A 57,335-nucleotide genomic window follows, 5' to 3' on the forward strand; every position below is an offset into this window, starting at 1 on the left:
AAGGTTTCGTCGCTCGCTTCCGCGATTCTGACCGTCGCTCCGGAGGGTCTTTCCGTCTCTTCAAGTTATTTCCGTCGTTTCAGTGATTCTTTCCGTCACTTCGAAGGTTTCTTCCGTCGTTTCAGTGATTCTTTCCGTCACTTCAAGTTCTATCCGTCGTTTCAGTGATTCTTTCCGTCACTTCGGAGATTTCTTCCGTCGCTTCAGAGGGGCTTTCCGTCGCTTTGATTTTAGTGATTCTATCCACGATTTCGAAGATTCTATCCACAATTTTGGACAGTCTATCCATCATTTCGAACATTCTATGCGTTTTACTTATTGTCTACAGTAAAAAACGCCGTAGATATTCACTCTACGGCGTTTTCAAATTTAAATAAATAACTTTTCATCTTTAAATTTATGACTTGTTAATAAGCTAACAATAACAAAAATGAAAAAGGATGCGACAATTGGGATTGTCACAGTATGCATGCCAAAGACGGATGGATAAAAACGATCAATGATAATATACAAGGTCATCCCTGAAATCATTGACGCAATTGCCCCATATTTGTTGGCCTTTTTCCAATATAGTCCTAATACGACGGTCCAAATAAAGACTGCCTCTAGTCCGCCGAAAGCAAATAAATTAAGCCATACTAATAAATCTGGTGGATTTAGTGCAAAAACGACGACGGCTAAACCGATCACTGCTGTAACAATAAAGCTTGCACGCTTAATTTCCGTATCATTAGCTGTTGGTTTTATATAATTTAAGTAAATATCTTTCACTACTGTTGAGCTAACAAGCATTAGGAGCGCATTAACTGTAGACATCGTTGCTGCCATTGGTGCTGCTAAGACAACACCAGCTAAAAATGGCGGCAAAACCTTTAATGTCAGTAGCGGCATAACTTTATCACCAATCTCAATACCTGGCATCACTGGACGTGCAAAAACACCAATTAGATGCATCCCAAACATGATTGTCCCAATGGCAATAGTGCCAATGATAATGGCTAAATGCATGCTTCTGGAATCTTTATAGCTCATCGCACGAACTGCGATTTGTGGAAGCCCCACAACTCCAACACCTATCAAAATCCAAAATGTAGAAACGTATAATGGCGTTAATTCACCTTCTGCTCCAAATGGAGATATAAGATTCGGATTCTCAGCGACAAGTGAGGTCATAATATTATCGATTCCTCCACCAGCGATGATTGTCCCAATTAATAAAATGATTGTTCCGATCACCATAATTGAGCCTTGCACCGTATCCGTTAATGCAACAGCGCGGAAGCCCCCAATGATCACATAAACTAATACGGAAATTGCAAAAATAAAGAGTGCCGTTGTGTAGTTTAAGCCCGTTAATGATTCAATTAATCGAGCACCACCTACCCATTGTGCCATCATAGCAGAAAATAAAAAGATAATGATACTAATAGCTGATAAGATGACTATGGCATGACTTTTATAGCGCTCACGTAAAAAGTCTATTAACGTGATGGCTTGATAACGTCTTGCGATAATAGCAAATTTCTTCCCTAAAATCATTAAAACAAAATAACCTGCCGGAAGCTGAGCCATCGCTAGTAATACCCAACCAAGCCCTTTCGTATAAGCAACACCTGGACCACCAATAAAGCTACTTGCACTACCGTACGTAGCAATCATTGTCATCGCAAGGATGAAGCCGCCCATTTCACGACCACCAAGGAAGTACTCCTGTAAAAATGAATTGGAAGAGCGTATATGCTTATTTGACCAGATCCCAATACCAAAGATGATGACTAAAAATAATAGCAGTGGAACAATAACTTGCCAATGCATTATTGATCCACCTCCTCATCGTCAAATGGTACCTCTTTGAAAAAGAGTTTCATGACGACCCAGATTAAAATAATCATAAAGCCTGTCCCTGCAATACAGCTATAGAAAAACCATGCAGGGAAACCGAATACATACGTATAGCTTGTTGGATCACCAGAGCCTAGTCCATAGGCAAAGCCAAACCAAATCGCAAAGTTGACGATAACAAGCCCGATACCGATAAGCGCCTCTCGATGCGCAATTTCAAAGCGTTGATCTTTCAAAATACAGTCCCCCTAACCTACTCTATTTTACTGATATGTTTGTATTATGGGAACCTTTGTGAAAAAAATAAATGCAAGTAAGAAAATTTGATTAAATAAGAAGTCATCGTTAAAAAAGATTGCAAAAAACTGACTCTCCTCTTTTCCAAACCTCTTTTCACTCGGGACATCATTCAGATTATTTCACATTGCCCTGATTTAGGACCTGAGTAGTTCTCCAAAATTAAAAGGCATGAGTCCGATACAGAGAACTCATGCCTAACGGCGTCACGTCACTTTGCCGATGGATTATTATTTATGACTACTGTTAATGTTGTTCTAGTAAAGATAGATGTCATAAAGATAAATTTTCTCAAGATTTTTATTTAACAACATCTCAATACTGAAATAATACTTTCGTTTGTGCTTTGGAGGAAATTTGGCATATCCTGACGGTTTGATTTCAGCGCGAAATAAAATTTCTTGTCAGTTTCCTTGTATAAGTTAAACCGTAAAATATCCTTTTTGTCTGAAAGTCCATTTATCAGCCTTTCAAAGAACGCTGCTTGGGTCATCGTATCTATCGAGCCTAAATGGAATATCCCTTTAAGTTTATTATCAATTATATACTTTAATTGCTTTGCCAATTGTGTGTCTAATAAATTATTACATTCCAAATTGCTGTATACATCTATTACTTGGTTATCTTCAAAGCCTTTCTTTATTAGGTCCATTCTTGGAGAATACTCACCCCAAATAGCCGGGATTCTAATAATAATGGCACGTTCTTCTAAAATTTGCTGCAATGTATTTTCACACTTAATTTTAAAACGACCGTAATCTGACTCTGCAATGGAAGCATCCGTTTCAAAATGGGGTTTTGAAAAATCACCATCAAATACATTAGCAGTCGAAAAGTAATACAAAATACTTTTGCTATTCTTTAATTCCGTCGCCAATTGCTTATGGAACTCCAGTTGTTGATTGAAATCTCCTCTTAAGCAAGATATGACAATATCAGGATTGATGGTTTTAAGTATTATCTTTAATATATCAATTTGTGTGATGTCTAATTGAAATTGCTTTTCTCTAGGTAGGTTCGTAGTAGAAGAAGAATATGTCCCATACAGGTCAAAATCATTTTTATATTCATCGATTAAGGCTTTCCCAATAAGACCACTCGCTCCAAGAATCAATACTTTGTTCATCTCTGCTTCCTCCCCATTTTATATTCCCTACATCCAACTTTAACATAAAAACCCATCCATCAAAAAACACTCCTTTTTATAGGAGTGTTCATCGTGTACTTGTTTGTATCTCAAATCGTTAGGATACCAAACGTTTTTCACCATCTTTAATATTGGAATTTCTTTAATAAGCTTTGAAGTTCGTCTGCCTGTTGTGCCATCTCTTTGGCTGAAGAAGCCATATTATCTATGAAAGCTAATTGCTCTTCCGCTGTTAACGTAACGTGTTCCGTACTTTCAGTTGCCTTGCTCGCAATACGTGCCATTGCTTCTGTTGAGGCAGTAACTTCTTCAACACTCGCAGACATCTGCTCCGTCACAGCAGAGATGTCATGCAACTGTGTACTTACCCCCTTAATCGACTGCATGATCTTGTGGAAAGCTAGCTTTGTATCATCGACGACATCCATACCTGCAGCAGCTTCTTTCGAGTTACTAGAAATAGCCGTAATAACATTAGCCGTATCATTTTGAATAGAATGAATAAGTGCTGCTATTTGATCAGCAGATTCCTTTGATTGTTCTGCTAATTTACGAACTTCATCTGCAACGACAGCAAAGCCTTTTCCTTGTTCACCAGCACGAGCCGCTTCAATGGCAGCGTTTAAAGCAAGCAAATTCGTTTGGTCAGCGATGCTTGTAATCACATCAACGATATTGCCAATTTGCTGTGACTGATCACCTAATATTCGGACCTGCGCCTCTACATGGTCAGATGATTGATTAATAATTGTCATTTGATTCAATACACGATTCAAAGAGTCGTTTCCTTGAGCAGCCTCATCACTCATTAAATCAGCAGCATCTGAAACCGTTGAAGCAGTTTCAGCAACTTGTTGAATGCCAATCGCCATTTCCTGCATGGCCGTTAAGCTATCACCTGTACTATGTAATGTTGTTCTTGAACCATCTGCTAAATCTTGAAGTGTTGAAGTTAGCTGTCTCGTCATATCCGCCGTTTGCTGTGATTTAGATGTTAAGCCATCAGACGATACATCAACTTGTTTAGAAGATTGTGCTATTTGTTGCATTACTACCTTTAAGCTTGTCAGCATTTTATTAAAGGATTGCGCAAGCTCACCTGCTTCATCCTTTGAATTAATTTGTAGCTGTTTTGTCAAATCTCCCTCTCCATCCGCAATGTCTCGAAGTTGAGCATTCATTTCACGAAGTGGCTTCACAAATGCTCTTGTGAACAGGAAGCTACCTAATATAGCAACGACAGCTCCGATGAACAATACAATGAGCAGCTTACCGATAAATGCAAAAATAATAGCATTCACCTCATCGATCGTTTCACCGACAAACCACATCCCAATGATGTCTCCATTTGCATCTTTAATGGGTGCATAGAGTGTTAAATATTTCGTTCCTACTACATCTGCCTCGCCTATAAAGGTTTCCCCTTTTTTCATTACATTTTCAACGACTTTTGGATCCGCATCTTTGCCAACTAAACGTTCTCCATTTAGCTTTAGATTGGTGATAAGTCCTTTTGAGCCTTGGAAAATGGTTACACCACCATCGATGCTTTCTCCAACCTCATCTACAAAGGCTTCCTGATCAACTATTTTTGTATCCCCTTTGTAAAGTTCCCCATCTTTTATAGTCCAATCTCCCTTAAACCGTTCATCTAGAAGCTTATAGCCGACCTTTGAAATATGGGTTACACTCTGCTCAAAATTGCTAAGCATAATTTGCTTCACTTGTATATGGGATACAAATCCAATCATCACGCTTAAAAATAGGATAACGCCAACTAAAAGCAAATTAAATTTGGTACTAATTTTAAAAGTGCGCAAATAATTCGTCTCTCCTTCCTCACATTCAACAGGAATATTATGTATAAAATGTAATCCATTTTTATTAAACATTATTCTATAAATAGTTTCAATACATTATCAATAAATTAACAATTTTTAATATAAATGAGCTGTTAGTGAGCAGTGGCTATGGCAAATACAATGATTTCACAACGTAGGGTCGATTTCCTTTCCGACTGAGCGCTTTGTAGCTGCCGCTTTGCTTTCGCTACAGAAAACATTTGTTGCTGACGCTTCGCTTTCGCGCAGAGCAGAGCTTCCTGGGGGCGTCCAGTCTCCACTCCAATCAACTTATCCGCATAATATACGTTTTAACACACCTCTCGCTGGCGAACTAAAATTCTACATTTTTTTGGGAAGAGTTAGAAATTCATATTAATATATCTTTGAGGGAGAATTTATTTTAATATTTGGTCCTCAAGCAGGAGGAAAATGACTGTTGGACAGAAATTGGCTAAAATTCGGTTAAAACTTTTCCTTAATCTTACGACGAAAGATTTAGTTAGCTAAGTTATTTATTACGGTCATCAATCGCTTGAACAGCTAGTTCCAACGCTTTAATTCTTCTTTCTAAAAGCGTTCTTTGGGGACTACCAACCTTTGACTTCATATATATGTTCTCAATTGATGGTAATAAACCAGCGAGAACATTGCGCGTTTCTGCTAAATCTTCCTGGTTATAATGTTGGGGGCTTTGATTCCAAACGTTTTCTAGCATTGCTAAGCCAATGCAAACAGCTTTGAGTCGTTTCTTTACTAAGGTAGTATTTGCGCCTTTCTGGGTCATCTGTGACAGGGCACTTTCGAGTTTTCTGATTGTCGATTGTAAAGATTTTATTGATTCCAATTTTTCTACATTTGTTACATTTTCCATAGGAGTACTTACCTTTCTTCGTTTCCGAATATAATATTCCTTGATACATGATAAGATTGTTAGCAATCTGATTTCACTCGCAATATTTTATCATACATACAAAGAGGATTCTCAACAATCTGCCCCAATTAAATAGCTTCTTCGTTTACCCCATCTTTAAAGGACTTCTTCGAATAGAGAATTAAGAAAACATTTCATTTATAGAACCCAAAAAACGCCTGGATCTCCAAGCGTTTTTTGTTATTTCGCAGCTTTCGTATACATTTGTAATGCCTTCTTATCAATTTTCCCGACACTTGTTTTTGGCAATTCATCGATGACAATAATCTTTTTGGGGATTTTGTAGCGACCTAAATGCTTGCTACAAATTTCTTTGATTTCTTCTAATAAACTATCTTCCTGATTCTGACAAACGATAAAGGCTACCACGGTTTCTCCCCAATAATCATCAGCTACTCCAATCACTGCAACCTCTTGCACTAGTTGGTGACGCAAAATACATTGCTCTACCTCCTGGGGATACACATTTTCACCACCAGAAATAATCATCTCTTTACTGCGACCAACTATATAAAAGTCACCATCTTCATCCACCATGGCTAAGTCGCCTGTTTTCAACCAGCCTTCATGCATGATTTTTTCAGTCTCCTGCTGATTATTCCAGTAAAACCGAAACATATGCTTTCCTCTGACCAATAGCTCTCCCACTTCGTTTGGTGCACAACTTTCTCCAGCGCTATTCATAATTTTAACTTCATTGAATTGCATACTCTTCCCTACGGCGCCTTTTTTCAAATAGGCTGCTTCTCGGGAAATATAAAAATTATTGGGCCCCGCTTCTGTTAAGCCATAGCCCTCTTTAAAAAATAGCCCCTTCTTAAAAAATGCATCATGTATTGGATACGGACATGGTGCCCCTCCTGATAAAAATACGTTCATGGACGGGAAGCTACTCTTCTTAAAGTAATCCGTTGTAATCATCGCTTGGTACATTGTTGGCACAAAAAGTGAAATCGTCGTTTTATACTGATTAATCGCCTGAAGAGCGTTTTCCGCCTCAAATTTATCACCAATCACCACAGTACCGCCAGCCATTAATAGCGGTATACAGAGGGCATTCAAACCTCCTGTATGAAACAACGGCATATAATTTAACGTACAATCGCTATCATTCAAGCCCCAGCTAATAATTGTATTAATTGCATTCCAATTCACAGAATTAAAGGATAAGACAACACCCTTTGCCTTGCCAGTTGTGCCCCCAGTATAAATCATTAACCAAGGATTATTAAGATCAACTTCTCGAATGTTGAGAACAGTTTCTTCACTAGCTAAACGAAGCGAATGCATATTTTCTAAAGATACAGGACATTTCATTGCTTCATCGTAAAGCAGTAAAGAAGGCGTAGCATCCGTTAAAATATCATGTAATTCCTCCGTACTCATACGCCAATTCAATGGCACGTAGATCAGTCCTCTTAATCCGCAGGCGAATAACACCGCAAAAAGCTGTATGTGATTTTTCGCAAATACAGCAACACGACTTCCCGCCCGCAAGTTTTGGTGCTCCAAAAAATGACTCCATTTTGTGATTTCCTCAGTTAATTGCTGATAAGTCCATTGTTCCTTAGTTTCTAGGTTCACCAATGCTAGACGTTTTGGTGTTAACGATGCACGTTTTAATATCCAGGATTGCTCTACAAACATCTTGAAAGCCCCCTTATCACATCATAATTGCTCCATCCACATGAAGCGTGTGACCGTGGACATAAGAAGCCTCATCAGATGCTAAAAATAAATAAGCATTGGCAATATCTCTAGGTGTTCCTAATCTTTGCAATGGCACGATGGAGCGCATTTGTGCCAGAACATTCTCTGGCATTTTTTTCACCATGTCTGTTTCTGTAAAGCCTGGTGCCACCGCATTCACGTTGATCCCTTTGCGCCCCAATTCCTTCGCCCAAGTTTTTGTCATGCCGACAATGGCGGCCTTTGTGGCAGCGTAATTCGTTTGGCCCACATTGCCATAAACACCGCTAACAGAAGATGTATTAATAATTTTGCCTCCACCTGCAGCAATCATATGTGGTATTACCTCTTGGGTACAATTGAAAACGCCAGTCAAATTCACATCAAGTACCTGATGAAACTGGTCTTCTGTCATTTTTGTTAACATTGCATCACGTGTAATACCTGCATTGTTCACTAAAATATCGACTCGGCCCATTTGCTCTATGACTGTTGCCACTAAGTTCTTGACGCTCTCTCTATCTGCAACGTCTACTTGCACAAATAATGCTTGATCCCCTAAATGCTGGGCAGCTGAAACACCAGCATCCTCATTAAAATCTGCAATGACAACGAATGCACCCTCTTCAATAAATCGTTCAGCAGCCGCATAGCCAATCCCGTTCGCAGCTCCTGTAATAATGGCAACTTTATTGTTTAAACGCATACTTTTTTCCCCCTATTTCTAAAAATGTTTCAATTTCAGAAGTCAGCTGTGGTAAATCATCAATTAATGGAGAATGACCACAGTCTTTTAAACTGACAAATTGTGCATTCGCACCTAAATCGAGCATTGTTTCGTCATTCATTCCTTCTGTTATAACGTAATCACGATCCCCTCTTAACACTAAAACCGGAATAGTGATCTGTTGCACCTCATGAGTACCTTTTGTGACCTCATGATCAACTGCACTTATATTAAAGACGTTTAACGCATGATAAACTTCAGCTAAATTTCTTTGCGTCAGCATATCCTCTACATAGTTCTGATAGTGTTCCGGGCTAGGCTGCTTATGGGTGTAAATTAGTGCGTTCCAGACGGACTGTAAGCCCTGTACATTTTTCGAATCATAGAAGCCTTGTACTAATTTTGTTTTAGATGTATCGACGAGTACTTCTTCATAGGTAAAAGCCCTTTTTAAGGCTGCTTGATTGCCAGTACCTAAATCCGTGTAAAATGGATAGCCTCTCGTAGATGCCGAGGCTAGTAAAATAAGTTGCTGACAATAGCCAGGGTACTGAGCGACAAACTGCATACATACCGCTCCGCCCGTTGACCAGCCAATCATGTCAAACTGTTGCAATTGAATGGCATCCACAAAAAACTTCACATCATCGCTAAAATCTTTAATAGCGGAAATTGGTTTATGATAAGATGAACCACCAAAACCTCGTAAATCCATCGCATAAACTGTATATTTTTCATCCAACGCGTCGATTAGAACGTCCCAATGTTTGGACGATGTCATATTACCGTGAATCAGTAATAAAACACGTTCTCCCCCTTGACGTTTGCGATACGCAATCGTTTCTCCATTTGATAGCTCAACCGTTTTTAACATCGCATTTCCCCCTTATCCCCATCGAATCGTAATCGCTCCCCATACATAGCCAATCCCTGCACTAACAAGTGTGACGATGTCTCCATCGCGAATACGGCCATCTTCTAACGCCAGCTGTAATGATACGATTTGGTCAATCTGTCCGATATGACCATACTCTTGTAAGTATATGGATTGCTCCTGCTGTAAGCTGAGTTCAGATAAAATATAATCATGAGCAGACTTTTTCATGTGAAGCATTGCTAAATAGCCAATATCCCCCTCATTTAATCCACTTTTCGCCAAGGATGTTCGAATTACCTTCAAAAAATTGCTTAAAGATTTTTGCTCTAAGCGCTCCTTCATTCCAATTGGATCAATCACATCTAGCTGATATAAATTATTTTCTAAATCAAAAGGCGTCAAAGGTTTTTTTGTACCACCGACAGGAACGACTACATCCTCTGAGAACGAGCCATCCGTCATAATATCTACCTCTAATAAATGATTTTTGTCATAGTCTTTTTGTAAAAGGATAGCGCCACCACCAGCTGCTAAATTGTACATAAAGCGTGTTCGAGGATTACTGTAATCGATAAAATCAACGTTTCGATAGCCACCAGCTAGGAGTACGGTATGGATAGTATCATCCGACACCATTAAGCTTTTCGCTAACTTTAGTGCCATAATGGTCGTGCCGCATCTTAATTGCACATCGAATGCCCAAGCATTTACGGCCCCTAGCTCCTCCTGCATTTTTATAGAAGCAGTCCACAAGGGATACTCCTTATGCTCCTCTCCCATATAAATCACAACATCAATGTCCTTAGGGTCGATATGAGCCTTGCGTATAGCGGCCTGTGCCGCCCAAATCCCCATTTGTACCGTATGATCTCCCTCACCGGGAATAGACTTTTCATAAATACCCATTTTTTGCCGAATAATATCCTCTGGAATATTGGAAAGCGTCGCAATCTCTTTAGATGTCATTTTCGTTTGTGGAATATAGATTCCTGTACTTACAATGCCTACAGTCATTCAAATCGCCCCTTTTCCTGCGGCAGGGCAACCGATGATTGATCTTTTCCCTTGCGCTTTAATCGCCATTTCCAAAACATTATGCGCAGTGATCCAATAATTCCTTTTGGGAAAAAGATAACAGCTAAAATATAAAGAATCCCAAAGAAAATAATCCAACGTTCAAATATTGGATAATCACGAGCTAACCCTGAAAGTGCATGCTGTGCATATTCAATAACAGCCGATCCTAGTAATGGTCCGACCAATGTGCCAACACCGCCAATAATCGTCATTAATAATGCATCTAACGTAATGTCCATTGTCATCACACTCGTATTGACAAATCGGAGAGAGATAGCATATAAGGAGCCTGCTAAGCTTGCAACCGTTCCTGCGACAACGGATGCAATCACTTTATAGTACAAAGTGTTGTACCCTAATGATTTTGTTCGTTGTTCATTTTCCCGAACAGCAATTAAAATCCGACCAGTTGGCGAGTTTACGAAGCGATATAGCGCAATAAAAATAACGGCTAAGCATGCCAACACGAAGAAATAAAACGTCATTCTATCTCTAAATATTTCGGGTGCTCTAAACGTAAAGCCATCATTTCCATATGTGACAGAACGCCATTTTTCTGCCACTACTAAAAATAGTCCTGAAAAAGATAATGTCAGCATCGCAAAGAAATGACTTTTTAATCGAAGTGTCAGTAATCCTACTAAAAAGCTAATGAAGCCTGCTAGCAACATGCCGACTATGATCGATACTAAAAAGGTTGAAAGCGTTGGCTCCATTTGTTTCAGCATGACAGCCGTCGTATAGGCACCTAAACCAAAAAACATAGCATGGCCGAACGACACAATTCCTGTATAGCCAAGGAGAATGTCATAGCTCATCGCTAAAATACCGAAAATAAAGATTTGCGTTAATAAAATAATGATCGTCCTTGAATCATTGACGAAAGGGAGAAGCACTAAAATAGCCAACATGAGGAAAAAACATAGATGCCGCAATGTAAGCTTCATTTTCATGTGGATCTCTCCTTTCTCATAGCAAATAAACCTTGTGGACGGAAAATTAAAACAATGGCCATTAAAATCATATTGACCGCAAGCGATAGCACCGGCACATAATAAGCCATAAAGCTACCTGCTAAACCGACTAATATGGCTGCCAATAGCGAGCCCGAAAAACTGCCCATTCCTCCGATTACGACAACGATAAAGCCTAAGATCGCATACTCCATGCCCATTTCCGCATAGATGACACCTGAATACGGAGCCATTAACATACCACTAAGTGCTGCTAGTGCCGCACCAACCATAAAGACATATAAAAATACTCGCTTTATATGAATGCCAAGTGCCTGAGCCATTTCTTTATCCTGCACACCAGCCCGAACGATGAGCCCAATCTTCGTCTTCTTTAACATGTATTGGAAAATACCGAAAATGATAAAACCTACTACAATAATAAATAATCGATATTTTATGATAATAACGTCTCCAATTTCCCAGCTACCTGTTAAGGTACTCGGCGTTTTCACTGCCACACCATTTGGACCAAAAACAACTTTAATCATCTCCTGCAGCACGAGCATCAACCCTAATGTTATTAAAATTTGCTGAACATGATTGCCATAGACAGGTGTTATTATTAATTTTTCAGTAATGAGTCCGAGTAAAGCTCCTGTTACGATGGCACCTACAATTCCAACTAGAAAGCTCTCTGTAAACATATAAGTAAAGATCCCAGCATAAGCCCCCCAAACAAATAAACCACCATGTGCAAAGTTCAAAACATCCATTAATCCAAAAATTAACGTCAAACCAGCCGCCAGTAAAAAAATTAACATACCAGTTGCAAGGCCATTAATGACTAAATTGACGAATAGCTCCAATAAAGTACACCACCTTTATCCGATTCCAAGATATTTTCTTTTTAGTTCTTCATGATGGATAAGATCCTGCATGTTGCCCGAGTGAACGGTTCTGCCATCATCAATCAATGTGTACGTATCGCCAATTCGGCTCGCCATCATAAAATTTTGCTCTACAAGTACGATGGATGTTTGCTTTTTCATTTCAACGATGGCCTCCATTACTTTCTCTATCACTATGGGCGCCAGTCCTTTCGAAGGCTCATCAATCAACATTAACTTACTATCATTGATAAACGCCCGTGCCATGGACAGCATTTGTTTTTGACCACCTGAAAGATGTCCACCAGCCTTCTTCCAAAATTTCTTTAAATCAGGAAACAGCTCCAGCACATAATTTTGCCGCTCTAAAGTAGCTGTATCTTCTTTACGCATGGCTACTTTCATATTTTCCTCTACGGTTAAATCTGCAAAAATACCTTGGTTTTCAGGTACATAGCCTATTCCTAATTTTGCCACTTTATAGGTCGGGCTTTTTTTAATAGAATGTGAGCGAAATTCTACCTCTCCCTTTGAAGCAGGTGTTAACCCCATAATCGTTTTTAAAGTGGTCGTTTTGCCAGCACCATTTCTGCCGAGCAGTACACTTACCTGCCCTTCCATTGCCTCAAAATTGACCCCCTGCAAAATATGGTATTGCCCGATATAGGTGTGGACATCATTTAATTTCAGTAAGGTGTTCATCGTACAAACCTCCTAAATATGCATTTTGTACGGTTTCGTTTTTCATGATGTCCCCTGGTGTTCCATCTGCAAGAAGCTGGCCGTTAAATAGCACCATAATTGAGTCCGACAAATCTAGAATCATATCCATCTTGTGCTCGATGAGGAGAATGGTTTTATCCCCTTGATTTTTAATCGTGCGAATCACTTCTAAAATCGTTGGCACCTCCTCTAAAGACATGCCTGCCGTTGGTTCATCAAGTAAAAGGATTTCCGTATCAAGTGCTAACAGCATAGCAATCTCAAGCTTCCTCTTTTCCCCATGGGATAGCATTGTCGTAAAGGCATCTCTTTTATTGTCAAGCAATACAAGTGTTAATAGTTCCTCCGCTTTTTCGGTAATCGCCTTATAGCTTTTGTAATGGCGAAATAATTGGTAACGAACTTTCTCCTTGGATTGCACAGCCAAACGGACATTTTCTAAAACGGTCAAGTTCGGAAAAACATTCGTAATTTGAAAAGAGCGCCCTAGCCCCATTCGTGTTCTTTCAATTGCTGATTTTTTCGCAAGTGATTGCCCCTTAAAATAGATATCTCCGGCAGTCGGCTTTAACTCTCCACTAAGCAAATTAAAGAAGGTTGTTTTTCCAGCTCCATTTGGTCCAATAATTGATTTCAAATGCTTTTCCGGCATATTAAAATTCACATGGTCGACAGCTGTGTGTCCACCAAAACGAATGGTTAAGTTTTCTGTTCGTAAAATGGGTTCCATCGTATTCTCCTTTCTAGTACTTCCATCTCTCTTCACCCAATCTCATCTGAAAGTGGGTGAAGAGAGACAGAAAAATATCTGTCTCATAATTTCACTTATTCATGATCGGAGGTGCCGTTTCTTCAGGGCTAAGCTCACGAATTAGCACTGGTACTGGATAATCTACACCATCTTGTTTTTCTAGACGGATCGAATACATCGATTGTAATGCTTGATGGTCTTCTTTTCGGAAAGTCATCTTTCCTTTTGGCGTTTCAAATGACATCCCTTCCATAATACCGATTAGTTTTTCCGCATCTGTATCACCATTTGATTTTTTCAAAGCATCTACAATTGAGATAGCTGCAGACATGCCTCCTGGCGTAAATAAATCTGGAACTTCATTGAAGCGTTTTTTATGTTCTTCAACCAACCATTTATTCACATCATTTTGTGGTAACGTATTGTAATAAACAGAGAACCCTTCCATGCCAATTAACGGATTCATAAATTTTAATGCAATAATATCTGGTGCACCCGTTGAAATTTTAATGCCTTTTTCTTGAATTTTTAAATCGGCAATTTGATTCCACGGTGAGTTTGCACCAGCCCATACAACAAATAAATAATCTGGTTTGGCATCAATTACTTTTTGCAAATTAGATGTAAAATCAGTTGCTGCTGGATCTGCATATTCCTCTAAAACAATTTCTGCGCCTAGCTTTTCCGCAGCTGTCTTAAACGCCTTTACCCCATCCCAGCCAAAAGAATAGTCCGGCGCAAACGTTGCGATCTTAACACCTTTTCCTGCGATCGCGGCCGCTGCTGCATAAGCATCCTGAGAAGAATTTCGACCTGTACGGAAAATATATTTATTAAATTCTGAGCCCGTAATACTATCCGCTACCGCAGGCTCCACCACCATAATCTTTTGATACTCTTCCGCAAGTGGTAAAACAGCAAGCGTATCACCTGAGCTAGAGGAACCTACTAAAAAATCAACCTTGTCATCTTCTAATAGCTTTGTCGCTTTTTGGACCGCAACCTCAGGCTTTGTTTCTGTATCTTCATAAACAATTTCTATTTTCTTACCGTTAACCTCCATCGTGCCGCCTGTAGCATAATCAATCCCTAATTCAAAGCCATTCTTTGTTTGTTTCCCATACGATTCCAGAGCACCCGTCAATGACGCAAGCACACCGATTTTAATAGTGCCGCCTTTCTCCGTAGTCTCCTTTGTATCATCCTCCGAAGCCTTACTACCAGTTGAACTATCCTTCGTCTCATCCGAATTACAAGCCACCATCAACATTGACAGCATTAATAAAAGCACAATTAACCCATGCTTCTTCATCCCATATCCCCTTTCATAATGAACTAAAAAGAAAGCGCTTTCGTTGCTATGTAAACACTATATAAAACTACAGTTACAAATTAGTTACAAAAAAGTGCAGCGAAGCGTAACGGCAGTCGCAAGATTTCTGCAGAGAAAGTGGAGTGAAGCGAAGCGCAACGGAAGTGTGGTTTTTCCGGGTATGAGAGGTTTATCGAAACAGTTTTGAGATTTATCGAAAACTTTTGATTGTTTATCGACCAACTTTATCGTTTTATCTACCAACTTTTTTAATTTATCTACCAACTTTTTTAATTTATCTACCAACTTTTTTAATTTATCTACCAACCTTCGAAAAATATCGCTATCTGTCCGCACTCAAAGGATATTTACTGCCCTTTTCTCGTCAAGTATGAGAGGACCCGGGATGAGAGATTTATCGGAACATTTTTGAAAATACAGTACAGTAGCATACCTCGTGGGGGCAACTTTTTTTACAATTTATATAAATTTCATATTAATTCATTAGTAATAATATATTATCCATATTGAAATCTGGTTTTTATAATGAAGATAGCACTTTTAAAAGGAGGGACTAGAATGGAGTTTAGTAAACTTGGTAATAGCGGATTAACAATAAGCAAGATTGCATACGGAAACTGGATAAATCATGGGGGTAAAGTAGATGAGGATACTGCAAAAGAGTGTGTTAAAGCAGCACTAGATGTCGGTATAACTACATTCGATACTGCTGATGTTTATTCAGAAACTAAAGCTGAAGAAGTACTCGGCAGGTCTTTACAAGGTATACGCCGGGAGAGCATTGAACTATGTACAAAGGTGTGCCATCCAACTGGGAATGGGCAAAACGATAAAGGTTTATCACGAAAACATATTCTAGAAAATTGTCATGCATCTTTGCGTCGGTTACAAACAGACTATATAGATGTCTATTATGCACACAGATTTGACCCAACCACTCCTCTTGAAGAAACGATGTTAGCTTTCGCAGATCTTGTCAGACAAGGTAAAGTGCTTTATATCGGTGTAAGTGAGTGGACAGCAGAACAAATTACACGTGGTGCTGCACTTTCACGAGAATTGAATATTCCGTTCATCGCAAGCCAACCCCAGTATTCAATGTTGTGGAGAGTTATCGAAAGCGATATTATACCAACCTGTCAACGTGAGGGACTTGGGCAAGTAGTATGGTCGCCTTTAGCACAAGGTGTTCTCACTGGAAAATATCTACCCCAAAAACCAGTACCAGCCCAATCGCGTGCTAATTCTCCGGCTGGTAAACCATTTTTTAATAAACTTGCACAACGTTGGATGAACGTCAATGTGCTCACTGCTATTCAGAAGCTTAAACCCATCGCACAAGAGATTGATCTTACACTCGCTCAACTCGCAGTAGCTTGGGTACTACAAAACCAGAATGTTTCCTCAGCAATTATCGGTGCCTCGAGCCCAGAACAGGTAAGAGAGAATGCGCTCGCTTCTGGTGTCAAACTAGACATTGAAATTATGAATCAGATTGACAAAGTATTAGAAGGTTTCGTTGAGTACGATCCAAGTAAAACAGGTTAATAATATTGTATTACCCATCCCCTTTAGGATGGGTTTTTATTTTTGGTGATCAAGTTGTAAAATCGAATACATCTCTCTAACAACTGTTAAGAAATGATCTACTACTGCAGATTTTTCATCTTGTCTCCAACCAACATATAAATTTACCTTTGGTGTAGTCTCTTGGATTTTTTTATAGATAACCCCAGGATGTTTATAACTTTCCACCGACGATGGAACGACAGAAACTCCCATTCCGGTTGCCACTAAATTAACAATCGTTTGCATTTGAATAGCTTCTTGAACAACATTTAAACTTACACCATGATCCCAAAAGTAGCTAATAATTAAATCATAAAAATTTGGACCCATATGACGCGGAAACAAAATAAATGGTTCATCAATTAACAATCGGAGTGGTATTTCGGGCAATGAGGCGAAAGGGTGATCTTGATGTAAAACCAATCTTAAAGATTCTTCCGAACAAACTTCAGAAGATAATATCCCGTTGTTCTGTTTAGAACGAATAAATCCAATATGAATTTGTTTCTCATAAAGCGCTTTTAATTGCTGCTCCGTTGTCATTTCACGTAATATAAGATGGATTTTAGGAAAGCGTTCTCGAAATTCATTAAGAACTTCTATAACAATTTCTGTGGAATCGACAAAACCAATAATTAAGTTCCCTATTTTCCCTTCAGCTGCAAGTTGTGTTTCTTTTATAGTTCTTTCTAACTGAAGCAGTGTTTGTTGAGATCCTTCTAAAAATATCCTCCCAGCATCCGTAAGTTCAACCATTCTTTTCGTTCGATGAAAAAGTTGAACTCCCAATTCTTCTTCTAATTTACGAATTTCTTGGCTTAAAGGAGGTTGCGCCATCCTAAGTCGTTCTGCTGCACGACTAAAATTCAATTCTTCTGCAACCATTATGAAATATCGCATTTTCCTAATATCCATTTGCAACTATCCCTTCTACTAAAATCGATTCAGGACTTCTTTTAATATGGAACTCATTGGTGCCTTGTATTTTTTAGCCATGCTTTTTATGTTTTACGGCTCTTTGGTTTAAGGAGAGAAAGATATAAATTCGCCTGATTGATGAATTTATCCAGAATCAATACAAAAATTGAGAAAATAACATTGGGTAATAGGCATAATCGGATATATTGCCATTCTACTAGCCTAGGTTTATATGGTATTTGAAGTGATAATCCATATATCAGTAACGGTATGCCAAATAATCCCCCTAAAAGTCCACTTCTATGATGTTACTTTTTTATTAAATCCATAGGTTAAATTTAATTTTAACAGTTCAAAAATTTTTAGCATAGCATCTACGTCCTTATAGATAAATTCTGTGTCATCTTCCTATTTTTTAGGACGAAAATTAAAGATCATACAAACTAGTTATCCTGTTATCAGCTTACTTTCACAAAAAATTGCAGCAAAAAATCAAACTCATACACTTCGGGTTTCTACAAAGTGAAGTCTAACAATTCCTCAAAAATCAAATCCAACTACATTTCCACGTTAGAAACTTTTTTATAAAAAAATAAAAGATACTTTTCAACCAAATCCAGAAAAAACTTTCCATTTATGTGCGAGTGTTCCATAAAAATTTCGTTATAGTATGTATAACGATCATAAGGAGTGACAAAATGAATGATTTTATCGAGCGCCTTCAACGACATGATGAAAATGCTCTTAAATATGTAGTTGAACACTATTTAGGATTTGTGAAGGCAATTACTTTGAAAATTTTAGACAAACCGTCAGATTACATGCTAGTAGAGGAATGTGTAAATGATGTATTCCTTCTAATATGGCAAAAAAGTATTTATTTCATCGGGGGCGAAGCGGATTTTAAAAAGTGGATTGGGATGATTACTAAATATAAAGCGATTGATATTTACCGAAAACAGCAAAAACAATTTGCCACACTGCCTATGGATAATATCCTGCCTCTTATCGCCTCAGATAATATTGAACAAGAACTGGATAAATTGTATGCGAAAGAACAATTGCTACTTGAAATAATGCATCTACCTGATTTAGATAGAGAATTATTTTTAATGAGGTATTATCTAGAATATTCAAATAGTGAAATAGCAGAAATTCTACATATTACAAAATCTGCAGTGGAAAGTCGTTTATATCGAGGAAAGAAAAAGCTTGCTAAAAATCCTAAATTAAAGGAGTGCTGGATATGAATAAGGAAAAAATCATCTTACAGTTAGATATAGAAGATATCGTACCAGTGGTGGTTTCAAAAAATGAAAAGCAAAAGGTAATTAACACCGTTTTACAAAAGAAACCAAAATCAAAGAAAATCCGTAAATGGGCAATTGCTTCAATTTTTGCTATTGGAATTAGCTCAGCTTGCTTAGTAAATTTTCCATCTCTGGCTTCTAAATTACCAATAAATGATTTAAAAATTCACAAAACTATGTTCTCAAAACAGCATGAATTTATCTTTAATCGAATTTCGATTTCAGGAAATTCAGCGTACATTTACTTTAGCTGTGATATGGACTTTGCTACCGAATTCATAACTTTAGACATAGTTGATAATTTAGAAAATCATTATGAAGATACAACAGAAACGACGACATCAAAAGTAACCGATGATTACTCAAATGGTCAAGCAATAATAAGTAACTTTAATGCTGATGCTTCCGCAATCTTCATTACGCCAATAATTCGTACAATGGATAACGAGGGCAAAGTCACTAAAGAAAGACTTGAGACTATAAAAATTGATATAGATTCCAATGAGGAAAATACGTGAAAAGAAATTAGACAGAAAGAATCCCTTGAATTTATTGAGTAAGTGAATTCTTCAACAGATCAAGGGATTTCATTCTGTCATTTTATTCAAAATATCAATCGTTAAATTCCTTCACCCTATCTAACCATTCATGCATAAGGCTATTAAACAAAACAGCTTGTTCAATTTGCAAGTTATGCCCAGCCTTATCTAAAATTGTGAAGGCTGCTCTTGGGAATTTATCTAAAATGGCAAAAGCGTCCTTATAGCCAACAATCGAATCTTGTTTACCTAGCAAGAAAAGACTTGGCTTGTCAAAAGTAAGTTCATCCACAGCAAAAGAAAAACCATAACTTTTCTGGACTTTTTCTAAAAACTCCATATCTGCGATTTCACAACCTGCTAACACTTCATTCGTATAACGATGACAATTATATTCATCTAAAACAACAAGATGTGAGCTAAAATCCTCTAGTTCCTCTTTCGTTAATGTCGATAAAAATTCTTTATCCGACAAGACAATACTTTGTTCTGGTACTGTTCGACCTTCTTTATCAGGGATAATTAATGGACAAATAAAAGCAGCCCCTAAAATTTGTTCATGATACTCCCTCATAATTCCACGCACTAAATATCCACCATAAGATTCTCCTACCAATAAATAACGTTCATTTGGGAGTAAGGAGTGAATTAGTTCGACTACGGCATCAAGCATTTCATCTGAATTATTGATATTTTCGTAGTCTGTCGTTTTGCCCATTCCTGGAAGGTCAATATAGATTCGTTTCCAACCCACCCTTTCTGCAAAAACGGATTCCATACATCCCTTCATTAGTCTATGATCTGGCGAATATCCATGGAGCATTACGATTGGTGTTCCAGTCCCAATTATTTCATAGTAAATATTCGCCTTACTTACCTTACAAAATGACATAGTAGTTCCTCCAATATTATTATAAAAATTCAAGTGTGTTGATTAACTATTTTTATCCACCCTAATTAATTAGAAGGCACTGATTTCCGCTACGGGCTACTCGCTTTCCCGCGGGAGTCGAGTAGCCCTACGCTACAATCAGTTAAAATGGGAATATTTTAGCAAAATTGCAACAAAAAAATCCTTTTATCGCTCAATAATAAACCTATTTTTTTCCTAATCAACACGACTTATAAAAATTATTGATTAATATACATAAATGATGGGGAAAACTCAATTATTTTTTCCATCACATAATTTATATGAAATTCATGGTCAACGAGATGGTAGTCGTCAATGACAATTAAAATCGGCCCTTCGATTGCACATAAACTGTTGACAAACAGCTTAAACCAACGATTTAGTTCCTCAATTTTCGGAAAACGGGATAATTGATTCCATGCATCAAATTCTTGGCCGAAGCCCGGAACAATTCGTGTGATACTAAAAAATAAATGCCTTAAAAACGGCAATATATTATCATCTTCCTCCGACACACTATACCAAGAAAATTTGCTTGATTGTGCATGTAGAAATTGTGTAAGGATTGTTGTTTTGCCATACCCTGCCCCACTATGAATAAGTGTGCAAGTATGGTCTAGGCTTTTTTTTAATGTTCTCATTAAAGTAGCTCTACTAATACAATGATTGGACGGACTCGGTGGAATACATTTTGATTGAATAATAATGTCTGTCGTCATTTAGCGATAACCTCCCCATTCAATTGGTTATGTAAGGTTATAAGTCTTCAGAGTTAAAATCTTTTAAATAATGAGTTCATCTTTATAACGTGGGGATGATCTTGTGAAATCTTTACATTTAAGTATCGAATAAAAGCGAAAACTCAAGTATCGTAATTGTTGCTGAGACAAACCACGAGAGGCGTTTTCGCTTGGTACTCCAAGTTTATCATAACTTTTTTTCAAGTTTCCTTACCATACGATGAATAATCAACATTATTTATCGTATTTCTTAAACTCAGGGGTTTCCATTAGTCTTTGGAAAAAGATATCTTTGGCTTCGTATTCTTTCTTCAATTATCATATGCATCGCGATATTTATTATTTGCCAATAAAACTTCTCTAAATTTCCAAAAGAAATCAAACTCAGAATCAATTACAGTTAATTGAACTCCTAAAGGAGGATCACTTGTATCATCTTTAAATGCCCTAAATGTAGCTGTTTTGACACTTTCATCAATTTCTATCATATAAATTTGATAGTAGTTCTACTGCTATCGAAAATTGTTCAGCACTAACACGTACTTGGATGTCTAAATCACCTTTAGTCACGCTATCAGGAATTGCTGTACTACCAACATGCTGGATATCAGCCTCTGGTAATAATTCTTTTATTTTCGTGTATCAAAAAAGTTTTCACAGCATTTTCATGAAATAGTTGACTATTAAAAAAATTTACTTTTCCCATATAAAACTTCCCCAATCTATCTTTTTATAAAGCAGCAATGTTAACTACTTTAGTAGATATTACTAAACTAATTCTATAGTAAACGAAGTAATTCGAATGGGTACTTTATCCTTTATTTTACCATCATAGCCCAATTTCACCCTATCGCCAATATGAAATGTTTCATCTGGATTCTTCGCAAGATTTACAATCACTACCTTTAGTTTTTAATTACATAAACCATTGTACGTGGCATTTCTCTCCTCAATTACACCTGTAAAAGTTACTTTTACTTTATATTAAAAAGAATCCATTTTGATAAGATTGATCAAAATGGATTCTGATTCATGTTTTGTTTTTTACCTTTGATCTACCGCCACTTAAAGGATGATAAATTACAGACGTTACAGAAATCAATAGCCTGTAAACTAACTCTGCTTTTTGATACTTATCAAAGACCGATTAAACTTGACTGACTCTTCCCACTGGGGAAAATGACTTGAGTTTTCGAACCAAATGAGTTTTTTGTGCGTTTTTATTGTATGATAGTAATCCTCTACTAATGAAGAAGAAACATGTCGATCATGACGCCCCTCAAAAAACGTAATAGGTACATCGAAACTCTTGTATTCACTAAAATCAATTTCCATGAGCTCTTGCCACAAATATTGTATAGATTGTAGACTCCCTTTTTCGCGATTGATTAAATCTTTAAATGTGTACTTTGATGAAAAAATGAAATCCCTTACCAATTGGTTGTAATTGCTTTTTCCATATAAAGAATGTCTGTATCGAACCACTAATTTAGTAACAAATAATAAATCGTTTAACCAATCTTTTTGAGTCAATGAAAGGTCAATAGTTCTCAATCGCTGAACAATCTTTTTTTGATTTCGTTCTTGACTTTCTTTCAGAACAAAATCATATTGACTCTTCAACCCTTTTTTCATGTTAACTACTTGACCACATCCAAAATAACTATGTACTAGCTGTGGATATTTTTTAATGAAAATTAAGCCTAGAACACTTCCCCACGAGTGCCCTAAAAGGTACACTTTTTCTTGTTTAAACGTTTCTAACAAATAATGAATTAAACTGTGTAGATCTTCTATATAAGTTTCAATAGATATTTGTTCATCTTCAGAAAATTTATAGTAGGATTTCCCAGCCCCTCTTTGTTCCCAGACTACAACATTAAACGTTTTTCCAAGTTCTGAGTTATATTTATAAATCAGTGGTAAAGCGGCATCCCCTGGACCACCATGCAAATAAACTAAAAGAGGTAGATTGTTATCTTCACCAAAAATAGAAATAAATTGTTTGGAAGAGCCTATTTCTATATACTTAGACAATTGAGTTTTCATTTTCTTCTCCTACCTTACGATCTATGATATATCTACCTCTTTAAAAAGCTCAATACTTGCATATCTATCTAGCATATCATTCTTATAAACTACTTATAACTTCATACGAGGCCTCTCTCTTTTTATATTACTTATATACCGTTATTACAAAAAGAATAAGAAGAACTCTGCTGTTAAGTGGATAAAGCTAGCATCCTATTCCAATAATTTTTTCCAATAGTCTGCAATACGATTAAATGTTTTTTCTGATTTATCTTGGATAAAGCCTTTAGCAGCTTCATCGACTTTGTCATATGGAGAGATTCCTTTTGTTGCAAACTCCAAATATTGCTTTTGGATTTGAGACATCAGTGCATCCACCTCTGATTGATTTTTGAGGGTGCTAAATTTTTCTTTATAGCTCTCTATCATCTCAGTAATTTCTGCTATAGTGTAATTTGTTTTGCCTAGTTTATTTGTAATGGTTAAATCTTTCTTCCGTTCAGCATTTAAAGTTGATGTATCCATACCTCGCATCTCAAATACTTTAGCACGCCCTCTATAAAACTTTTCTTCTTGAGAAGCATGATTGATCACACGGCTTTCATTATGTTTAACATATTGATCGATTAAGTCATCAAAGCCCTGTTTCATATCACCTGTTAAATACTTTTCACTAAAAAATTTTAAAGCAGTTGTTGAAGCAGCAAGTTCCAACTGTGCTTCTGTAGAGCTTAATTCTTGCGCAATCGGCGTCCTACCAGCTTTAATATCCCTTCCTTTCATCTGGGATATATCCAAATTATCCAGACCGTCCGTTATGTCTACCAGCATATTTTCTATGTCATCAATTGTGCGTGTATCTTTACCTGTAAAAAAACCTGTGTCACTCAAGTATTGACTAAAGATAAGCCACTGATCCTGTGGGCGATATGAAAATATATCGGAAGGATCAGGATTTACCGATAGCATGTCCATTTCTGCGATTTCTTTCTCTGTCATAGCTTTTAAATACTTCACTTCATCAGATAGAGTGAGTGTATATGCTTTACCATCACGTTCTACTTCAATTTCATTTTTTCCGCCAAGAGCTTGCCCCTTTGTAGAGTTAGGATTGCTAATTGCCTCTTGTCTATGGTACTCCCTAGTAGCTCCTTCATATTGAAGATTAATTTGCACTCCAATCACCTCACCTTTTATTGCAATTTAGTTAAGAAAGCTTACTACTGTCTTTATCTCATTTACTCATTTAAATCTATATCGGATGGGAAAGGGTTTATTTAACAACAAATACAATTAATTACCATTAAAAAACCCAATGATTTGTTGTATCGATGAGTCCGCTTTACGCAAAGTTAGCGATTATGCAGTCATTAATTTTGTCATCTCCAGCTTTTGATGATGCTTTCAATTATTGTCAGTTTACCTTTATAGTGATTTAACAAAATAACTTGCTAAAAATGAAAAATCCCGATTATCAACTATATGATAATCGGGTAGTTTAATAGGTTAAAATTATAAAAGTCCTTTACGTAATTCAGCAGCTGATTTTGGTGACAACAGACCGAATGGGATATCGAATACTGTTTTAGCACCTTTGTCTCCAGCTTGGTTTAAGCGATGGGCTGCACGTGCAAATGCTACTAGAACACTAGACGTGAAGTTTGGATTACTTTCAAGCTTTAATGAGAATTCAAGAATTTGTTTTTCGTTAGCGCCGCTTTCTCCACTACGAATAACGAATCCACCGTGAGGCATGCCTGTGTGGTTTGCTTTAAATTCTTCTTCAGAAATAAAGTTTACTGTTGTGTCATACTCATCAAAGTAGTTCGGCATCGTCACAATTTCTTGCTCAACTTTTGCAGCATCCGCACCTTCTTCAAGTACAACCCAGCATTCACGTGCATGTTTTTCACGTGTTGTCAGCTCAGGATTTTCACCGTTGCGAACACGTTCTACAGCCTCTTGAATTGGCAATGTGTATTGTACTGCATTTTTAACACCTTCAATGCGACGCACAGCATCTGAGTGTCCTTGACTTAAACCATCTCCCCAGAAAGTATAAGTTGTACCTACTGGTAGAACTGATTCCCCGAGTAAACGATTTAATGAGAATAAACCTGGATCCCAGCCAACTGAAATGACGGATACTTTACCAGATTTTTGTGCCGCTGCATCTACAGCCTCGAAAAACTCAGGAATTTTCGCATGAGTATCAAAGCTATCAATTGTATTAAACCATTGTGCAAAGTGTGGTCCTTGCTCTGGTAAATCTGTTGCTGAGCCACCACATAAAATCATTACATCAATGTCATTTTGGAATTTTTCAGCATCATCCACTAAATATACACTTGCATTACTTGCAATGTTTACAGTTGAAGGATCGCGACGTGTGAATACCGCTACTAATTCCATATCTGGATTTTGTGAAATAGCATACTCTACACCGCGCCCTAAATTTCCATAACCTACAATACCTACTCGAATTGCACTCATTAAAAATTCCTCCTTACGATTACGTGACTATGTGAAGTCCTTCACGTTAAATCTACTTACAATAATACGTTGTGTTAGGAAAATTCACAATAGTTTGAGTACGTGTTTTTCTCTTGAAATTATACAAGTTTTCTATGATTTCTATTCATAAATGGTATGAATACGGTTACATTTTACTTAACTTCTTTCAGCGGGTGTAAAACATCCGCTGAAAGAAGTTAAAGCCTCCGGCGGATGTCATGGAAATCAGAAAGGAGTTCAAGAGGATGTTAGCCTAAAATCATCGCATCCATGCGATAACGGCTAACTGACCTGCGTCGGTGCCGCTGCCGCTACGCTTTCGCGCAAAAAACATCTGCAGGCCTAAGCACAAAGCCGATTCCGGACGCAATTATGCCGAGGCATAATTGATTTAGTAACCTTTAAGTTTTCGTTAAAGCCTTGTAAATTGAGACTATTCCGACCGTATGTCTTGTACAATAAAACTAACGACAAAGGGGGCATGTTGAATGAAAAGTAATTGTTATTCACCAAGCACAACAGTGGAACAAGGAGAATTATTTGCTTGTCCATTCCAAAATGCACAAAAATCTGCTAAAACTCACATTGAAATTGAGGTAAAGCACAAAAAGATCCCACTCAACACACACCAATATTTAAGGGTTATACCTTTTGGCGTTATAGAAGAAACCCTAACAATCTCCGTACAAAACCAAAGAGTCAATGAGGCTAACTTTTACCATAGCGGCAAGGAGATAGCGCGCTGGTTAGTTAAAAAAAGTGAATACAATAAGCGAGAGTTCACTGTATTTCCTGTGCCAATTCGGAAAGACGCTTTTCATTCATAATGTGGTAGCCATTCTTTCTCTTCTCTAAAATTTTTTCTTCGCAAAATTGTGCAAGTACATATAATAAATGTCGGTAAGAAACCCCTAAATATTCACAGATTTCGGTATGCTTTTCTTTATAAATACCTTGATCTGACGATAATTGGATAAAGGCAGCAAGTCGATTTTCAAGTGGATATGCTTGATTTTGTGTATATTTTGACGTCATTTTGGTCGCCTTTTCCCCTAAAAACACACAAATTTTACGTAAAAATAGTACATCCGTGAGTAACTTTTCTTTGCAGGACTGTGTAATCGAAAAACAAATCGTCTCAGTTACTGTCTGAATCCCCTTCGTATATCTCGCCTCATTAAGCAACTCAATTTCACCCATAAAACGCGGTGGCTCTGGGTATTCGATAAGCGAGACCTTGCCGTTTTTATGCGTCATATATATTTTCGCTTTTCCTTCAATCATGTAGTACAGCGTATCTGGAAATGATCCTTCTGTAAAAATCCATTCGCCTTTGTCAAACTTACATACTTCCAAATACGGGTCAATATCAAATGAGAAAAAATCATCAATTGGATATTTATCGAGATAGTATGAACGTTCCTCAGCTGTCAGTTTATGCATTTTTTACTCTCTCCTCCAAAAAAACATGAGATATCTCACATTATTGTAACGATGAACGTGCTATTATTCAACATAGTTAAATTGGAGGTACGTAAAATTTATGAACAATCAACGATGGCTTTCTCAAAATTTCTTTGCATTTTTCATTACATGGGGTATTTTCTTACCTTATTGGACTGGTTGGCTTGTAGATGCCAAACACCTTACTGTTTCAGAGGCTAGCGTTGTAATGGGCTGCGGTCTTTTAGCACGGGCAATTTCAAATCTCTTTTTCTTCCCGACGCTTGCAAAATATGTGAATAATAAACGACTCACTAGCATTCTAGCAATAGGTGCCCTAATTACAACTTTACTTTACATACTAAGCACGGGCTTTATCTCGCTTCTTATTGTTACCCTTTTATTTAGTGTTTTCTATCCAGCACTGCTACCTGCCGTTGAAAGTAGTGCGGCAACGCTCGTACAGCACGGAAATGTACACTATGGTAAAAGCCGTTCCTATGGTTCCCTTGGCTTTGTCATTGCAGTATTAATCATTAGTATGCTGACAGGTGCATTTGGCAATAACATTATCTTTTGGAGTATGGTGGCCGGCCTAATCGGTATGCTGTTGATGCAGCAAATGGCTACACCAAAAGAGTTACTCGTTGTACCGACAAAAGAACAACGTGCAAAATCATTGTCGATGAAAACATTATGGACGATTAAAGGTTTCCCTATTGTTTTATTAATCGTTATACTATTGCAAGGCGCACACGCTTCTTATTACAGCTACGGCTATATATATTTAGGTGACTTACATGTCGACCCATTCTACATGGGGATGATTATTAACATCGCTGTAATTTGCGAAATCTTATACTTTATGAAGGCTGATACACTATTTAAAAAATGGCGCTCATCTTCCTTATTACTTTTAGCAGCAAGTGGTTCATCATTACGTTGGCTACTTATTTACCTATTCCCGAATGTCTGGGTATTTATCGCTTCTCAAACATTACATGCATTATCTTTTGCTCTCGCGCATTACGCTTTTATCAGCTATTTAACAAAAACATTGCCGAAGGAGCAAATTCCAAATGCACAAGGCCTTTACTCTGCATTAGCAATGGGATTAAGTACAGCGATCCTTACATTTTTAGGCGGCTATTTATACGAGATTTCACCTGGACTATCATTTGCAGCAATGCTTATTTGTACTATTCCAGCAATCGGTATACTGCTTGCTACTAGAAATAAATATCAATATTAAAATAAGCAGGTGAGATTTTTCTCACCTGCTTTTCTATATGCTCACCTTGGATAATACGAAAACCCAGGATATTTCACGACCGGCCACTTTTCCTTTCTTAATACATGTAGCAGCTCAGGGCCAATATTTAAATTGCTTTGTATTAGCTCAGATGGTGTAAGGGCCATCCATTGATTTAACGAAACATCCTGAAATCTATCACTTTTAAACATTTCAAGGAACCATAATGTCTCAGTACCGGTATTCTCAATGTAGTGACCATTTGCAAATGGCACGTATCCGACATCTCCTGCACGATAATCGAATGTTCTCGCCACACCATTAGCTGCAAATACTGTCATACGCCCTTTTCCTTGTAGATAATATTGCCATTCGTCATTATTCGGGTGCCAATGCAGCTCTCTCATAGCACCAGGCTTAATCTCGACAAGTGCTGCTGCGATATTTTTAGAAATAGGAAAGTTTGTCGAATCTACAATTCTAACACTGCCACCTGGAGTTTTAATAGGAGTTTGTGCAAGCAGACGATGCTTGAAGGTTTGAGGAACCGTACCATATGGAGATTGTACTTTTTGTGTGTCTAGTGGTCCTGGAACTTGATCTTGATAAATATAGACTTGTTCTTTCGGGATATGTTGAAAAGCGCTCGTTGGAACACCAAAATTGGAGGACAGCACATCTTTAGGAGTATGCGCAAACCAATCAGATATTGAAAATGTACTAAGATCTGAAAAATGCCCATCGTCAAACACTAGTAAAAATTCGCAGCCATCTTCAAGTCCCTGTATGGAATGAGGAATTCCTGGTGGGAAATACCATAAATCGCCCGGTCCTACATCGGCTATAAAATTACGCCCATTTTGATCGACCGCTGTAATGCGTGCATGACCAAGAAGCATATACGACCATTCGGCCTGTTGATGCCAATGCAGCTCACGTACCCCACCAGGTGTCAAACTCATATTGACACCTGCCAATGTCGTAGCAATAGGCAGATCACGAGCGGTAATTTCTCGAGACCAACCGCCATGTTTTAAAACCATATGCGTATCAGAAAATGAAAATTTTAAATTTGGTACAAGCCCAGCATCCGTTTTAGGTGGGACAAGCATATCAGGATTTTCCAAATCCCTCATAATATCTCTCGGCCCTTTATCCACCCCACCTGCCCCATCTTTCCGAATAGGCTGTGGAACATAAGAATAGCCATCTGGCATGTTCTCCAATAGTTCACCTCTTCATAAAGAAATCGTTATATACATATGTATGGATTCATTACTAGAATTATTCTTTTCCATGTAGCTTGGTTGCGAGGATGGCAGTATATGAACCATCTTGTTTTATTGTATAATAATACCTACAATCAAATAAAAATACAAAGGGTGATGGTTTATGGAATTTATATTTGAATCTGAGGATTTAGAAGATTACTTACTTGAATTAGATGTGGTTAATTACTCTAACCGAATTATTAAAGAGAAAATTGAGGAACTATTTAACTCAACTCAAACAGAGGTTGAAAAAGCAAAGATTGCTTTTGAATTTGTTTCAGATGAAATATCACATTCTTGGGATATTCAAGGAGAAAAAGTTACTTGTCATGCATCAGACGTATTGAAGTATAAACAAGGTATTTGCTATGCAAAATCAAACCTGTTAGCAGCATTATTACGTTCGCAAGGTATTCCAACAGGTTTCTGTTATCAACGATTAATGTTGTTTGATACCCCAGAAAAAGGATACTTGGTTCATGCAATAAATGCTGTATATCTTAAATCCCATAAAAAGTGGATACGATTAGATGCTCGTGGAAATAAAACTGGGGTTAATGCTCAATTTTCAATAGATGAAGAAAAATTAGCTTTTCCAATTAACAAGGAACTTGGTGAAAAAGATTATTCTGTTATTTTTATAAAGCCAAACCCCAAAATCATTGCTGTATTAAAGAAGCATACGGATGTATTGGAAATGTATAAGCACTATTTACCTGAAAGTATATAACAGGGGTTGTAGTTAAATAACGCTTATTAAAATAATCTTCATATAAAAACTCCATTTTTATCAAAAAATTTTTAAATTGGAGTTTTTTCTTGCAGTTGTTATCGAAGAGTTCTCAGGAGTAAGAAAGGCAGAAATTGAACAACCTTCTCTTTAAAGTAAAAACAATAAAAAGATGCAATAGAAATTGCATCTTTAAGAATTTATTTTCTTCAGTTGCAAGCGAGAAATTAGGCTTTTTTTCAAATGCTAGTCAGTGTTAATATTATAGTCTAACTTTAACCTCAGTGCCGTCCTTAGCTTTGACATCTACTAGTACGATTCCCTTATGATTTTTCAGTTCTTTGACGATAGGCCTTAGCGTTTTTTTCTCTATTAGCGGGAAGGTAAAGTCCAGTTTCTTTCTTTCGAAATGCTCTTTTGTCCATTTGTTTAAATTTCGTTGCAAAAGTTTCGAAGACAAAATTGAAATAACAATGTTTAAAATAGTATATGGCATTGGGATGTTAAGCCGAAAGCCTTTTGCTTTCACTTTTACATGCATCATAAGCAACTATTCAATAATGACCGAAACGGTATCCCCGTTTGCCGATTTAATATCAACAATTTGGCCATCTAATTCGTTTTCAATTGCTTCAATAATAAGGTTTATATCTATATCTTTAACGTATTTTTCCGCTTGAGGAACACTCGCTGCGATGCTGAGTCCAGCCATTAATACTACCTTGACAAGTTTTATAGGCAAATTGACCATGACGTTATCATTTTCGGCTGATACAACACGTACTTTTAAAGTTTTATCTAAATATTTAGTCGGTTTTTCATTACTTGTTTCTTCTTTTTCTTTTAATACTTGAATCAGTTCTGATCCCTGTTCTGCATCAATCTTACCTTCTTGAACCATTGTTAATACTCTTGCAATTTCCTCTTTCATAATAAAAACCTCCCTATTCGTCTTTTAAGAGCTTAATGGCTTCTTCTGGTGTGATTTCGCCATTTTCCAACATAGTAACAACTTTTTTCTCATCTACTTCATTTTTCTTCTTTTGCACATATCCAAGAGAAGAAATAATGTCTGTTAGTTTGCCTCGAACCGTTGGATACGAAATCCCCAGTTCCTTTTCCACTTCTTTGATATTCCCTCTGCAAGTTAAAAATACTTCCACAAAATGAAGCTGATCCTTTGATAAAGATGCCAGCTTAGATAATTCAAACTCATTTTCAATCGTTGTGTGACAATGAGAGCACTGTAACTTTGTAATTTTCAATGTTTTACTGCAAACAGGACAATTTGTGATAACTTTATAAGCCATAGTGATATCCCTTCCTTCTAGTTGATTTGATTATACAACAAGGAATTGAAAATGCAAATAATAAAAATTAAACTTTTAAATATTAAAAATAAATAATATCAATTCGTTGTTTAAAATCATTAATTGACCGTTTTCGCTATTTATGTAAATTATCTTATAGACTATATTTTAACCCCGTCCTAAATATAGAACGGGGTTATGCTTGTTTTAGTTTTTTTAAAATCCGCCGGAGGCTTTAGACCAACAAATGTCTTTTGTGCGAAAGCGCAGCGACAGCAACAGCACGATGTTGGTCACTCAGGCGTTTTACAGGATGTAAAGTTCTTAGCCTGAGTTCCTCTATTTCAGCGGGTGTTTGGACACCCGCTGAAATAACTTTCGATTTTGTCTACCATCTAATCTACAATAAAATAACTCCTTATAATTGACGTTCTAATAGCCAACTATCATGTAACCATTTTTCTGTTAACCGACCACCTTTCCATTTAATGTCTTGCTCAAATGCCATAATATTTCCATCAAGACCGACGATGACCCATGCCCATGAATCATTCTCTGGTACATAGCATTTATATTTCATGCCTGTAAGCGTTAAAGCTTCTTTATTTACTTTAATATCTTCATCATGAGGGCGAATCCACTGATTTTCTAATTGACCAAATAACCCACTTTGAATTTTGTTCAGAAACACTTGAACAATTTCCTCTGTTCTTTTTTCAGATGGAAGCTGTTGATTGGAAGCAAAACGTTGATCCATCCATGTAATTCCTATGATTTTGTGACTTTCTTGTTCGACTGTAAAGGAATAATGCTCTCCCCCTAGCCCATTATTGTCTAAATTTTCTTTTTCATAACGGAAAACGAAAACATCTACATCATTCTGTTCACCACTACGAACTTCTTTGAAATGGTATCCTTCAGGAATATCTATCACCTCTAGAGCTTTATCTAGTGCAATTTGATATGTTTCTTCTTCATTTTTCAATTCATGTTGTTGCATTTTCTTCACCTCGTAATTAGATTTTTGATTAATAGCAAAAGTCACAACAATAACAGTAATGGCAGTAATGGCAGCAATGGCAACACTAGTAACTAAAATTCGAATACGTTTCAACCGTTTATTCCCCCCTTTCTAGTATCTTACTTTTTTAGGTTTAATGAAAAATGAGACAAACAGCCCTATTCCAATAAGTACAGCAAAAGTTTCAAATGTTAAAAAATAATTTCCTGTTTTCAAAAGACTCATAGCAATAATAGGAGCTAAAGTGGCACCGATGAACAAAATAAATGTGTAAAATGCTACAGCCATTCCACGGCTCTGTCCCCCTAACTGACCTACAACAGTAATCAGTGATGGTACCGTCATTGAAATTCCTGCGACAAAAACCACACTCATAATAACTAGAAAGGCCAAGTTCGAACTTATTCCAAGAATAGTAAGACCAATAACCGCAAGCAATAAACCGCTTCGTATTACATTGTAAATACCGAATTTCTCCACCAATTTTCCTGAAAATGGTGAGAGCAGCATTCCAAAAATCCCTACAGCTCGAACAGACAAAATTTGATTGTCATCTAAGTTGAAATTAGTAGTTAAATAATTTCCTAGTACTGTATACATTCCGACGAATGAGAGTAATAAAGTAACCGTTATGATATAACAATAAATTAAATATTTATTTGTAAAAATTGTTTTTAGTTGATGCATGGTGCTCATCAAATTTTCATTTTTATTAGTTCTCTCACCTTTTGGAATTAAAACAGCTACTAAAATCGCTGTTAAAAAATAGACTCCTCCAAGAATGTAAAATACACTTTGCCAGCCTAACCACTGACTTACTAAGCTACTAAACACCTGACCGATAATTCCAGCCATTAAAAAGCCAGAAGCAACAAATCCCGTAGCAGTTACTCTCCTTTCCTCTGGGAAAATATCTACAATGTAAGCCAATGCAACAGGCGCGAAAGTTGCTGCTAAGAACCCTTGCAATCCTCGGAGTACTATAAGAGAAGTTAAAGATTCTACAGTTCCCAATATCGGAGAAATAATTGTCAAACATATCAAACCTAATAAAATAATTTGCTTACGATCAAGTCGATCTGACAACTGACCGAAGATTAATAAGCCAATTGCATAACAAAGAGAAAATACACTACCAGTCCATGCTGCAGTAGCAGTAGTTTCATTGAAATTGTCAGCAAAAATCGATACTAATGGAATCGTTAAGTACAGGCTAGACACAACTACAAGACCACACCAAAATAAAATAAGTGTAATGAAGTTGTAATTATTTTTCCTACCATTGTCTTCAATAGTAGCGACCTTATTCATACAAAAAACCACCTTTATGATTTCATAAGTAATGTACATTACTAACATTGATTGTAACCTATTTACAATCAATGTCAATACCAAGTAACGCTAATTTGTAACCTTTCTACTTTTAATGTAAAATAGTTACGAACAGTATTGGAGGGATTCAAATGAGCGAAAAACATGAAATAGATCCTATGTTAGACTTTGATTTACTGAACAAATTAGTTGTTGGAATAGGAGAAGTTTCTAATATAACAGGAGTTCCTACTAGAAAAATTCGTTATTGGGAAGAAAAAGGTATTATTGATTCAGAAAATGAAGTGGAAGGTACTACTCGTAGATATAACTACTTAAATATCAAAAAAATTCTTTTAATTCAGGAGCTCATTGATGAAGGATTTACTCTCGATGCAGCCGCTAAAAAAGTTGAAAACCGCATGAAAAATATTAACGAAGTATTTTTAAAATTGGCAAATTCGTCGGCTGATAAAGAACAAGAAATCGAGTAATGTATTCTAATAATTTTCTAAGAATGAAAACAACATTAATGAAAAATCCCCATCGTGCTGATTTCACACAATAGGGATTTTTTTAGATTCTACTTAAACAACGTAATTTAAAATTTCTTTTATGTGTCTTTTTTGACAATCTCAAATAAGATTTTTAATCTTTCTAGACTTGTTTATACCGTAATCTGTTTGCATTTTTATATCCGCTAACCGTTCAATCACTGTTGTTGGACCGATTCAACAACCAATTCTAAGTCCAAGATTTTACTGGATAATTCATCTTTCACTACTTTCTTTGTCCGCCTGGAGAAATACTTAACTCAGAATTTTTCCCCGCTTTTACTAGAAAGCTACTAGCATAGTAAGGGAACCTTTGCTGTACTTCACGTGCTAGTACTAATACAGCATCTAAATCGATATTGGTCGTAATGCCCATTTCCTCAAAGCCATGGATAATATCCTCTGTCGCAATATTTCCAGTTGCTAACGGTACATATGGACATCCTCCAAGGCCTGCAATGGAGCTATCGAAATCTCGAATACCTGCTTCATAGCCTGCAACCGCATTGGCAAAAGCCATCCCTCTAGTATTATGAAGGTGGAGGGAAAAGTGGAAATGAGGGAATTTTTCACGTAATGTTTTGACAATTCCCTTTATTGCGTAAGGATTAGCCATACCTGTTGTATCGGCCAAAGATATATCAGTAATACCTATTTCGTCATATTTCTCACACAGCATAATATGTCGTTCAATTGGTACATGCCCTTCGTATGGGCAACCAAATGCCACCGAAATAGAACCCGATGCCTTAATGCCCGCTTCCCTACAACTTCGTGAAATTCCAGGAAAATCTTTCATAGCATCTAGTGTTCTCGCATTAGCATTGTGTAGGCTATGAGAATCTGTTGATGATAGCATTAGCTTTACCTTGTTTACGCCTGCTTCAATAGCACGCTCTAACCCTTTTAAGTTCGGAATTAGTGCTCGGAAAATAACATCTCTGTCACGACGCATCCTTTTTAACACTTCACTCGCATCACTAAGTTGTGGTACAGCGTTAGGATGAACGAAAGAAGTAACTTCAATTTGTTTAAAGCCACAGTCTATTAAACGATTGATAATATTTACTTTATCATTTGTAGGAATGTTCTCTTTAATTATTTGAAATCCATCACGAGGACTGACTTCTGTAATCATTACTGGATCCAACATATTTCGATCAACTCCTAAATAATTTCTTTATTTTTCAAACTCTCGATTTCCTCATCTGTTAAGCCGATAATTTGTTTTAAAATGTATTCATTATGTTCGCCTAAATCAGGTCCCACATTTACGATAGCTCCCGGTGTTTCAGAGAATTTCGGCACAATCCCCGGCATTTTAATTTTACCTAAACGCGGATGATCAACCTCTACAATGTTCTCACGTGCTTGATATTGCTCATTATTGAAAATATCTTCAATGCTGATGATTGGGCTAATCGGCACACCAAATTCATCGAGCTTCTTTTGTAGCTCATCACGGTGATATGATTTCACCCATTCCGCTACAATTCCATTTGTTAAATTAAAGTTTTCAAGACGAACTTTGTTTGTATAGAAGCGCTCGTCTACTAACATATCCTCTCGGTTCATCGCAGCAGCAAGGCGTTCAAATGTACGATCTGAACTTGTTACTAATACAACCCAATGTCCATCCTTGGTTTGAAAAGTACCTGCTGGACTCGAGTGTCCACTTAAGCCTGGCGATCGCTCTTTAACAACACCATTTTGGTCATAGTCAGCTACAAGGAATTCCATCATGCGGAACACTGATTCATATAAACCAATATCGACCATTTGTCCTTTTCCATCTTTAGCATCACGGTAGAATAGCGCTGTACTTGTTGCAAATGCAACATAAACACCTGTAATGTAGTCTACTAATGAGAAGGATGGACTAATTGGCGGACGATCTGTATAGCCATGTAAATATGTAAAGCCACTAAATGCCGTTGCGGGCGTACCAAAGCCTGCTTTATGTGCATATGGTCCTGTTTGTCCGTAGCCACTTACACGCACGAGAATAATATCTGGATTTGCTTCTTTTAATATCTCGTAGCTAAGTCCCCATTTTTCTAATGTACCTGGTCTAAAATTTTCAATGATAACATCTGACTTAGTAATCAGTTTTTTTAATATCATTTGCCCCTCTTCGCCATGTAGATCAAGTGTTAAGGATTTTTTATTACGCGCAAGCGCTGGCCAGCGAAGTGGTTCATCTCCTTTAAACGGCCCCATACTACGTAGTGAATCTCCTCTATTAGGCATTTCAATTTTAATGACCTCCGCGCCAAAATCAGCTAATAACGTTGCCCCATATGGCGCTGCAATCATTGTTGATAAATCTAAAATTCGTACTCCCTTTAATGGCCCCATCCTCATTGAAATCCCTCCTCCTGCTAATTGATAGCATCATTTTTAAGGTTATTGATACGTTTCATTGTTGGTTGCTCTTCTATGCTCGGTAAAGGAAATAATTCACAAATCGCTATACAAGACAGAATATTCAGATTATTTTCAGTAAAATAGTGTATTAAATCCCGGATGTTTAATGAACTGTTGAGTCATCAAGTATATTTAGCTAGATTTGCTCAATGATTGAAACCTTTGCTGCCATTTTGCGTGGACAGCAGGGTGTCCTTTACTTCACTGATTGCCTTCATCTAATTCAATTGCAACAGAAGTGACACCCATTAATAAATGCTGCTGTTAGTTTATTGATTTTTTTGTCGGATGCAATAAGTGTAAAATCACCACAATTAATGCTTCAAATTGTTGTACATTTTTTCATGCATCCCAATAATAAGTGTACCAATTGTATCTAATTAAAATTTTTCCCGCTATCGTATTTTCTTCTATTAATTGAAATAAACGATTCATCATTTTCTTTACAATGGAACGCATGATGTAGACTAATTTCTATTCAAAATAGCCTACATATTTAGATATCATCTTTGCACTTTCAATACATTTTACTTTCAACAAAGCTGCTTTTTCTTCAGATATTCGTTGCAGTGGTCCGGCAATCGTAAGGCCTGCAATAATTGTGCCATTGATCCCTAGAATCGGTGCGGCAATTGCATATGTACCAACAATACGTTCTCCTTGTGTAAATGCATAGCCATCTTTACGAATTTGCTGAAGATCATTTAGAACTTTTTTTATATCAATGTCTTCTTCTAGCTGAACTTCCTTTAGAATGCGCATTTGCTCTGATTCTTCTAAAAACGCTAATAACACTTTACCGGAGGCACCTAAGTGAGCGGGCTTTCGTTCACCAACCCGTACAAAATTCCGAACATCTAATGGTGAATCAATTTTTTCTATGCATACACGACTAATTCCATCGAGTATATTTAACTCTACTGTTTCTTGCGTTTCCAACATCACCTTACGCATTTCTGGTAAAGCAATATGACGGTAATCAAGATGATTTTGATAAATACTTCCTAATCTAAAAAATTGATAACCTAGTGAATATAAATGAGTCGCATCATTTTTGATGATATAACCATCCTGCTCAAGGGTATTTAAAATACGGAAAATTGTACTTTTAGGCATTTGTAATTTTTGTTGGATTTCTTTAATCGATAATTCCGGTTTATCTAATGAAAATAAAGATAAAATTTCCATCATTTTTTCAATTGCTTTTATCAATCTGTCACCTACTCTTATTGGAGAGTTTTATTTTGTAATACCTAAATAAGATACTTTTAGCATTTCGTCATTTAGAAGTTCTTGTGCAGTTCCACTCATTACTACTTCACCGTTTTCAATAACATAGCCACGATTAGCAAGTTGCAATGCCTGATTTATGTTTTGTTCAACTAACAAAATCGTAACACCATTCTTTTTAATTTCTGAAATAATATCAAAAACTTGTTTTGTTAATAAAGGTGATAATCCAATAGAAGGCTCATCCAAAATCAATAACTTAGGTTCAGCCATTAAAGCGCGACCAATTGCTAGCATTTGCTGTTGTCCACCACTCATTGTACCAGCAATTTGAGTTGTTCGTTCTTCTAAAATTGGAAACAACTCATAACAATATTCCAAATTCTTTTTTAAATTGGTACGTGCTTTCCTAGTATAAGCGCCCATTTCTAAATTTTCCAGCACTGTCATATCTGAGAATAGCTTTCGATCTTCTGGAACCTGTACTAAACCAGCTTTGACAATATATTCAGCTGATTTTTTATTAAGAATTTGATTATCAAAATGGATGACTCCCGACTTCACTGGGATCAAACCTGAAATGGCACGTAATGTTGTTGTCTTCCCCGCTCCATTTGTTCCTAAAATACTTACAATTTCACCCTGATGGATCTCAAAACTTAAATTACGTAAAATATTCAAATTGCCATATCCCGCGTTTAAATTTTCAACTTTAAGCATCAGTAACAACCTCCCCACCTAAATATGCTTCAACAACACGTGGATCTTTCGTTACTTCTTTTGGTGCACCCTCTGCAATTTTTTCTCCAAGGTGCATAACGACTACTCGATCTGATAATGCCATAACAGCTGACATTAAATGCTCAATAAAGAAAATCGTCACACCGCTATTACGAATATCTTTGATTAGGTCTATAAACTCATTTACTTCCGTTGGATTTAGCCCAGACATAACTTCATCTAGGAACAATATCTTAGGCTTTGTTGCTAATGCGCGAGCTACCTCAACCTTCTTTTGTTCAGCAAATGTTAAATCCTTCATGCGATCATATGCTTTATGTGCCATGCCCATATATTCAAGCTGCTGCACTGCAACTTCACTTGCTTCTTTGTATGTGCCCACCTTATTAAAGGCACCTACAATTACATTTTCTAGTAAAGTTAAGTTACCGAATGGTTGTACAATTTGGAACGTCCGTGCAATACCTCGCTCACACATATACTCCGGTTTTAAACCATGAATAGACTCAACATTTAATAATATTATTCCCTTTGTAGGTGTATGGTAGCCACAAATAGAATGGAAAAGCGTAGTTTTACCAGCGCCATTGGGACCTATTAAACCAAGGATTTCGCCTTCATTTAGTTGCAAACTAACATTATTGACGGCTACTAAGCCTGAGAACCTTTTTTCAACATTTTCAAGCTTTAGCAATGTCATTCACTTTCCCCTCCTTCTTTAATTTTCGTAAACGTATTTTTTCTTGGAACCAACCAACTAAACCTTCTGGTAGATATAAAATTACTAATACTAAAATTAAACCGTATACCATCAAATGAACCCCAGCAAAGCCACCAAAAAAGTGAGATGTTAATTCACCAAGCGGTACGATAATTAATGCACCCATGAATGGTCCTAATATAGTTCCCATCCCTCCTAAAATGGCTGGTAGAATAATAGATACGGATACATCGTTTCCAAATGTTGTTGGTGGGTCTATGTACAATAGATATTGCGCATAGAATGTACCGCCCACTGACGTAAGTGCACCACTAATTGCTATTGCCAACATTTTATTTTTAAAGGTATTTACCCCCAGTGATTGGGCTGCATCTTCGTTTTCACGAATGGCAATCAAATTGAAGCCTAAACGTGATTTACCGATGAAATAAGTTAAGAGTGTTACGAAAATCGTTAAAACTAAAATCACGTAGTAATACGTCATACGAGATTCAAATTGGAACATAAGCGGATTACTCCCGATTGGTAATAAGATCCCCATAGTTTTATTGAAGAAATCCATATTTTGTACGGTGATTCGTAAAATTTCAGCAAATGCAAGTGTCCCTAACGAGAAATATGCGCCACGTAGCTTATACCGAAACGATAGGAAGCCAATTAATAAAGCAATTAATATTGCCACAATTGCACCTATAACCATTCCAATCCAAGGCGAAATATTATACTTTATTAGTAAAATTGCCGATGCGTATGCACCTGTTCCAAAGAATATGGCATGACCGAATGAAAATTGCCCTGCATAGCCACTTAAAATATTCCATGCCTGACTCACTAAAGCATAGTACAAAATCAAAATTCCCAAATGAATGAAGTATTGGTTGTCAGTAAAAAGTGGAAAAAGAGCAATACCCATAACGGCAATCGAGTATAAAATATATGGTTTTTTCATCGCACTTTACCTCCAAACAGACCATTCGGCTTCAGTAATAGAATGAGAATAAAGATTAGGTATGTCATTAAATCCTTTAAACTACCCGGTAATAATACGCCACCTAATGCCTCACTGACTCCTATTAAAATTCCACCTATTAAAGCGCCTAAGAAATTACCTAATCCCCCTAACACCACAACTACGAAAGCTTTTAATATAAAGCTAGCTCCTACTGTCGGTGATGTGTAGAAGAATGGTGTAATTAATGTACCCGCAACCCCCGCTAATGCTGCACCAATACCAAAAGCAATATAATTTATGCGCTTAATATTAACCCCAACAAGTGATGCACCCTGGCCGTTAATTGACGTTGCACGAATTGCACGCCCAATAAATGTCTTTTTTAAGAAAAAGAAAAGACCGACTGCTAAAAATGCTGTGCAAATAAAGGCAATGAACTTTGTCGTATGAATATTTAAATTAAAAAGAGAAATTGTTGCAGGTAGTCCATCAACAGTTACACTTCGGAAATCAGGCTTAAATATAACTAACGCTAAGTTTTCAATAAATAATGAAATCCCGAGCGTAACTAATAACTGATTGTGGTCTGGAGCATCTGCCATACGTTGAAGTACACCACGTTGTAATCCAGCCCCAATAAAAAATAATGCAATCGCGCTTAATGGTAATGATAGATATGGATTTAATCCCATTAAATCAAAGCACCAATATGTTACATACATTCCAACCATCATCAAAGCGCCTTGTGCAAAGTTGATGATTTTCATAACGCCGAAAATCAGCGTTAAACCTATTGCTACAAGCCCGTAAATCCCTCCCATTAAAATGCCATCAATCAATGATTGAAAAAACAAGTCTGCACTCATGCTACATTCCCCCCTTTTGTTCAATTCATCCCTAAATAAAAGGGCGAACGCTTTTCTCGAGTTGTTGTTTACAAGCGTACGCCATATCGAACACTGGTTACTATTTACTTGGATATACTGGTTTAACTTCTAAGTACTCAGCTGGTCCAACTACCTTTGTTGCGCCATCAATAATTTGGTTTAATACTGCTTTTGCATTTATATTTTGACCCTTGTTATCAAACTGAATTGCTTCTTGAGGCAAAATATGATCTTCTAAGTTTGTTTCTGTTAATGCTTTTCGGATTGCTTCTCGATCTGTTGATCCCGCACGTTCAATAGCATCAAGTAATACTGTTGTCGCCATAAAAGAGTACGCTGCGTTTGGTCCCATTTCACGACCATATGCTTCTTTATATTTTGCTTTTACATCCTTTGCTAGATCACTATGTGGATTAATTGTATAATTAACATCCATTAATAAATTGTTAATAGATTGATAGTCCGTGATAAATTTCGCATTACTAAATGCACCGTTAGCTACCCCAATAATTGCACGAGGTGTGTAGCTAGAATTTTGAATACCTTCTACCAACATGACGCCATCACGAAGATAAGTTGTTGTCAAAACGATATCTGGTTTACTTGCAGAAATTTTATTGATTGTCGATGATAAATCAGCTGTTGAAGAAGCGTGTGGTAAAACCTCTAAAATTTCTAAACCATAGTTTGCAGCGTTGTCCTTGATGACCTTTGCAATACTAGTTCCGAATACACTATCTTCATGTACGATGACAGCAGTAGATAGCTTTTCTGTTGCATTTTCATTTAAATCTTTAAAGTACTCTAAAAAATCTTTGGAAAATGAACTTGCTGCTGGTTGTAAACGGAAAGTATACTTGAAACCACGTTCTGTTATTTCATCCGCTGCACCAATATCTACGATAAATGGCAAGCGTGAACGCTCTGCTTCTTGAGTGGCTGGTAACGCTACACCACTTGAGTAAGCACCAACAATGCCTACTACACCTGCACGATCAAGTTTTTGTACTTCCGAAACCCCTTTTTCTGGTGAACCTTCATGATCTGCCTCTATTAATTCAATTGTTTTATTCCCCAATGATTGGATACCGCCTGCATCGTTTTTTTCTTTAATTGCTAATTTCACTGCATCTTTCATTTCTTGCCCCTCCAGTGCTAAGCCTCCGCTCAATGGATGAAGTGAACCAATTTTAATCGATTCTCCTTTACTACTATCACCTGATGTTGAAGCGTCACTGTTACAAGCTACTAAAACAATAGTTAAGAAACTTAGCATGAACACAGCTAACCACTTTTTCATATAACACTACTCCTCTCATTTTTAAAAGATTTATATTGATCGATGCACAAATTTACCTCTTCCATTTTCTTTGGTAGTCTTACCATTAACTACAATAATTTCTCCTCTACTTACTGTAAAAGCTGGCCAACCAACTAACTCCCATCCGTCATATAATGAAAAGTCGCAATTTTCAGAAATATCTTTCGCCACCAATACTTTTTTCGTATGAAGATCGACAATCGCAAAATCAGCATCCGCCCCAATTTCAATACGTCCCTTCGAAGGAAGATTGTAAGATTCCGCTATTGATAATGACATAATATCAGCAATACGCTCTAACGGAATATCTCGTTTAACATAACCCTCTGTTAGCATTAATGGTAATAAACCACCTGTACTTGGGAAGCCAAATAACGTCTCCCACGTATCACCAGATTCACCTAGTTTTTTTTCTAAACTACTCGGCACATGATCAGTCCCAATAGCATTAATAAGCCCTTTTCGAATACCATCCCATAGTTTTTCACCGTCACCTCGTTTATGAATTGGCGGTCCTACTTTCGCTTTAATGCCTACTTCATGCTCATCGTGAAGTAATAAATAGTGTGGGCAAGTTTCTACCTTGACATTGCCCTCGGTTAGCCACTTTGACTGTTCCAGCACCTCAACACTATCACCCGAAGTTAAGTGCACAATATATAGATTCCCATCATAAACTTTGTTCAAATAAAGTGAACTGAGTAAAGATTCTGCTTCTGCATACCCAGGGCTTGTCTTGCTCCATGTTGATAGCCCTTCATTTTCACCACCCGCTTGAAGTTGTGTTGTTAATTTACGATTTATATCCATGTTTTCGCAATGTATAGCCAATAATAGCTTCGGTGATACTTCATTGAACTTCGCCAAAATACGACCTAAATCATAGGCTGATAAATCTATACCATCTGTAATGTTGAACTTATCGTTTAACTGACGCTCATAATTGCGGAAGAATTTAAAGGATGTAATGCCTTCCCTGTCTACTAGTTCTTCTAATTCATCTAAGTGCTGTTCTTTCAAAATACCCAAACTATATGTGAAATCAATGTACGTCCATTTTCCGACGTCTTTTTTCACGTTTGGAAACCACTCTAAATAACTTACTGGCTGACGGTCAAAGTTAACGACCGTTGTAATACCAGAAATAGCGTGTTGCTTCGTGTCTAAAAAATCTTCTTCTATTGAATTGTAAATTCCTAAGTGTTGATGGGCGTCGATAACTCCTGGAAAAATATGAAGCCCTGTTGCATCTATGACCTCTAATGCTTCTGTAACTTCTTTGGAATCTAGAATGGCAACAATTTTTTCATCTTTCACACCGATATTCGCTTTTCTCACACCAACGCGTGGAAAGACAACTTCACCGTTTTTAATTAATAAATCAAACATTACTTCACCCCTTTCGTCACTTTTTAAACGCTTTTCATATAAGACTCGATATATGTTGATGGCACAACATCACAATATTTCATCCATAAGTCCAGTAAAGCTGCTTTATGTGAAATTTCAATTCGATCAAATACAGCATCTTCTACAATTGCAACATTGAAGTTATACGTCACTGCATCAACCGCAGTTGTACGAACACACCCACTAGTTGAACCCCCTACAATAATTAATGTATCAATTTGCAATTTAACTAAGTAGCTAATAATAGGTGTGCCAAAGAAAGCACTTGCATAGCTTTTATCCACCACGATATCACGATCAGTTGGCTTTAAGCACTCAACGATTTCCGATGCAGGATTACCATCTAAATATTTTGTTTGGTCTCTCTTCGCCTTTGTCGAAAATGAATCAAATTGAATCGTTTTCTTCTGTACATTACGTGTATATAACACAGGAATTCCCTGAGAATCTGCTAGCGCTTTTAATTGCTCAATTTTACGAATTCCCTTCCACGCAACATCGCCGCCTCCACTTGGCCATTTATCTAATTGATCTTCAATCGGTACGTCGGCACCAATGTAATTGTGTTGTGCATCAATGATGATAAGAATAGGCTTTTTTCCTAATCCGCGACTTTGTCCATAGCCCCCTTTTTTAATAACAATCTTATCAATCTCTGTTAATGCAGACTCCCAAATTCTTGTCATAATATTGCCCTCCTTTTCTCTTCAGTTAATGACTCCACAATATGTAGCCCAGCAATGCGCCCGAATCCTAATGCTGTAAGCAATCCATTGCCCGACAAATAACCAAAAGCATGATTGCCTGAAATACCGACAGCACTGCCTCCAACAGCATAAACATTTGGAATTACACATCCATTTGTATCCAGGACCTGTGCATGTTGATTAATGAGTAACCCTCCTTGTGTATGAAATAATGCTGGAATGACTTTAATTGCATAAAATGGTGCTTCAAGATTTTCATCAAAAACTTTGCGCCCAAAAGCATCTGCTTGTCCATCTTGTTGATGTCGATAATTCATAAATGTAAACGATAGTCGTTCGACATCAACTTGAATTTCCTGTGCTAAAGCTTCAACAGTTTCAGCTGTTTTATACGCTTCCATCTCCGCTAATTGCTTATAATCTTCAATGGGTAAAAGGTTCCTATGAATGCGCTCATCATAAATAATGTAGCCGTATTGTTCCGGTTGCTTTAATACTTCACATGTAAACTCTGAATAGCCCTGTGTTTCATTAGCAAATCGTTCACCTAATCTATTAATATAAAATCCCCCCATCATGATCGTACCCCAGGTTACAAGAAGACCCGTATTTTCATTGATCCCCGCATGACCTTGATAAGCAGTTAAACTCTTAGTAGCAGCACCTGCGGCAATCCCTGCTTCCATTCCTTCTCCTGTGTTCGCCTCATAGCCAAAATATGCTGCAACAGCAATTTCTGGGATATGCTGCTTTACAAGCTCTTTATTACCACCAAAACCATTTGTAGCAATGACAACTTTTTTTCCTTTAATGTATTGAGTGCCTTCTGATGAGGACACTTCAATGCCTATCACATGGCCGTTATCATCTTGAATGAGTTTCTCCAAAGATGATTGAAGGAGCAGATAAATATTTTCAAGTCTATTAACATTTCTCTTAAGCTTCTTCATTAACTCTAATCCTGAACGGCTTGGTGGCGCGTGCATGCGCAGTGCACTGTGACCAGGATATTTAAATTCCAAAACGACAGACATTTCGATTTGCAAAGAGTCATTTATCCATTCCACCATCTCCCCTGATACTGTTGCTAAAGCCCTCACCAGAGCTGGATCACTTTCATTATGGTTTTTCATCAAAATATCTGCTGTCATTTTTTCAACAGAATCATCAATGCCTAATTGACGTTGAAACTCCGTACTACAAGCCGGAATCATGCCAGCACTTGCCGCAGTATTGCCAAGTAAATGCTTTGTTTTTTCAAATAATGCTATTTCTAACCCCGCTTGTGCACATGTTAGTGCAGCGATCAAACCGCCTCCACCTCCACCCGCGATGATTACATCTACTTCTGAATCCCATTCCATGGAAACTCACTCCCTATCATTCGAACTTTCTCTAAATAAAAAATTTAATGCTTAATTGCTGCACACCCCCCTCATTAAAAACTACACGTAAATGCCATTCAGCTTTCTGAATAACCTATTTATCTAAAAATTCAGTAATTTTATCACCTGTTTGCGCCCTCAATATATTTGTTTGCTATATTGAATCCATCATACATAGCCAATTTTACGTTCCACATTGTGAAACGCGTTTATTTTTTCTTATTTCCACCATAATTCCTCCTTAAACTTTTTTCAAGCTTTTTTATTTTTTCTACTTCACACACTATTTCACTACAAAAATCACCTTTTCCTGTTTATCTGAATTTTTTAAAAATTCATTGACAAACATCTATTGTTGCATTTAAATTCTATTTAGGAAACCAAAATAGGAAACGCGTTTCATATAGTGGAACGATGAATAGGAGGTACTTTTTTTGAAACAAACAATTATTGAGAAAATTGTATCGCTTCACGCAAATAAAGTAGTCTTTGCTAGCGAACTCACAGTTGTAAATGTGGATTTTTTAATGGCATCAGATACAACTGCACCCTTAGCCATCAATGCATTCAAAAATATGGGGGGAGTTCAAATATTCGATGCCTCTAAAATGGCATTAGTAATTGATCATGCTTCACCTGCACCAAATCAACGTATTGCTTCACTGCATGATATGATGCGTGAATTCGCCAATGAGCATAATGTTAAACTTTACGATGTAGGAGACGGAATTTGCCATCAATTGATGATTGAAAATGAACATGCCAAGCCTGGTCAATTAATTCTTGGTGCCGATTCTCATACTTGTACATATGGGGCGATCGGAGCATTTTCTACAGGGGTAGGTTCAACGGACTTAGCCGGAGCAATGTTAACAGGTCAAACTTGGATTAAAGTACCGGAAACCATTCTTATTAACATCAATGGGTCGTTACAACCTGGCGTATCAGCAAAGGATATCGTACTGTATGTTGTTGGGATCGTGGGAATACAAGGGGCGACATATGATGCCATTGAGTATGCTGGCTCCACAATTGTCGGTTTATCATTAGATAGCAGAATGACAATTGCGAGTATGTCAATTGAGATGGGCGCAAAGGCTGGTTTTATTCATACAACTGGGTTACAGCTACCCTATGCTTTTGAACACGTTTTGCCTGATGAAAATGCAACATACAAGTGTGTAATTGACATTGATGCAAGCCAAATTACAAGTCAAGTTGCTGTACCACATTCTCCTGATAATGTTAAATCAATCGATGAAATTGAAGAAATCGAAATTAACCAAGCATTTATCGGAAGCTGTACAAATGGCCGTTTAGAAGACTTACAAGCGGCTGCTAATATATTAAAAGGCAAGCATATTCATCCAAGCGTACGTCTAATTATTGCCCCAGCCTCACGTAAAGTTTTTTTAGATGCTGTAAAAGATGGCACAGTAGAAATTCTAACAAATGCCGGTGCCACATTCTTGCCATCAGGATGCGGCCCATGTGTAGGCACGCATTTAGGAGTTCCGGGAAATAATGAAGTTATTGTTTCATCAACAAATCGTAATTTTCAAGGGCGGATGGGCAATCGTGAGTCAAATATATACCTTGGATCCCCTGCATTTGTAGCAACAGCTGCATTGCATGGCAAAATTAAAAATCCGCAACTAATATACGAGGGGTGAACACCATGAAAATTATTGGAAAATCCCATGTTTATGGCGATAATATCGATACAGATCGTATTATTCCAGGGAAATATACAAAAACATTAAATTTACAATCACTAGCTGATCATGTACTGGAAGATTTAGATCCAGAGTTCAGTAAAAAAGTAGCAGAGGGTGATATTGTTGTTGCAGGAGAAAACTTTGGTTGTGGTTCATCACGCGAGCAAGCACCACTTGCATTAAAAAAGGCTGGTGTTTCATTGATCATTGCAAAATCCTTTGCCCGTATTTTCTTTAGAAATGCCATAAACATTGGCTTACCCATCATCGAACTGAAAGATTATCATATTCAGCCAGGTGACATCGTTGAGGCAGATCTAATTTCAGGCATTGTTACAGTAAATGGACAATCTTATACAGGGACAAAGATGCCCGAAGTAATGGTTGATATTTTGAATAATAATGGCTTAGTAAATTATTTAGCTAAGCATAAAACATATAAGTTATGACGGAGCATTTCCCCTGCCCTTGAAGCATAAACAAAACTCGCTGCAGACAATATTGCTGATGGTGAAAAGTCGTATTATAAAAGTTAATGTACAGATTGCTACAACAGTTATGATCTTCATTTCAATCAAATTAAAATGATAAAGGCTATTTAATAGTAACTGGATGTTTTAACTGATTCCAGCATAAAAACAAAGCCTCTCTTTTGAACAAAGCTAAATCAAAAGAAAGGCTTTTTATTATCTTGTGTTTCACCCCTAGAATTTACAACCGCTTCAAAACACATTCGTATAATATTTTTAGTCCAATTTCCAATTCTTCATAGCTTGCATAGGCATATGACAATCGAATATGCTGGGTATCTTGCGGGTCATAAATATAGCCAGGATTAATGAGAACTTGTCGATGCAATAGCTTAGTAAATAACTCTTTATCAACGATTGGCTCATGAAACTTTAGCCAAATATAAAAACCCCCTTTCGGCTTTTCCCAACTGGCGATTCCCGTAAAGTTCTCCTGTAATATACCCTCAACAAAATTGGCTCTCAGTAATAATTCTTTCCGCAAACTCTTAATATGCTTCTCATACTTACCAGATTGCAACCAATGCAGTACAATTTCCTGTGAAATGGCGCTTGAACCGTAATCTGTTTGCATTTTTATATCCGCCAACCGCTCAATGACGGTTGTTGGACCGATTAACCAACCAATTCTAAGCCCAGGACTTAATGTTTTCGAAACACTCCCAATGTAAAGGACTTGCCCGCTTTCATCCATTGATTTTATTGGGGGTGTTGCCGCTTCAAAGAGCAATTCATGATAGACGTCATCCTCAATGATGGGAATGCGAGACGCTTTACAAGCTTCGTAAAGCTGCTTTTTTTCAAGCGTAGTCCACACCCCACCAGTCGGATTATTTAACGTAGGGACAGCATAAAATACAGCCTGCCTTTTTCTTTTTCGTTGAGCCAATGTTTGTACAAGCTGTTCATCTCGATGGATAGACAGCATTTGCATGCCTACAGACTGGAATGGATGGACTGAATTTAAATAAGATGTTTGTTCCTGGAATACGATAGAACCTTGCTCAAGTAGCCCAACAGCAATGAGCTGCAATGCCTGAAGTGCACCAGATACAATACATACATTTTGAGGCTTTGCATGGATCCCTCTTTTTTCCACATATTCGCAAATCGCCTCTCTGAGTCCGTCACTACCCTGCGGTGATGAATAGCCTAAAGCTTTCGGTTGCAAAGAAAGCTCTTTTAATGACGCTTCAATTTCAGCAGTGGGCAATAAAGTTGGTGCTAGCTCCCCGGTACCTAATCGAATGATATCATCGCGTTGCTCGTATTCATTGATTAATTGAATGGTATGATAATTTGGCTTATGAAGGCTTGTATCAATATAGGTTTGCCAATTTGGCTGTGTTTGTGTAATTAATGAATACCAGGAATTTGGAGCTACATAAATACCTGAGCCTACCTTCGATTCCAATATTCCTGCTGCTTTTAACTCTTCTAACGCCAGCTGAACTGTACTCCGATTTACCCCGAACTGCAAAGCAAGCTGTCTTTGTGTCGGTAGCTTTGTTCCTGCCACCCAATCTCCCCGTTCTATATGCTCAGTAATCCAAGTCACAATTTGTTGCTGTAATGTCATTTCACCTTGTCTATTTGGCTGCCAGTTCATTTGTATCACCCCAAACATATCAATTATGCCTCGGCATAATTGCGTCCGGAATCGGCTTTGTGCTTAGGCCTGCACGACGCAGGTCAGTTAGCCGTTATCGCATGGATGCGATGATTTTAGGCTAACATCCTCTTGAACTCCTTTCCGATTCCGTGACATCCGCCGGAAGCTTTAACTTCTTTCAGCGGGTGTTTATGTACCCGCTGAAAGAAGTTAACATTGGATGGATAAAAAACCATCCAATTGGTCGTTTTCTTTTAGTTATAACACATCTAGAATAGTTAGTGAAAGGAGGGAATAACATTGGAAGCATTTCTTCATGGAATGATTTTAGCATTTGGACTTATTTTACCTTTAGGCGTACAAAATGTCTTTGTCTTTTCTCAAGGTGCAACACAGCCACATCTAGTTCGTGCCTTACCTGCAGGCATAACAGCTGCAATTTGTGATACGCTTCTAATCCTACTTGCGGTATTTGGTTTATCTATAATCGTGTTGCAATTTGAGTGGTTACGGATCGCCTTAATGAGTGTCGGTATACTTTTCCTTCTTTATATGGGCTATTCAATTTGGCGTTCAAATCCGGCAACTGCCGATAATAACGAAGCACTACCTGTAAAAAAACAAATTTTATTCGCACTGTCTGTCTCTCTCTTAAATCCACATGCCATTCTAGACACAATAGGCGTTATTGGAACGAGTGCTTTAAAATATAGTGGCACAGAGCAAATATTGTTCACTGCTGCATGTGTTTTGATTTCTTGGTTGTGGTTTTTCGGCCTTATCATTGCTGGAGCATCCTTGAAAAGACTTGATAGCTCTGGAAAGCTTATGAATATTTTTAATAAATGCTCAGCGATTTTTATTTGGGCAACCGCTCTCTATCTTCTTAGTGGTTTAGTGTAATCTATTTACATAAAAAACGCTCAGAATACTGGTTTATTAAAAGACAAGAGTTAAAGTAATGCACTTAATATTCCAGGATCCTATATACAATGTGCAACATTATAATATGCTATTTTTAAGCTGACCTAATTTTGATATTAGTTCAGCTTTTAGTTGTGTTTGTTGAATAAATGATTTTCCTTATTAAAGTTCGTACCACTTAGTTAAGAAATCGAAGTAACAGTGTCTATTTTTAGAATATTCCATTTATAATCACTTGATTTTATAGGATAATGTATATCGGTATTGGTGTAATTTGTTAGATTACGAAAGTTTGGTGAAGTTAATTGTTTAATAATTTAGGTATGTCTTTATTATGGATGTTGCTTGCTTATTCAGTCGCAACATTAGTAGTATTTATACATATGTTAATCGCCAATAAATTTTATGGTGTTCAAAATGCGAAACAGGCAGGAACCACTTTTTTAAAATCACCAGTTTATGTTAAATCTAGGCCCTATCAGGTTCTTTACAATGTTTTAATATTTCCAATTTTTCTATGGCTATATAGTAAAGGGCTTGATACGGACAATGTAAAAGAATTTATGCTTAATACCGTTATCCAATGGACAACACTTTCAATAATAATTGACTATATGGTGTATCAATAGGGTCAAGACATTCTAAGATGTGCTTCTCTTGAATTTTTTCGTCAAACCAATCTCTACATTCAATGTAAAACATAAATTCCTCGAACTCGATTTGCAAATCCAATTTTTCATTTATATAGAACGGTGTAATCCTTATGTAATCCGTGGTTGAATCAGAACTAATAATCTCATCAAATATACCATTTAACCCTGAAATCGTCGGGAAATGCCTATACCTTCCGTTATAGTAGTGTTATTATAAATAATCTCGTTAATCTTTTCTTCTTGCTTTAGCATTTTCTTCGCATCCTTTATTACATATTCCGTAAATATTAACCCATTCCTTCTTGAAATAAACTGCCCTGTTAGCATAAAAAGCGACTGTTTATCTTAAACGATCGTACCCTTTGGTTGAATAAGGGATATTTTTTTAGATTATTTCCAAAATCTCTTTTGCGATTTCATCAAGTTCTTCTGCGAGTTCATTATGTGTAGGTGTTTCAGTTCAGTATTAATATAATCTTTTAAGTATAGGGTGATTCAAAATAACCTTTCAAATAATACTTTGTATAAGCTGTTCCTAAACCAGCATACGTATCTTTTACTCATTTTTCTTTCGCTTCTTTAGATTTGAACTCTCTGCCATCATTAGCAAGCGCTATTAAATATTCCTTTAATCGTTCCTTTTCTGTCTTTTCTTCAAAAGCGGAAACCTCCTATTTCGCATTTTTATCGTTTATCCCTCAAAATACGTAATATGATTATAAAATTTGCAAAAGAAAATATTGATTAGATTAATGCCACCTTCATTTTTACTACTATACATATTATAGATTATAGAAAGGAGGGATATTTTATGGAATACTGCGGAGAATTTCGCGAAGAGCGTCGCGAACGAAACCCATTCGCTTTAATCGTTGTACTGTTCATTCTTCTAATTATTGTCGGTGCTAGTTTCATGAATAGTTCGTATTAACAAAAACATCTGTTGATAGCTATGATGGTCAATAAATAATAATAGCTAGGCACCTCCCTTCTGATTTTTTGGTTTAGGGTCACTTTCCACCGAGTGGCCCTTTTTATAGTTTCTTTCCTCATATACATATTTAGTTCACACCTCACTTACTGCACATTTTTTTCAGATATTCACTCAATATAGTGATGTAATTTAATATTGCCCTTTGATATATCTGCTCCGTTAGCCATCCATGAAGCGCAAAAATCAGCTCTTCACCACAGTAAATGAAAGTTGATTAAGTTCTTTCATGGGAGTTGAATAACGGATAAAAAAATTTACAGATACTATACTTTTATTAAATATACTCAAACTATATCTTTAAACACAAATAAAAACTGAACTAATATCAAAATTAGTTCAGCTTAAAAATAGCATATTATTATGTTGCACATTGTTTATAGGATCCTGAAATATTAAGTGCATTACTTTAACTCTTGACTTTTAATGAAATACTGGTACCTGTGCTTTTTTTCTGGCGACTCCTGAGCAGTTTCGGGGCTTACCTGATCACTTTTTTGTCTACCCGAGCAGTTTCCGGGCTTACCTGATCACTTCTTCTGTCGACCCGATCAGTTCCCGGGCTTACCTGATCACTTCTTCTGTCGACCCGATCAGTTCCCGGGTATACCTGAGCATTAAAGATTTTACAGCTTAAAATAAACAGAAATTTTTTCATCAAACACTTCTGTCTCTATATATCGTTCACCATGATCGTCACTCATATAATGAATATCATTTAACAACACATTTGCCTTTAGTAACGCTTCATGCTGCTGGATAATAGTTGTTGCCTTGGCACTTCCAGCAATCGAAATCGATACATACTGCTCAACAGGAAGTTGCCATTTTTTACGTGTATCTTGAATTGTGCGAATTAGTTCCCTAATTTGCCCTTCCTCAAGTAAGCTAGTTGTCAGCTGAACATTCAAAAGGACTCGACAAGAAGCTTCTTCGACTAAGATGTACTGGTCCTTTACAACGGATTCAGTTAACACGTGCGCTTTTAACAATGTTAGCTGTTCCCCATCAATCGTTAACGCAACTGAACCTGTTTGTTGTAATAAATTTTTCTCCTCATCATTTAAATTCACTACGTAATCTTTTACTCTGTTCACTTTTGCTCCAAATGCTGCACCTGCTGTTTTAAAATTAAGTTTATAATGAACCGTTTCATATGCAGAGAAATCATTTGTCCAAAGGCATTCTTTTATGTTTAATTCATCTTTCACAAGCTCGCTATATGGTTGATAATCTGTTAGTTCACTGTCAACAGAGACAATCATTTCACTTAAAGGTTGCTTAACTTTGATACCTTGACTATTACGGATGCTGCGACCTAGCTCTACAATTGTTAAAATATTTGCCATCTCTTTTTCAAGCTTTGTATTAACAAGCGTTTCATTGAATGTTGGGTAGTTTTGCAAATGAACGCTTTTTCCGCATAATTGTCGATATAAATCATCTGCGATAAATGGCGTGAAAGGTGCTAGTAATTGACAAATTGTCGTTAGTAGCTCATACAGTGTACTGTAGGCACCTCGTTTATCTTCTGACAATCCGTTAGCCCAAAATCTTGCTCGTGAGCGACGGATATACCAGTTACTTAGCTCCTCCACAAGCTTACCGATTTCACGTGTTGCTTGTGTAAATTGATAATCGTCCATAGATTTAGTCACAAGCTGAATTGTATGATGTAATCGAGACAATATCCAATGATCTAGTTTTGTGCGAGTGCCAGTCTTGTTAGCATCGTACTGGAAATCATCTATTTCTGCATATAGTTGATAAAATTTGAATGTATTATCTAGTGTATCGACTAGTTTTGATTTCGCGTCCATCACTATTTTTTTTGAAAAACGTTTAGGATTCCATGGTGAACTGTCGACTAAAAATGCCCATCGCAACGCATCCGCTCCGTACTGCTCTATCAGTTCAACTGGCTCTAATGCATTTCCTTTGCTTTTCGACATTTTCTGCCCATGCTCATCTAAAACATGCCCTAAGGAAAGGACATTTTTGTAAGGTGCCTTTCCTGTGAATAAAGTCGAAACTGCTAATAAACTATAGAAAAAGCCTCGTGTCTGGTCGATGCCTTCGATGACAATATCAGCTGGGAATTGATTGTTAAACGTATCAAGATTTTCAAAAGGATAATGTTGCTGAGCAAATGGCATTGAACCACTATCAAACCATACATCAATGACTTCAGGTGTACGATCCATATCGCCATTACATGTTGGACAAGTACACATAACCTCATCAATATAAGGCTTGTGAAGTTCGATGTCAGATAAAGTACCCTTTGCTAACTTTTTTAAGGCAACAATACTATTTGGTGCCTCTTCGTGACCACAATCCTTACAAACCCACACATTGAGCGGTGTACCCCAATAGCGATTACGGCTAATATTCCAGTCCACTAGGTTTTCTAAGAAATTACCAAATCTACCGTGTTTAATATGATCAGGATACCAAGTTACTTGTTCATTATTTTGTAAAAGCTTATCTTTCAATGCAGACATGTTGATAAACCAACTGTCAGTCGCATAATAAAGCAATGGTGAATCGCAGCGCCAGCAATGAGGATAGCTATGCTCATATTTTTCCTTATCAAACAATAGCTCATCTTTAGCGAGCATTTTAATAATGTCGACATCGCAATCTTTCACAAATTTACCGACAAGCTTTGGAACCTCTTCTGTATAACAGCCTTTCAAATCAACAACATTGACAAACGATAGCCCATTTTGCTGAACCGTTTTATAATCGTCCTCCCCATAGGCAGGCGCGATATGAACAATTCCAGTTCCACTATGCTCAGTGACGTAATCCGCTAGCACAACAACATGGCCCTTATCAACTGTGATATAAGAAAATGGAGGAATATATGATACACCTTCAAATTCATGCCCATTATGCTCACTTAATATTTCAACGGGTTCAGTAAAAACCTTTTCCACTAATGATTTTGCCAAGATATATACTTTATCGTGCTGCTTCACTCGAACATACACGAGCTTAGGATTCATTGCCAAGGCAACATTGGCAGGTAATGTCCATGGAGTCGTTGTCCAGCCAAGAAAATACTCATCTTTGTCCTTCAGCTTAAACATTGCCGTTACAGATAAATCTTTGACATCCTTATAGCCCTGCGCAACCTCATGGGAACTTAATGATGTTTGACAACTAGGGCAATAGGGCGAAACGCGGTGCCCCTTATACAAAAGCTGTTCCTTGTGCACATGGCTTAAAATATTCCAAACGGACTCAATGTAATCATTGCTTAGTGTTAAATAGGGGTCATCCATGTCAATCCAATAGCCTAGCTGCTCTGTAAAGGTGCGCCATTTCTTCTCATAAGTAAAGACACTTCCCTTACACTCTTGAATAAATTGTTCAACACCATATTTCTCAATTTCTTGCTTGCCAGAAATACCTAGCTTTTTTTCTACGCCCAACTCTACAGGCAAGCCATGTGTATCCCAGCCTGCTTTACGTTCAACTAAATAGCCTTGCATTGTTTTATAACGAGCCACGACATCTTTAATCGTTCTGCCAAATGCGTGACCTACGTGTGGTAATCCATTTGCTGTTGGCGGTCCTTCATAAAATACAAAAGGCTGCTGTCCAATACGATTTGTCACGGATGTTGCAAACGTGCCTTCTTTCTCCCACAATGCTCGAATCCGTGTTTCTCGTTCAACCGTTGTTTCCTTTTTTTGTTCTGCTTGCATATTAGTTCCTCCTATACAATTAATTTTGTATAAAAGGCATACAAAAACCCCGTCCCAAGTAAGGGACGGGGTTAACCGCGAATACCACCCTAATTCTATTGAAACATCGTTCAATAGCACTCAGCAACGTACAATCATACGTGTTCTTTTTAACGGTAGACACCCGAATTAGCTTACTATGTTCAGCCAATCTTCTCAGAGAGGATCTTCATGTAACACTTGCACACCGACTTCCACCAATATGTCGGCTCTCTGTAGAACAAAATGAAACACTACTCTTTCTCATCAACGAATTTGTATGCTTTTATTGTCACTCATCTTAACAAACTAATTTTCGTCTGTCAATAATTACAAAATACTAATATTTTGTTAATTCCCGTTCAGACTGGGCGCTTTCCTGTAAGCGGTGAGTCTACATTCTATTCAACGCTTATACATGGCATTCATTTTAATAAAATATTACCCCAACTTTTGGGGATGAACCAATTTCCCTATAATTCATCGAGACATGCTTCGATGCTTTTATGAAGAGCTGTGAACTTAGGCTTCCCATTTGTTTTAATATAAAAGCTTTTCACAAAGGATTTACAGTTAAAAAGTAAAATTCTGTGATGCTGTACATCAAGCTGTTCTTTTTTCACTTTTAAAGTAGCAGGTAATTCTTGCAGTAATTTAATGATCTCTTGCTCCTCTAAACCATGCTCAAGCATTGTGAAAATAGGTACTAAAATCCGTTCATCCTCATTCTGACTACTCCCACAGCTAAAGCAGTGGGGTTCTTATATACTTAAGAGAAGCGTTACAAAGTTCTCCACAGATGGTGTTGCCATGTCCTGTGTACAACATCTTTGATTTATCTTCTGTTCCATAAGACTTTCTTATTTACACAACCGATGTTGTGTT

The 57,335-nt window shown here is 37.1% G+C and carries 54 protein-coding genes, 1 pseudogene and 1 other annotated feature; of the genes and pseudogenes, 12 read left to right on the forward strand and 43 right to left on the reverse strand.

Features of this window, described 5'->3' with window-relative positions; all coding sequences use genetic code 11:
• Window positions 1-369: 369 nt before the first annotated feature.
• The 14 genes from panF to ACFXN8_RS15535 form a co-directional block, all read right to left on the reverse strand.
• Window positions 370-1,815, reverse strand: a complete 1,446-nt coding sequence (panF, locus tag ACFXN8_RS15470) for a sodium/pantothenate symporter (RefSeq protein WP_386846289.1) — start codon at window positions 1,813-1,815, stop codon at window positions 370-372.
• Complete coding sequence (locus ACFXN8_RS15475) at window positions 1,815-2,078, reverse strand: YhdT family protein (RefSeq protein ID WP_386846291.1); 264 nt, start codon at window positions 2,076-2,078, stop codon at window positions 1,815-1,817. The genes panF and ACFXN8_RS15475 overlap by 1 nt, the downstream gene beginning before the upstream one ends.
• Before the next feature lie 365 nt (window positions 2,079-2,443).
• Complete coding sequence (locus tag ACFXN8_RS15480) at window positions 2,444-3,265, reverse strand: sugar nucleotide-binding protein (RefSeq protein WP_386846293.1); 822 nt, start codon at window positions 3,263-3,265, stop codon at window positions 2,444-2,446.
• 146 nt (window positions 3,266-3,411) lie between these two features.
• On the reverse strand, window positions 3,412-5,106 hold the full coding sequence (locus ACFXN8_RS15485) for a methyl-accepting chemotaxis protein (protein ID WP_386846295.1): 1,695 nt from the start codon (window positions 5,104-5,106) through the stop codon (window positions 3,412-3,414).
• Between the two features lie 532 nt (window positions 5,107-5,638).
• The gene (locus ACFXN8_RS15490) at window positions 5,639-6,001 is read right to left on the reverse strand and encodes a hypothetical protein (protein ID WP_376070479.1); all 363 of its coding nucleotides are present in this window, start codon (window positions 5,999-6,001) and stop codon (window positions 5,639-5,641) included.
• Between the two features lie 240 nt (window positions 6,002-6,241).
• Window positions 6,242-7,708: a class I adenylate-forming enzyme family protein gene (locus ACFXN8_RS15495; RefSeq protein ID WP_386846298.1), complete on the reverse strand. Its 1,467-nt coding sequence runs from the start codon at window positions 7,706-7,708 to the stop codon at window positions 6,242-6,244.
• Window positions 7,709-7,724: 16 nt separating this feature from the next.
• Window positions 7,725-8,456, reverse strand: a complete 732-nt coding sequence (gene fabG, locus ACFXN8_RS15500) for a 3-oxoacyl-ACP reductase FabG (RefSeq protein ID WP_386846300.1) — start codon at window positions 8,454-8,456, stop codon at window positions 7,725-7,727.
• Window positions 8,440-9,351 carry an intracellular short-chain-length polyhydroxyalkanoate depolymerase gene (phaZ, locus tag ACFXN8_RS15505; protein ID WP_376070488.1) on the reverse strand — a complete coding sequence of 304 codons (912 nt, stop codon included), beginning with the start codon at window positions 9,349-9,351 and terminating at the stop codon, window positions 8,440-8,442. Before phaZ ends, fabG begins: the two co-directional genes overlap by 17 nt.
• A gap of 12 nt (window positions 9,352-9,363) precedes the next feature.
• Window positions 9,364-10,368 (reverse strand): 3-oxoacyl-ACP synthase, encoded by a 1,005-nt coding sequence (locus ACFXN8_RS15510; protein WP_386846302.1) that lies wholly within the window; start codon window positions 10,366-10,368, stop codon window positions 9,364-9,366.
• Window positions 10,365-11,384, reverse strand: coding sequence for a branched-chain amino acid ABC transporter permease (locus tag ACFXN8_RS15515; RefSeq protein ID WP_386846304.1), 1,020 nt, complete (start codon window positions 11,382-11,384; stop codon window positions 10,365-10,367). The genes ACFXN8_RS15510 and ACFXN8_RS15515 overlap by 4 nt, the downstream gene beginning before the upstream one ends.
• Window positions 11,381-12,253 (reverse strand): branched-chain amino acid ABC transporter permease, encoded by an 873-nt coding sequence (locus tag ACFXN8_RS15520; protein ID WP_386846306.1) that lies wholly within the window; start codon window positions 12,251-12,253, stop codon window positions 11,381-11,383. The genes ACFXN8_RS15515 and ACFXN8_RS15520 overlap by 4 nt, the downstream gene beginning before the upstream one ends.
• Window positions 12,254-12,268: 15 nt before the next feature.
• Window positions 12,269-12,976: an ABC transporter ATP-binding protein gene (locus ACFXN8_RS15525; RefSeq protein WP_386846308.1), complete on the reverse strand. Its 708-nt coding sequence runs from the start codon at window positions 12,974-12,976 to the stop codon at window positions 12,269-12,271.
• Complete coding sequence (locus ACFXN8_RS15530) at window positions 12,951-13,727, reverse strand: ABC transporter ATP-binding protein (RefSeq protein WP_386846310.1); 777 nt, start codon at window positions 13,725-13,727, stop codon at window positions 12,951-12,953. The genes ACFXN8_RS15525 and ACFXN8_RS15530 overlap by 26 nt, the downstream gene beginning before the upstream one ends.
• A gap of 91 nt (window positions 13,728-13,818) precedes the next feature.
• Window positions 13,819-15,060: a substrate-binding domain-containing protein gene (locus ACFXN8_RS15535; protein WP_386846312.1), complete on the reverse strand. Its 1,242-nt coding sequence runs from the start codon at window positions 15,058-15,060 to the stop codon at window positions 13,819-13,821.
• 579 nt (window positions 15,061-15,639) lie between these two features.
• Between ACFXN8_RS15535 and ACFXN8_RS15540 the strand changes: the two genes are divergently transcribed.
• The gene (locus ACFXN8_RS15540; protein WP_386846314.1) at window positions 15,640-16,629 is read left to right on the forward strand and encodes an aldo/keto reductase family protein; all 990 of its coding nucleotides are present in this window, start codon (window positions 15,640-15,642) and stop codon (window positions 16,627-16,629) included.
• Between the two features lie 36 nt (window positions 16,630-16,665).
• Here the strand turns inward: ACFXN8_RS15540 and ACFXN8_RS15545 are convergent, their stop codons facing one another.
• Window positions 16,666-17,565: a LysR substrate-binding domain-containing protein gene (locus ACFXN8_RS15545; protein WP_386846316.1), complete on the reverse strand. Its 900-nt coding sequence runs from the start codon at window positions 17,563-17,565 to the stop codon at window positions 16,666-16,668.
• Window positions 17,566-18,266: 701 nt separating this feature from the next.
• Here ACFXN8_RS15545 and ACFXN8_RS15550 point away from each other — a divergent pair.
• Both ACFXN8_RS15550 and ACFXN8_RS15555 read left to right on the forward strand, forming a co-directional pair.
• Entirely contained in the window at window positions 18,267-18,818 is a 552-nt protein-coding gene (locus ACFXN8_RS15550; RefSeq protein ID WP_376070506.1) for a sigma-70 family RNA polymerase sigma factor, read from the forward strand.
• Window positions 18,815-19,396, forward strand: coding sequence for a hypothetical protein (locus ACFXN8_RS15555; protein WP_386846318.1), 582 nt, complete (start codon window positions 18,815-18,817; stop codon window positions 19,394-19,396). Before ACFXN8_RS15550 ends, ACFXN8_RS15555 begins: the two co-directional genes overlap by 4 nt.
• A 94-nt stretch (window positions 19,397-19,490) precedes the next feature.
• On the opposite strand, the gene ACFXN8_RS15560 is transcribed toward ACFXN8_RS15555, so the two are convergent.
• From ACFXN8_RS15560 to ACFXN8_RS15590, 7 genes are all read right to left on the reverse strand, one after another.
• Entirely contained in the window at window positions 19,491-20,309 is an 819-nt protein-coding gene (locus ACFXN8_RS15560; protein ID WP_386846320.1) for an alpha/beta fold hydrolase, read from the reverse strand.
• A 239-nt stretch (window positions 20,310-20,548) separates the two neighbouring features.
• Complete coding sequence (locus ACFXN8_RS15565; protein ID WP_386846322.1) at window positions 20,549-21,049, reverse strand: hypothetical protein; 501 nt, start codon at window positions 21,047-21,049, stop codon at window positions 20,549-20,551.
• 332 nt (window positions 21,050-21,381) lie between these two features.
• On the reverse strand, window positions 21,382-21,558 hold the full coding sequence (locus ACFXN8_RS15570; RefSeq protein WP_386846324.1) for a hypothetical protein: 177 nt from the start codon (window positions 21,556-21,558) through the stop codon (window positions 21,382-21,384).
• Complete coding sequence (locus ACFXN8_RS15575) at window positions 21,545-21,703, reverse strand: GrpB family protein (RefSeq protein ID WP_386846379.1); 159 nt, start codon at window positions 21,701-21,703, stop codon at window positions 21,545-21,547. Before ACFXN8_RS15575 ends, ACFXN8_RS15570 begins: the two co-directional genes overlap by 14 nt.
• A 480-nt stretch (window positions 21,704-22,183) precedes the next feature.
• Complete coding sequence (locus ACFXN8_RS15580) at window positions 22,184-23,119, reverse strand: alpha/beta fold hydrolase (protein ID WP_386846326.1); 936 nt, start codon at window positions 23,117-23,119, stop codon at window positions 22,184-22,186.
• 195 nt (window positions 23,120-23,314) lie between these two features.
• On the reverse strand, window positions 23,315-24,277 hold the full coding sequence (locus tag ACFXN8_RS15585; RefSeq protein ID WP_386846328.1) for a hypothetical protein: 963 nt from the start codon (window positions 24,275-24,277) through the stop codon (window positions 23,315-23,317).
• 336 nt (window positions 24,278-24,613) lie between these two features.
• The gene (locus tag ACFXN8_RS15590; protein WP_386846330.1) at window positions 24,614-25,594 is read right to left on the reverse strand and encodes a diaminopimelate dehydrogenase; all 981 of its coding nucleotides are present in this window, start codon (window positions 25,592-25,594) and stop codon (window positions 24,614-24,616) included.
• 509 nt (window positions 25,595-26,103) lie between these two features.
• Here ACFXN8_RS15590 and ACFXN8_RS15595 point away from each other — a divergent pair.
• The gene (locus tag ACFXN8_RS15595; RefSeq protein ID WP_386846332.1) at window positions 26,104-26,442 is read left to right on the forward strand and encodes a hypothetical protein; all 339 of its coding nucleotides are present in this window, start codon (window positions 26,104-26,106) and stop codon (window positions 26,440-26,442) included.
• Here the strand turns inward: ACFXN8_RS15595 and yeiL are convergent.
• Window positions 26,396-27,058, reverse strand: a complete 663-nt coding sequence (gene yeiL, locus ACFXN8_RS15600) for a transcriptional regulator YeiL (protein WP_376070532.1) — start codon at window positions 27,056-27,058, stop codon at window positions 26,396-26,398. The two genes, ACFXN8_RS15595 and yeiL, sit on opposite strands and share 47 nt — an antisense overlap.
• Before the next feature lie 100 nt (window positions 27,059-27,158).
• Between yeiL and ACFXN8_RS15605 the strand changes: the two genes are divergently transcribed.
• The gene (locus tag ACFXN8_RS15605; protein ID WP_376070535.1) at window positions 27,159-28,310 is read left to right on the forward strand and encodes an MFS transporter; all 1,152 of its coding nucleotides are present in this window, start codon (window positions 27,159-27,161) and stop codon (window positions 28,308-28,310) included.
• A 41-nt stretch (window positions 28,311-28,351) separates the two neighbouring features.
• On the opposite strand, the gene ACFXN8_RS15610 is transcribed toward ACFXN8_RS15605, so the two are convergent.
• A complete protein-coding gene (locus ACFXN8_RS15610; RefSeq protein ID WP_376070634.1) occupies window positions 28,352-29,527 on the reverse strand; it encodes an oxalate decarboxylase family bicupin in 1,176 nt (391 codons plus the stop codon).
• A gap of 175 nt (window positions 29,528-29,702) precedes the next feature.
• Between ACFXN8_RS15610 and ACFXN8_RS15615 the strand changes: the two genes are divergently transcribed.
• Window positions 29,703-30,311, forward strand: a complete 609-nt coding sequence (locus ACFXN8_RS15615) for a transglutaminase-like domain-containing protein (RefSeq protein WP_386846335.1) — start codon at window positions 29,703-29,705, stop codon at window positions 30,309-30,311.
• A 262-nt stretch (window positions 30,312-30,573) separates the two neighbouring features.
• Here the strand turns inward: ACFXN8_RS15615 and ACFXN8_RS15620 are convergent, their stop codons facing one another.
• The 5 genes from ACFXN8_RS15620 to ACFXN8_RS15640 form a co-directional block, all read right to left on the reverse strand.
• Window positions 30,574-30,855, reverse strand: a complete 282-nt coding sequence (locus ACFXN8_RS15620) for a hypothetical protein (RefSeq protein ID WP_386846337.1) — start codon at window positions 30,853-30,855, stop codon at window positions 30,574-30,576.
• Window positions 30,856-30,861: 6 nt separating this feature from the next.
• On the reverse strand, window positions 30,862-31,242 hold the full coding sequence (locus ACFXN8_RS15625) for an SHOCT-like domain-containing protein (protein ID WP_386846339.1): 381 nt from the start codon (window positions 31,240-31,242) through the stop codon (window positions 30,862-30,864).
• Window positions 31,243-31,255: 13 nt separating this feature from the next.
• Window positions 31,256-31,621 carry a DUF2089 domain-containing protein gene (locus ACFXN8_RS15630; protein ID WP_375350493.1) on the reverse strand — a complete coding sequence of 122 codons (366 nt, stop codon included), beginning with the start codon at window positions 31,619-31,621 and terminating at the stop codon, window positions 31,256-31,258.
• Window positions 31,622-32,039: 418 nt separating this feature from the next.
• On the reverse strand, window positions 32,040-32,735 hold the full coding sequence (locus ACFXN8_RS15635; RefSeq protein ID WP_386846342.1) for a hypothetical protein: 696 nt from the start codon (window positions 32,733-32,735) through the stop codon (window positions 32,040-32,042).
• An 18-nt stretch (window positions 32,736-32,753) separates the two neighbouring features.
• The gene (locus ACFXN8_RS15640; RefSeq protein ID WP_376070547.1) at window positions 32,754-33,953 is read right to left on the reverse strand and encodes an MFS transporter; all 1,200 of its coding nucleotides are present in this window, start codon (window positions 33,951-33,953) and stop codon (window positions 32,754-32,756) included.
• A gap of 152 nt (window positions 33,954-34,105) precedes the next feature.
• On the opposite strand from ACFXN8_RS15640, the gene ACFXN8_RS15645 reads away from it, so the two are divergent.
• A complete protein-coding gene (locus tag ACFXN8_RS15645) occupies window positions 34,106-34,447 on the forward strand; it encodes a MerR family transcriptional regulator (RefSeq protein ID WP_376070550.1) in 342 nt (113 codons plus the stop codon).
• A gap of 286 nt (window positions 34,448-34,733) precedes the next feature.
• Here the strand turns inward: ACFXN8_RS15645 and ACFXN8_RS15650 are convergent, their stop codons facing one another.
• From ACFXN8_RS15650 to ACFXN8_RS15700, 11 genes are all read right to left on the reverse strand, one after another.
• A complete protein-coding gene (locus ACFXN8_RS15650) occupies window positions 34,734-35,660 on the reverse strand; it encodes a hydroxymethylglutaryl-CoA lyase (RefSeq protein WP_386846344.1) in 927 nt (308 codons plus the stop codon).
• Between the two features lie 14 nt (window positions 35,661-35,674).
• On the reverse strand, window positions 35,675-36,871 hold the full coding sequence (locus ACFXN8_RS15655; protein ID WP_386846346.1) for a CaiB/BaiF CoA transferase family protein: 1,197 nt from the start codon (window positions 36,869-36,871) through the stop codon (window positions 35,675-35,677).
• Window positions 36,872-37,408: 537 nt separating this feature from the next.
• On the reverse strand, window positions 37,409-38,146 hold the full coding sequence (locus tag ACFXN8_RS15660; protein WP_386846348.1) for an IclR family transcriptional regulator: 738 nt from the start codon (window positions 38,144-38,146) through the stop codon (window positions 37,409-37,411).
• Window positions 38,147-38,173: 27 nt separating this feature from the next.
• Window positions 38,174-38,884: an ABC transporter ATP-binding protein gene (locus ACFXN8_RS15665; RefSeq protein ID WP_386846350.1), complete on the reverse strand. Its 711-nt coding sequence runs from the start codon at window positions 38,882-38,884 to the stop codon at window positions 38,174-38,176.
• Entirely contained in the window at window positions 38,877-39,605 is a 729-nt protein-coding gene (locus ACFXN8_RS15670; protein ID WP_386846352.1) for an ABC transporter ATP-binding protein, read from the reverse strand. Before ACFXN8_RS15670 ends, ACFXN8_RS15665 begins: the two co-directional genes overlap by 8 nt.
• Entirely contained in the window at window positions 39,586-40,575 is a 990-nt protein-coding gene (locus tag ACFXN8_RS15675) for a branched-chain amino acid ABC transporter permease (protein ID WP_386846354.1), read from the reverse strand. The genes ACFXN8_RS15670 and ACFXN8_RS15675 overlap by 20 nt, the downstream gene beginning before the upstream one ends.
• Entirely contained in the window at window positions 40,572-41,444 is an 873-nt protein-coding gene (locus tag ACFXN8_RS15680; protein ID WP_386846356.1) for a branched-chain amino acid ABC transporter permease, read from the reverse strand. The genes ACFXN8_RS15675 and ACFXN8_RS15680 overlap by 4 nt, the downstream gene beginning before the upstream one ends.
• Before the next feature lie 100 nt (window positions 41,445-41,544).
• Window positions 41,545-42,765, reverse strand: coding sequence for an ABC transporter substrate-binding protein (locus ACFXN8_RS15685; protein ID WP_386846358.1), 1,221 nt, complete (start codon window positions 42,763-42,765; stop codon window positions 41,545-41,547).
• 30 nt (window positions 42,766-42,795) lie between these two features.
• Complete coding sequence (locus ACFXN8_RS15690) at window positions 42,796-44,175, reverse strand: dihydroorotase (RefSeq protein ID WP_386846360.1); 1,380 nt, start codon at window positions 44,173-44,175, stop codon at window positions 42,796-42,798.
• Window positions 44,176-44,198: 23 nt separating this feature from the next.
• Window positions 44,199-44,882 (reverse strand): isochorismatase family protein, encoded by a 684-nt coding sequence (locus ACFXN8_RS15695; RefSeq protein ID WP_386846362.1) that lies wholly within the window; start codon window positions 44,880-44,882, stop codon window positions 44,199-44,201.
• Window positions 44,879-46,267 (reverse strand): FAD-dependent oxidoreductase, encoded by a 1,389-nt coding sequence (locus ACFXN8_RS15700; protein ID WP_386846364.1) that lies wholly within the window; start codon window positions 46,265-46,267, stop codon window positions 44,879-44,881. Before ACFXN8_RS15700 ends, ACFXN8_RS15695 begins: the two co-directional genes overlap by 4 nt.
• A 455-nt stretch (window positions 46,268-46,722) precedes the next feature.
• On the opposite strand from ACFXN8_RS15700, the gene ACFXN8_RS15705 reads away from it, so the two are divergent.
• On the forward strand, window positions 46,723-47,961 hold the full coding sequence (locus ACFXN8_RS15705; protein ID WP_386846366.1) for a 3-isopropylmalate dehydratase large subunit: 1,239 nt from the start codon (window positions 46,723-46,725) through the stop codon (window positions 47,959-47,961).
• 5 nt (window positions 47,962-47,966) lie between these two features.
• On the forward strand, window positions 47,967-48,455 hold the full coding sequence (locus tag ACFXN8_RS15710) for a 3-isopropylmalate dehydratase small subunit (RefSeq protein WP_386846368.1): 489 nt from the start codon (window positions 47,967-47,969) through the stop codon (window positions 48,453-48,455).
• Window positions 48,456-48,717: 262 nt separating this feature from the next.
• Here the strand turns inward: ACFXN8_RS15710 and ACFXN8_RS15715 are convergent, their stop codons facing one another.
• Window positions 48,718-50,145 carry an aminotransferase-like domain-containing protein gene (locus ACFXN8_RS15715; RefSeq protein ID WP_386846370.1) on the reverse strand — a complete coding sequence of 476 codons (1,428 nt, stop codon included), beginning with the start codon at window positions 50,143-50,145 and terminating at the stop codon, window positions 48,718-48,720.
• Window positions 50,146-50,448: 303 nt separating this feature from the next.
• On the opposite strand from ACFXN8_RS15715, the gene ACFXN8_RS15720 reads away from it, so the two are divergent.
• From ACFXN8_RS15720 to ACFXN8_RS15730, 3 genes are all read left to right on the forward strand, one after another.
• Entirely contained in the window at window positions 50,449-51,051 is a 603-nt protein-coding gene (locus ACFXN8_RS15720; RefSeq protein WP_386846372.1) for a LysE/ArgO family amino acid transporter, read from the forward strand.
• A 326-nt stretch (window positions 51,052-51,377) separates the two neighbouring features.
• Entirely contained in the window at window positions 51,378-51,701 is a 324-nt protein-coding gene (locus tag ACFXN8_RS15725; protein WP_386846374.1) for a hypothetical protein, read from the forward strand.
• Window positions 51,702-52,536: 835 nt separating this feature from the next.
• Window positions 52,537-52,656: a YjcZ family sporulation protein gene (locus ACFXN8_RS15730; protein ID WP_376070593.1), complete on the forward strand. Its 120-nt coding sequence runs from the start codon at window positions 52,537-52,539 to the stop codon at window positions 52,654-52,656.
• A 686-nt stretch (window positions 52,657-53,342) separates the two neighbouring features.
• Here ACFXN8_RS15730 and ileS read toward each other — a convergent pair.
• Both ileS and ACFXN8_RS15740 read right to left on the reverse strand, forming a co-directional pair.
• Window positions 53,343-56,432 (reverse strand): isoleucine--tRNA ligase, encoded by a 3,090-nt coding sequence (ileS, locus tag ACFXN8_RS15735; RefSeq protein WP_386846377.1) that lies wholly within the window; start codon window positions 56,430-56,432, stop codon window positions 53,343-53,345.
• A gap of 58 nt (window positions 56,433-56,490) precedes the next feature.
• Window positions 56,491-56,730 (reverse strand) — a binding site (T-box leader).
• Between the two features lie 193 nt (window positions 56,731-56,923).
• Window positions 56,924-57,169, reverse strand: a pseudogene (locus tag ACFXN8_RS15740) (DUF2785 domain-containing protein); the annotation flags it as partial.
• Window positions 57,170-57,335 lie beyond the last annotated feature (166 nt).

The organism is Lysinibacillus sp. NPDC059133 (genome assembly GCF_042755925.1).
In the GTDB taxonomy this organism is placed as follows: domain Bacteria; phylum Bacillota; class Bacilli; order Bacillales_A; family Planococcaceae; genus Lysinibacillus.

Coding starts and splice junctions, on each gene's coding strand:
- ACFXN8_RS15715 (WP_386846370.1), bottom strand. CDS start 50,145: ATGAACTGGCAGCCAAATAGACAAGGTGAAATGACATTACAGCAACAA.
- ACFXN8_RS15640 (WP_376070547.1), bottom strand. CDS start 33,953: ATGAATAAGGTCGCTACTATTGAAGACAATGGTAGGAAAAATAATTAC.
- ACFXN8_RS15710 (WP_386846368.1), top strand. CDS start 47,967: ATGAAAATTATTGGAAAATCCCATGTTTATGGCGATAATATCGATACA.
- ACFXN8_RS15675 (WP_386846354.1), bottom strand. CDS start 40,575: ATGAAAAAACCATATATTTTATACTCGATTGCCGTTATGGGTATTGCT.
- ACFXN8_RS15680 (WP_386846356.1), bottom strand. CDS start 41,444: ATGAGTGCAGACTTGTTTTTTCAATCATTGATTGATGGCATTTTAATG.
- fabG (WP_386846300.1), bottom strand. CDS start 8,456: ATGCGTTTAAACAATAAAGTTGCCATTATTACAGGAGCTGCGAACGGG.
- ACFXN8_RS15510 (WP_386846302.1), bottom strand. CDS start 10,368: ATGACTGTAGGCATTGTAAGTACAGGAATCTATATTCCACAAACGAAA.
- ACFXN8_RS15530 (WP_386846310.1), bottom strand. CDS start 13,727: ATGGAACCCATTTTACGAACAGAAAACTTAACCATTCGTTTTGGTGGA.
- ACFXN8_RS15610 (WP_376070634.1), bottom strand. CDS start 29,527: ATGCCAGATGGCTATTCTTATGTTCCACAGCCTATTCGGAAAGATGGG.
- ACFXN8_RS15570 (WP_386846324.1), bottom strand. CDS start 21,558: ATGATAGAAATTGATGAAAGTGTCAAAACAGCTACATTTAGGGCATTT.
- ACFXN8_RS15515 (WP_386846304.1), bottom strand. CDS start 11,384: ATGAAAATGAAGCTTACATTGCGGCATCTATGTTTTTTCCTCATGTTG.
- phaZ (WP_376070488.1), bottom strand. CDS start 9,351: ATGTTAAAAACGGTTGAGCTATCAAATGGAGAAACGATTGCGTATCGC.
- ACFXN8_RS15645 (WP_376070550.1), top strand. CDS start 34,106: ATGAGCGAAAAACATGAAATAGATCCTATGTTAGACTTTGATTTACTG.
- ACFXN8_RS15490 (WP_376070479.1), bottom strand. CDS start 6,001: ATGGAAAATGTAACAAATGTAGAAAAATTGGAATCAATAAAATCTTTA.
- ACFXN8_RS15540 (WP_386846314.1), top strand. CDS start 15,640: ATGGAGTTTAGTAAACTTGGTAATAGCGGATTAACAATAAGCAAGATT.
- ACFXN8_RS15495 (WP_386846298.1), bottom strand. CDS start 7,708: ATGTTTGTAGAGCAATCCTGGATATTAAAACGTGCATCGTTAACACCA.
- ACFXN8_RS15480 (WP_386846293.1), bottom strand. CDS start 3,265: ATGAACAAAGTATTGATTCTTGGAGCGAGTGGTCTTATTGGGAAAGCC.
- yeiL (WP_376070532.1), bottom strand. CDS start 27,058: ATGCATAAACTGACAGCTGAGGAACGTTCATACTATCTCGATAAATAT.
- ACFXN8_RS15555 (WP_386846318.1), top strand. CDS start 18,815: ATGAATAAGGAAAAAATCATCTTACAGTTAGATATAGAAGATATCGTA.
- ACFXN8_RS15730 (WP_376070593.1), top strand. CDS start 52,537: ATGGAATACTGCGGAGAATTTCGCGAAGAGCGTCGCGAACGAAACCCA.
- ACFXN8_RS15670 (WP_386846352.1), bottom strand. CDS start 39,605: ATGACATTGCTAAAGCTTGAAAATGTTGAAAAAAGGTTCTCAGGCTTA.
- ACFXN8_RS15625 (WP_386846339.1), bottom strand. CDS start 31,242: ATGAAAGAGGAAATTGCAAGAGTATTAACAATGGTTCAAGAAGGTAAG.
- ACFXN8_RS15590 (WP_386846330.1), bottom strand. CDS start 25,594: ATGAGTGCAATTCGAGTAGGTATTGTAGGTTATGGAAATTTAGGGCGC.
- ACFXN8_RS15595 (WP_386846332.1), top strand. CDS start 26,104: ATGAAAAGTAATTGTTATTCACCAAGCACAACAGTGGAACAAGGAGAA.
- ACFXN8_RS15565 (WP_386846322.1), bottom strand. CDS start 21,049: ATGACGACAGACATTATTATTCAATCAAAATGTATTCCACCGAGTCCG.
- ACFXN8_RS15650 (WP_386846344.1), bottom strand. CDS start 35,660: ATGTTGGATCCAGTAATGATTACAGAAGTCAGTCCTCGTGATGGATTT.
- ACFXN8_RS15620 (WP_386846337.1), bottom strand. CDS start 30,855: ATGATGCATGTAAAAGTGAAAGCAAAAGGCTTTCGGCTTAACATCCCA.
- ACFXN8_RS15630 (WP_375350493.1), bottom strand. CDS start 31,621: ATGGCTTATAAAGTTATCACAAATTGTCCTGTTTGCAGTAAAACATTG.
- ACFXN8_RS15655 (WP_386846346.1), bottom strand. CDS start 36,871: ATGAGGATGGGGCCATTAAAGGGAGTACGAATTTTAGATTTATCAACA.
- ACFXN8_RS15685 (WP_386846358.1), bottom strand. CDS start 42,765: ATGAAAAAGTGGTTAGCTGTGTTCATGCTAAGTTTCTTAACTATTGTT.
- ACFXN8_RS15695 (WP_386846362.1), bottom strand. CDS start 44,882: ATGACAAGAATTTGGGAGTCTGCATTAACAGAGATTGATAAGATTGTT.
- ACFXN8_RS15545 (WP_386846316.1), bottom strand. CDS start 17,565: ATGGATATTAGGAAAATGCGATATTTCATAATGGTTGCAGAAGAATTG.
- ACFXN8_RS15525 (WP_386846308.1), bottom strand. CDS start 12,976: ATGAACACCTTACTGAAATTAAATGATGTCCACACCTATATCGGGCAA.
- ACFXN8_RS15615 (WP_386846335.1), top strand. CDS start 29,703: ATGGAATTTATATTTGAATCTGAGGATTTAGAAGATTACTTACTTGAA.
- ACFXN8_RS15665 (WP_386846350.1), bottom strand. CDS start 38,884: ATGCTTAAAGTTGAAAATTTAAACGCGGGATATGGCAATTTGAATATT.
- ACFXN8_RS15560 (WP_386846320.1), bottom strand. CDS start 20,309: ATGTCATTTTGTAAGGTAAGTAAGGCGAATATTTACTATGAAATAATT.
- ACFXN8_RS15690 (WP_386846360.1), bottom strand. CDS start 44,175: ATGTTTGATTTATTAATTAAAAACGGTGAAGTTGTCTTTCCACGCGTT.
- ACFXN8_RS15700 (WP_386846364.1), bottom strand. CDS start 46,267: ATGGAATGGGATTCAGAAGTAGATGTAATCATCGCGGGTGGAGGTGGA.
- ACFXN8_RS15535 (WP_386846312.1), bottom strand. CDS start 15,060: ATGAAGAAGCATGGGTTAATTGTGCTTTTATTAATGCTGTCAATGTTG.
- ACFXN8_RS15605 (WP_376070535.1), top strand. CDS start 27,159: ATGAACAATCAACGATGGCTTTCTCAAAATTTCTTTGCATTTTTCATT.
- ileS (WP_386846377.1), bottom strand. CDS start 56,432: ATGCAAGCAGAACAAAAAAAGGAAACAACGGTTGAACGAGAAACACGG.
- ACFXN8_RS15550 (WP_376070506.1), top strand. CDS start 18,267: ATGAATGATTTTATCGAGCGCCTTCAACGACATGATGAAAATGCTCTT.
- panF (WP_386846289.1), bottom strand. CDS start 1,815: ATGCATTGGCAAGTTATTGTTCCACTGCTATTATTTTTAGTCATCATC.
- ACFXN8_RS15580 (WP_386846326.1), bottom strand. CDS start 23,119: ATGAAAACTCAATTGTCTAAGTATATAGAAATAGGCTCTTCCAAACAA.